This window comes from Nocardioides sp. (assembly GCA_037045645.1).
Taxonomy (GTDB): domain Bacteria; phylum Actinomycetota; class Actinomycetes; order Propionibacteriales; family Nocardioidaceae; genus Nocardioides.
Window position 1 is genome coordinate 744,865 of sequence record JBAOIH010000001.1, and the last position, 57,671, is coordinate 802,535.

Genomic DNA, 57,671 nt, shown 5'->3' on the forward strand with positions numbered 1-57,671 from the left:
GGCCGCGCAACTCGGAGCCGAGGTCACGTTGATCGACTCCGACGGCGTGGGCGGCAGCGCCGTCCTGACCGACTGCGTGCCGAGCAAGACGCTGATCGCCTCGGCGGAGTTGATGACCGATGTCATCGGCTCGCGCGACCTGGGCATGCGCGTGACCGACATGGCTCGACAGAAGGCAGGCTGGATCAGTGTCGACCTGGCCAAGGTGAACAGACGAGTGCTTGCCCTGGCCGCCGAGCAGTCCGACGACATCACCGCTCGCTTGGAGCGTGACGGCGTACGCGTCGTGCATGGGCGTGGTCGGCTCGCAGGTCCGCACAAGGTGGCGGTCGCTCTCAATAGCGGAGGGGAGGAGATCGTCGAAGGCGATGCGCTGCTCGTCGCGACCGGCGCGGCCCCACGCGTACTCCCCAGCGCCCAGCCCGACGGCGAACGAATCCTGACCTGGGAGCAGGTCTACAACCTCACCGACGTCCCCGAGCACCTGATCGTGGTGGGCTCAGGGGTTACGGGCCTTGAGTTCGCCAGTGCCTACTTGTCGCTGGGCGCAGAGGTCACCTTGGTCTCCTCGCGCGATCGGGTGCTCCCGGGAGAGGATGCCGACGCGGCCACCGTGCTTGAGGATGTGCTCACGCGGCGCGGGATGCAGGTGCTGGGCAAGTCGCGCATGGAGTCCGTCACCCGAGATGGCGATGACGTCACGGTGACCCTGACCGATGGGCGAAGCGTGACCGGCAGCCACTGCATCCTGGCGCTCGGTTCGGTGCCCAACACGGCCGGACTCGGGCTGGAAGAGGCCGGGGTCGAACTCGACCAGGGCGGCTTCATCCAGGTCGACAAGGTGTCGCGTACGTCGACTCGCAGCATCTATGCCGCCGGAGACTGCACCGGTGTCTTCATGCTCGCTTCGGTCGCCGCGATGCAGGGACGGATCGCGATGTGGCACTTCCTGGGTGATGCCGTCGCCCCACTCGACCTCGACAAGGTCTCGGCAAATGTCTTCACCTCACCAGAGATCGCCACGGTCGGCTGGTCGCAGCAATCCATCGACGACGGCACCAACCAGGCCGAGTGCGTGATGTTGCCCCTGGCTGGCAATGCCCGCGCCAAGATGCAAGGAGTCGAGGACGGCTTCGTGAAACTCTTTGCCCGCCGTGGCACCGGGACCCTGGTCGGGGGAGTGGTGGTGGCACCGCGAGCCTCGGAACTGATCCACGCGGTGTCACTGGCCGTCGAGGTGGGCCTCACGGTGGACCAGGTAGCGCACGCGTTTACGGTGTATCCGTCGATGAGCGGGTCGGTCGCCGAGGCGGCGCGGCAACTGCACGGGGTCTGACCTCTCTGGCATGACTCTGCGAACTACAGATCTGTAGTTATCACGCGCCCCTTGTCGGGTGCCTCGACGTCGTGATGCCATGGCCATTCGTCACATCCGCCACATACGTATGGATGTGTCACAACGACCCCAGACGCCTCGGAGTGCCTTCCCCAATGCGACACCTCAGCCGCCTGCTGCTCGCTGCCGCCACGACCACTCTCCTGGCCGTCACCTCGGCGCCCGCTGGCGCCTCCTGGGACCGTCCGATCAAGCGCGGCACCGACACCTTCACGATCCCCGCGAAGGCGACGATCACGTTGACCGGTCACGGGTATGGCCACGGTCGCGGCATGAGTCAGTACGGCGCGCAGGGCGCGGCGATGGAGGGGCTCAGCAGTCAGCAGATCGTGTCGTTCTATTACCCCGGGACGTCCCTTGGCGCGGTTTCTGGACGACTTCGCGTGCTGCTCACCGGTGACACGACCGATGACGTCGTCGTACGCGGTCGCAAACGTCTCTTCGTGCGGTCGGTCGGCTCGACGAAGATCGCGCTGCCGACTGGTCCTGCTCGATTCCGGCTCATCGCGGGGGGAGTGAACTCGACGCTCGTACAGACGCAACGACGTCGCGGCTGGCGAACCCTGCACACGTTGCCGGGCGCGGCCGAGTTTGTCGCCCGCGGTGTGCTGCGACTTGAGACGCCGAGCGGGACGTACGGCTATCGCGGGCCGTTGCGTTCGGCCCCCTCGCGTGGGGCATTCTCGAGCGCGCGCGACACGGTCAATGTCCCGACGTTTGAGCAATACCTGCGCGGAGTGGTGCCACGCGAGATCCCCGCCTCATGGAGTGCTTCGGCAGTGCAGGCCCAGGCGATCGCCGCGCGCACGTACGCCGCCTTCGAGCGCACCGAGCCCGGCTCCTACTACGACATCTGCGACACGACCTCATGCCAGGTCTATGGCGGGGTGAACTTCGAGCATCCGTTGGCTGATGAGGCGATCAAGGCCACTCGCGGACAGGTCGTCTCGGCTGGCGCCGCGCCCGCGTTCACGCAGTTCTCCGCCAGCAGCGGCGGCTGGACCGCGGCGGGCTCGATGTCCTATCTGAAGGCCCAGGCCGATCCCTACGACGGGTGGGACGGCAACCCCGTCCACGACTGGACGCGCACGCTGACGGACGCGAGCTTCGAGGCGGCATACCCCACCATCGGCGACCTGCAGCAGATCGTGGTCACCTCCCGTGACGGCAATGGCGACTGGGGCGGCCGGATCCAGCAGGCGAAGTTGATCGGCTCGCGCGGGTCGGTGATCGCGTCCGGCGACTCGCTGCGCTTGCAGTTCGGGCTGCGGTCGACGTGGTTCACGTTGTCGGTGACGAAACGCTGACCGGTCGGTGGTTGAGGAGGCGGCCCGTCTCGAAACCTCCGCACCCGGTCTCCTCGGTGGGAACCGACCAACTCCGACCGGCGTCAAAGTGCCATGCGGAGACAGACGCTGGTGGTGCTCGCCTTGCTCGCGACGGGGTGTGGCGCACATGGGAGCAACGACGTGGCGCAAGACCCGGCATCGATCACGGTCTCGATGCCGACGGCGCTTCCCGCGTCGCCGGTCCGGGTGACGAGCGCCCACCTGGCGACGGTCCTCGATGAGGGCGAAGGTCCCAAGCTGTGCCTGGGTGGGGTGTTGCAGTCACTGCCGCCCCAGTGCGACGGCCCTGCGCTAGCGGGCTGGGAATGGGCCGAGCATCCCGAGCACGAGACGTCCGGTCAGGTGACGTGGGGCGAGTTCTCGGTGACGGGCACCTGGGACGGGACACGCCTGGCGTACGAGAGCGCGATCCCCGCTGCGCTCTATGACGTGGCCGCTGCTCCTACGCCCGACTTCTCCTCGCCGTGCCCCGAGCCGTCCGGGGGTTGGCAGGTGCTCGACCCCGACAAGACGACCGAGGAGAGCAGGGATCGTACGACCGCTGCCGCCCAGAAGCTCCCCGGATTCTCGACCGTCTGGGTCGACCACTCGCCCAATCCGCTGTTCGGCAGGCAGCCCGCGGGCATCGAGGAGGAACTCGCGATGAACGACCCCACCAAGTTGATCCTCAACGTGCGGGTGACTGAGGATCTCGCGGGTGCCGAAGCCAAGCTGCGCGAGACCTGGGGCGGCATGCTGTGTGTCTCGAAGGCGGAGCACACCGAGTCCGAGTTGGCCCTGTCCCCGGCGCACGGAGCATCCAACTAGCTGGAAGATTACTGCCACCGGGTGACAGCGATCTTCCCCGCTAATCGGCCGATGCTTCGCACTCACGCCGCGAACTGTTGGGTGATGGTGCACCCGGGCCCACATGCGTGGGGCCGGCCGGCCCAACCCTGCGCGCGAAGGATCCTCGCGACCTTCGCGGCGGTGACGCACGGGCGGCGATACACCTGACCCCACCCGAGTCTGGCCGTACGCGCCCCACTCACCGCGGCATCGAGATCGCGATCGAGGTCGGCGTCCTTGCCCGCGACGGTGTCATGGTCGAGTCGTCCATCCAGTTCGAGATGAGTGTCGTATTCGACATACGAGACATCGCGATAGACGGCCCCGCGCGAGCCACGCGCGCGCAGTTGGCGCACACTGTGCGGCAGACCGTGCGCGCGTTCGACGTACGACAGGTAGCCATGCTCCAACACCGACTGGGTCCCCTTCGCGATGTCCAGGAGCAAGGCCAGCATCCAGTCGCGTGCAGGCACGCGGTCGCGTTCCTCAAGAGCCTCTTGCAGTCGAGTCGCTGTCGTGAGTCTCGATCTGACCGCCGCAGCCAACACCTCGATCGTGGCGAAATCGTCGGTTGCCGCGATGGCTGCATCTAACGTGGCCTCCTCGACCCGCACCCGCGGAGGATGCTTGTCGAGTCGGACTCGGGTGTCGAACTGGGTGACTCGCCGGATTCGTACGCCCGGCGGTGCGACCGCGCGCCGGGACTGCGAGATCGCCACCTCGATCGGGTCCGTCTCGGCGCAGCCTCGCCAACCAGGGCCGTTCTCGGCACGAAGTGCGGACTGCCCGGCCAGCGCCGCTGGCCACGCGTACAGCACCGCCGCCCACGCGCGCTGCTGCCAACTCGGGGCGCCGGTGTGGTTGATCAGCACGCCCGGGTGCAGCACCGTGAGATGGCGCTGACGAATCAGGCGCCTGATGTCGTGCTCCTTAGCGCCAACCGCCGTGAGTTGAGCCCGCGAGATCACTCCGTCTTGGAGATCCAGCACCTGACGTGCGCGGTCGAGAGTGAAGGTGGAGCGGGAGCGCGAGTTGGTCATGTCTCGACCCTGCCGCGCCGAGTCGGCGTGCGCCACCGCGTTCGTTCAGGCTGTGGATAACTAACGGGGAAGTTCACTGTCACCCCATGGCAGTGAACTTCCAGTCAGCGTACGGAGTCCCCGGCCAGCCGGGGAGTCAGCGAGACGATCAGTCCTTGATCTCGCAGATCACCGCACCGTTGGTCACCGTGGCGCCGACCTCGGCCGCGAGCCCGGTGACCGTGCCCGCCTTGTGGGCCTTCAACGGCTGCTCCATCTTCATCGCCTCGATCACCACGACGGTGTCGCCCTCGGCCACGGTGTCGCCCTCGGCCACGGGCACCTTCACCACAGTGCCTTGCATCGGAGAGGTGACGGAGTCGCCCGACGCCGCCGCGCCGGCCTTCTTGCCAGCCGTACGCTTCGGCTTCTTGGCGCCGCCACCGGACGCGCCACCACCAATGGAGGCCAGTCCACCAGGCAGCACGACCTCGAGTCGGCGACCGCCGACCTCCACGGTCACCTTCTGACGCTCCTCGGCCTCGGGTGCCTCGGCAGCCGCTCCGGAGAAAGCCTCGATCTGGTTGTCGAAGTCGGTCTCGATCCACAACGTGTAGACGCCGAACGAGCCGGTCTGATCGTCGCCCTCACCCACGAACGCCGGGTCGCTGACGACGGCGCGGTGGAAGGGAATGACCGTCGGCATGCCATCGACGACGAACTCGTCGAGCGCGCGCCGCGAACGTTCCAGCGCCTGGGTGCGGTCGCGGCCGGTCACGATCAGCTTGGCGATCAGCGAGTCGAAGGCACCGGGGATGGTCTCGCCGGCCACATAGCCGCCGTCGACGCGTACGCCCGGGCCGCTCGGCGGCTCCCAGACCGAGAGCGTGCCGGGCGCGGGCATGAAGCCGCGGCCCGCGTCCTCGGCGTTGATCCGGAACTCGAACGAGTGCCCCTGCACGACCGGGTCGTCGTACCCCAGTTCCTCACCTGCGGCGATGCGGAACATCTCGCGGACGAGGTCGATGCCGGTGACCTCCTCGGAGACCGGGTGCTCCACCTGGAGGCGGGTGTTGATCTCGAGGAACGAGATCAGGCCGGACGGCGCCACCAGGAACTCGCAGGTGCCGGCACCGACATAGCCGGCCTCCTTGAGGATCGCCTTCGATGAGGCGTACAGCCGCTCCATCTGCTCGTCGGTCAGGTAGGGCGCGGGCGCCTCTTCGACCAACTTCTGGTGGCGGCGCTGCAATGAGCAGTCGCGGGTCGAGACGACGACGACGTTGCCGTGCTGGTCGGCCAGACACTGGGTCTCGACGTGGCGGGGGTGATCGAGGTACTGCTCGACGAAGCACTCACCACGACCGAACGCCGTGACCGCCTCGCGTACGGCCGATTCGTACAAGTCGCGGATCTCGCCCATCTCGCGCGCGACCTTGAGACCGCGACCGCCGCCACCGAAGGCGGCCTTGATGGCGATCGGGAGCCCGTGGGACTCGGCGAACGCCACGACCTCGTCGGCGTCCTTGACCGGGTCGGCGGTGCCCTCGACCTGGGGCGCGCCGACCTTCTGCGCGATGTGACGCGCCTGCACCTTGTCGCCGAGCTTCTCGATCGCCGACGGCGGAGGTCCGATCCAGATCAGCCCGGCGTCGATGACGGCCTGGGCGAAGATGGCGTTCTCACTGAGGAAGCCATAGCCGGGGTGCACCGAGTCGGCGCCCGACTTCGCCGCGATCGCGAGGATCTTGTCGATGTCGAGGTAGGAGTCGCCGGGGGTCGAGCCTTCGAGTGAGTACGCCTCGTCAGCCAGGCGTACGAACACTGCGTCTCGGTCGGGTTCGGCATACACGGCCACGCTGCCGATGCCGGCGTCTTTGCACGCGCGAATCACGCGTACGGCGATCTCGCCGCGGTTGGCGATGAGGACCTTCTTCAAAGGCTTGATCTCGGGCACCTAAGTCCACTCCTGCGGTCGTGCTGACTGGCCTCGCTCAGCCTATCGCCGTGACTCAGGCAGAGTGCGACCGGTCCGAAACGAGAGGGTGCGGCTCGGCTACGCCCGCCTCGCGCACCGGCGAGTCCTCGCCGCGCAACTGCTCCAACGCGGTGGTCAGTCGAGCCATCATCAGATCCGTCGCGGCGCGAATCGAGGCCTCGTCGTCGACATCGCGTACGAGTGGCGCGACGCCGATCGGCTCGCCCACCAGCACCTGCACCTCGGGCGTCAGCACAAACGCCTTGAGCAGCCGCCACCCATTGCCTTTGCGGTCGAGCAACCGATGGGCTCCCATGATCGCCACGGGCACGATCGGGGCACCCGTCATCGCCGCGAGTCGTACGGCACCGGTCTTGCCGCGCTCGGGCCAGAACGCCGGATCCCGGGTGATCCGACCTTCGGGGAAGATGCCGACCGCCTCTCCGGCCTGCAGAGCCGCCGCGGCGAGAGTCAGCGACTCAGCGGCCGTCGCACTGCCTCGCTGGACCGGGATGAAGCCGAGCCTGCGCAGCAGCGGGCCGACAATCGGGGCGGCGAAGACGCCGGCGGTGCCGAGCAGGCGCAGACTCCGTCCGAGCCGTCGGCACGCGAGCGCGAGAAGGATGCCGTCGGCGAAGGAGGTGTGGTTGGCCACCACGATCACCTTGCCCTCGGGCAACGCGGCAACTGCACCCGAGCGACCACGCTGATGCGTGACGTGGAGCCGGCTGAAGGTGGTGACGACAGCACTGAGGAGGGAGGCGAGGAATGCGTACAGGATCTTGCCGCGAAGGCCGGGGGAGCGCCAGGTAGAGGTCATGCCTGCGATCGTGCCCAACCGCATGCCGGTGAAGTCACCGCTCGGCTACTCACCTGACCTTCCGCTTGGCCGACACCTTGACCTTCAGGGTCGTCACGCCAGGTTTCGCCAACGTGATGCGTACGCTGATCCGCTTCCCGCGCATCAACCCAGATTTCGTTGGACTGCCGCCAGGTCACGATTGCGCGACCGGTGGGCAGAGTCGCCACCGCGGGAGAGTTCGCTGCGGAGGCAGTTGACGTCGCGCGCTGGTCAGCGCAGGGTCAGGCAGCCCTTGACCTCGGTCGCCCACGGCAGCTCGTCTTGTTCGGCGATCCGGGCATCCAGGTTCGCCGCGACCTCGGTCGGCCAGGCAGCCGTACGACGATCCGACAGGTCGATGTGCAGGAAGATCTCCTCCATCACATAACTGACCCGTTCGTGGGTGTGGTCGAGGATCCAGACCACCGCGTGGCCGGCCCGCTCGGAGCGACCGAGCAGGCGTACGCGGGTGGACATCACGTCGCCGGTGCGCAGTTCGTGGAAGTAGGTGCAGTGGTGCTCGGCGGAGAAGCAGGCGTGGCCCTCGGTGATCGGCCAGTTCATCGGGATGCCGAGGTCGACCAGTGACTCGTCGAGACCCTCGCTGGCGATGCCCAGATAGTGGCGCACATTGAGGTGGCCGTTGATGTCCTCGAAAGGCATCGGCACCGGCTGCTCGGTGAAGGCAGGAAGTTGCAGGAGTTGCTCGTACGTCGGCTGTGCGCTCACGGACAGGACCCTATCCGGATCACGGCGTACGTGGTGGGTTCGGGGCTGCTACCGCGACATGAGGCAGGTCGAGGCGGTCGACCATGTAGCGATAGAGAAACGTTCCGATCATGCGGTGGGCCGCAGTGTTCAGGTGCAGTCCGTCGCCGCAGTCGTAGCGGCTGTTGAGCATGGAGGTGCGCGGGTCGATCAGGAGTCGGGCGAGATCGTTGACCGGCAGCTTCTCGCGCATCCAGGCATTGAGTTCGAGACGCTGTTCCTCACACGGCCAGTGCCCGTACTTCTCTCCATGCGGAGCGATGGTGTTGAAGAGGATGGGGATCTCGGCGCGGGCGGCCTTCGCCTTCAACTGACGAAGCCCCGAGCGCATCTGCGCGTTGGTGGCGTGGCACAGATCGTTGCGACCGATGCCCACGACGATCATCTGCGGACGGCGCTGGATCAGTTCCTTGTCGAAGATGTCGACCAAGCGCTTCTTGTAGCCACAGCCGTACGTGATCAGGCACAGACCGCCGTGACTGACGTTGCGGACATGGCAGTCGATGTCGCAGTAGTCCGCCATCACCTCGGGGTAGGTGAAGCCTGGATCGGCGCCGGTGCCGAGGCTGATCGAGTCGCCGACCACAAGCGCCAGCGGCATGGCTTCACTGGTGGCGTACGCGGGGGTCGCCGGAGCGAAGGCCAGGGCGAAAGTCAGGGGGAGGAGTGCGGCAAGGCTGGTGAGCGCGCGCGCAAGCAGACCGGATCTCGGCATGGGGTTAACTCTGCCTCGCGCCCGCCGCGTTGAAAACTCGCCCGAAGGGGTAGCACGACGGACTGCCCCGGTCAGCGGGGACGCTCGTCCGTCACTGGAAGATCGCTGCCACGGGGTGACTGTGATCTTCCCCGTTGACCGTGGTGGTCCGTCGGGCCTGGTCGACGAGGCCGATGCGGTGGCGGCTGTCGCGCGCGCCGAGGCGCTCGCATTGGACGCCCATCGCGCAGGCGCGTGCGGCTCGAGCGAGTGGTCGTGCTCGTATCGCGAGCGCGAGCGTCACCGCGTGTGGTGTGCGTGCTGGGGCGGGGACGCGTCTTGCGACTGCGGTCTCGGCGAGGGGGGCTGGTCGGTGAGCGGGTTGCCCACAGGACAGCGGTGGGCGGCTCCCGGCTGGCACCTGATGGTCGTGGGGAAGGGGCGGCATGTTCGGCATGTGCCGGTGCGGATATCGCTCTGGCGTTGGCAGCGGTTGGGGTCGCACTCCAAGCGGTGTCGGTCTGGCAGAACCGGAAGCGCAAGTCGAAGGGCAAGCACCGGCGAGAGTGAACAAGGGAGCCGCGGGCAAAAAAAGTGCCCCCGGCTCCTCGCTCCCTAACATTACAACCGGCCCCTCTTCGAGAAAGTCGACCCGAAAGGATCTGAACACCTATGCGAACACACCTCGCTCACCCGGCCACAACCGCCTCTATCGGCGCCGGGCTCCTGCTCGCGGTAGCCACGCTCGTGGCGGGTTGGTCCGGGCTGCTGGCGCTGTTGTGGGCCGTATGGCTTGGCCTCTGCGCGATCGCTCTGACGCAGGGGCGAGGTCGTGCCTGACGTGGTCGCGGCGCGCGAGGAGGCCGGTCAGCGACTCGCTGCAGCGAACGCGGCACGAGCCGAAGCGCTCGACGACATTGGCGTCTTGCTCCGCCAAGGTCACAACGAGGTGCCAATCACGACGATGTCCAAGGCCGCCGGGATCAGTCGCGTGACGGCGTACAAGCTTCTCGAGGAGATCTCCTAGAAAAGTTTGCGGTCGCCATCGCCGGCAGCGAAGTGGTCGTCCGCGGCCATGCGGTCGCGCAGCCGGGGGTCGGTGGGTGGGTCGCGCTGGAGGCGGTCGCGGAGCTGCTGCGCCATGCGGGCGTAGTGCTGGCATCAGTCGTCGACCACCGCGTCGGCGATCCGGGAGGCGGCGTCGTCGACGTCGGCGGCGAGCCCCTCGAGGGTCATCAGCTGGTCCCGGCTCAGGCGACCGTGACGGTGCCGCCGGTGGCAGCGGTGGCGTTCACAGTCACGGTGGCGCGCTCGGTGAGCGTGATGGTCTTCGGGCTGGTGCCCGTAACCTTCGCGCCCGCCACACCCTCGATGCCGTTGACGGCTGCGGCGATCACCGCGTTGGTGGCGTTGTAGGCGATCGGCTCGGTCGCCTCACCGTCCACGCTCAGGGTGTAGGTGCCACCCGTCGCTGTCACGGTCAGCGTCCACACGTCGTCACCGTCAGCCGGGTCCGTGTCGGTGCCACCAACCGGCACATAGACGACCCGGATCGCGCGTACGAACTCCAGCTCGGGCTCGTCGTTCTCGTTGAGGACGATCATGTCGTTCTCGACGGTCGCTGGGTCCAAGACCACCGAGGCGCCGGCGAACGCGTGCACGATCGACCGCGACTTCAGGTGGTCGGAGTCGTAGTCCCACAGCTGGGTGAGCGCGAGACCGTGCCCGGCCGCGACACCGCCGCCGGCGACGCCCTGCGGCGGGACCGCGGGGGCGACGTTGGCGATGGCAAGGCAGGACTCGTGCACGAAGTACGACTCGTCCTCCTCCAGCGCGTCGAGCTCGACGACGAGGAAGCCGGACAGCTTCGTGACGACGCCGTCGCGCAGCGCCTCGGGCACACCGGAGGTGTCGACGTCGAGAAGTTTGTCGTGATCGCGGATCGCCTCGGCCACCGCAGACCCGACCAGCCAGTAGCGGCCCGTCAGCGGGACATGTGCATCCTGGAAGATCTTCCGGGCACGCGACGCAACCTTGCGGGGATCAGACTTCTTCGCGGCAGCTGCGGTGGCGGTGCCGGCGTTGGGGTCGTGCTTGTCCAGCTTGATTTGGATCTTGGTCTGGACGAGGCGGTCGTAGGTGATCGCGTTGTTGTTGCGCCATCCCTTGTCGCGGGCGCGCAACACGGGGGGGCTTGACGTTGATGACGTCGCCCTCCGCGCCCTTGAAGTCGGCGATGGTGTACTTGGTGGTGAACAGCCCGGGGGCCTTCACCGTGCGGCGGAGAAGGGCCAGCGCGTTCTGCGCGAACTTGGTGCCCTTCTGGAAGACGTTCGCCATGGTGGCTACTCCTTCTGTTGAGTGGATAACCGCAGCCACCACTTGGCGGGTGGGCGGCGTGGATCAGCGTCCGAGGACCGCCTTGGCGACCTCGTCGGGCGACAGTTCGTCGCTGGTCGACACCTGGGTGCCGGTGTTGCCCTGCCCGTCTGCGGGTGGGGCGATGGCGGGCTTGAGCCCGGCCGCGATCAACTCGTCGGCGTGGGCTTCGAAGTCCTCCTTGGAGGATCCGCGCAGCAGGGACGCGGTCAGGCCCTTGGCTTTGGCGACCTCGTCACGCACTCGCAGTTGCTCGGCCTGGGCGTCGTGCTCGTCGACCTTGGCCTTGAACCCATCGCGCTCCTTGGCCGTGGCCGCGAGCTGGTCTTGCAGCTTTTGGACCTCGGTCTTGGAGGCGGCGTCGAGCTCGTCGAACCGCTTCGCCTTGTCCTGCAACGCGGTGAGCTGGTCGGCTGCGTGATGGCGGCCTTGAGCTTGGCGATCTGGTACTTCTGCGCCGCGAGCGTCTTCACCAGGGGGTGAGTGTCAGCCAGCGTGATCGGGTTGCTGTTGTTGCTGGTTCCCGGCGTTTCGTCGGGCATGAGTGCTCCCATTTCGGGTGAGTGAGGTCGCCAACGCGGTTCGCGTGGCGCTACCCAGCCCGGTGGAAGACAGGCTGGAGAGACGGTGGAAATGACAAACACCCCGCCTTGACGGGGTGTTCGACAGGGGAGGCTGGGACCTTCTCAGGCCTTGGTGACGATCAGCGGGCCGGTGTATCCGAGGTACTCGGGTTCTGGTTCCGCGACGGGGGCGAGGCCGTCGAACGGCAAAGGTGAGCCCGGGGGAAAGACAGTGACTATCTCTGCGTGACCATCGGCGTGAACCACGAGCACGGTGTCGTCGATAGGTTCCGGCTCACGGCGGAACGTGAACAACTGGCCGTTCGTCAGGATCTGCGTGGGGTCTGCAGTTACCCGGCATTCCGGGGCGTGCTCGTCTAGGTACGCCTGCGCGGCTTCTGCTGCGCGCGTCCAGTCCATGTGACTGCCTCCAATACGCCTTCGTTGAATTCTAGGTCATCGACGCGCGTGACGTGCACGCTTGTGCCTCTCAGGTCGAGGCGTCCCCTGACCCGTTTGGTCAGTCGCACCTGGCTCAGGAAGTCGGTGAGCGTTGGTTTGCTGTCCAGGATCTGAGCCTCAATGACTAGGACACCATCCTCGGTGCGTGCGATGTTGAAGATGTGCCCGGGGGCGTCCTGGCGGTAGAAGTCCACCCACCCGCGAGACCCGACAGGCCATGACTTCACCACCGCCTCAACATCGTCCTCAGCGCCGGTGACCATCTACAAATGCACGGCGACGGGCAGGGCTTGGCCGCCGTCGTCGCTAGACGCGCTCGAGGCTTGATGGCCGAGCAAGGCCGGACTCAGCTCGACTTGGTCGAGATCCTGGCCATCTCGAACTCAGGTATCTCGAAGCGACTTCGAGGCCAAATGTCATTCGTTTTGGACGAGTTGCCACGACTGGCTGGGGCTCTCGAGACGTCGATCGAGTATCTGCTCGGGCTTACAAATGAGCGAAGCCCCCGCCCGGTCTCCCGGTGGGGGCTTGGATCTGTACGCCATCAGGGACTCGAACCCCGAACCCGCTGATTAAGAGTCAGCTGCTCTGCCAATTGAGCTAATGGCGCTTGCTCGTGCCGGTCTTTCGACCGACGACCAACCTTAGCAGCGGCTTCCCGGAGCCTGGAAATCGTGGTCGACTCCCAGGTCCCGGGGCTGCCAGGTCTGGGGTGAGTAACGGGACTTGAACCCGCGACATCCGCGACCACAACGCGGCGCTCTACCAGCTGAGCTATACCCACCATGGCTCGCCCGGCCTACAGGACCGGACGTGCGGCAAGGAGTCTAGGACAGCGGTGCCGATTCAGTGGAATCGCCAGCGCCGGTGAGGCTTCCGCCATGACGGGCGGCGGCCTCGCGTACGGCATCCGAGGTCGGGCCCGGAGGCGGGGCGAAGACGGTTTCGCGGTAGTAGCGCAGTTCCTCGATGGATTCCTGGATGTCGGCCAGGGCGCGGTGGTTGCCCTGTTTGGCAGGCGCCGCGTAGTAGGCACGCGGGTACCAGCGTCGGGACAGTTCCTTGATCGACGACACGTCCACGATCCGGTAGTGCAGGAATGATTCCAGGTCAGGCATGTCGCGCGAAATAAACGCGCGATCCGTGGCCACGGTGTTGCCGGCCAGCGGCGGCCTCGACGCCGGCCCGCATTCCTTGCGTACGTAGGCCAGCACCTGCTCCTCAGCCTCGGCGAGCGTCAAGCCGTCCTCAAGTCGGTCGAGCAGGCCCGAGGTGGTGTGCATGTTGCGGACGAAATCGCCCATCTGGTCCAGCGCCTCGGCCGGCGGCTTGATGATCAGGTCGACGCCCTCGCCGAGCACGTTCAACTCGAAGTCCGTGACGAGCGCCGCCACCTCCACCAACGCGTCATTGACGAGGTCGAGCCCCGTCATCTCGCAGTCGATCCACACCAAGCGATCCGTCACGGTCCAGCACTTTATCCGGGCCCAGACGCGGGCAGGCTCTCAGCCCGCGTTCAGCGACAACGCTTAGGCTCTTGCCATGACCTCACCGACGCGCGCGTGGATGCCGTGGTTCGGGCTGCTCGCCCGCTTGGTGACCGGCGTCGTGTGGTTGCTGGCAGGAGCCCTGAAGGTCACCGACCCGGCCGGGTCCGTGCGAGCCGTACGCGCGTACGACCTCCTGCCCGAAGCCATCGTCCCCACGGTGGGTCACCTGCTGCCGATGGCCGAGATCCTGCTGGGCGTGACGTTGATCCTGGGGCTGCTGACGCGCGCCTCCGGGGTCCTCTCGTCGCTGCTCTTCATCGCCTTCATCTTCGGCATCTCCTGGGCCTGGGCCAAGGGCCTGCAGATCGACTGCGGCTGCTTCGGCGGCGGTGGTTTCGATGCCGACGCGACCGACAAGTACCCATGGGACATCGCCCGGGACGTCGGGCTGTTGGCGCTCTCGGCCTGGCTGATCTGGCGACCCGCCACCAAGTTCTCGCTCGACGGAGTCCTGTTCCGGTCGAGCACCCCGCCGGAAACGTACGAACAAGAAAGTGAAGTGCATGTCTCGCAAAGCCGCTGACCAGTCCAGGGCCGCCCGCACGGCGGCGCTCCTGGAGGAGCAGAAGCGCAAAGAGCGCACCCGCAACGCTGTCGTGATCACCGCCATCGTCGGCGTCCTGGTCGCGATCTTGGGAGTGGGATTCCTGATCTCCCGAGGCGGCGACGATTCCGGCAAGGCTGCCGAGAAGAACCCCAAGGGGATGACGGACGGGTACGGCATCGTGATCGGCCAGGCGGACGCTCCCGACACGGTCACCATCTATGAGGACCCGCAGTGCCCGATCTGCGCGGCCTTCGAGGCGCAGTCGCGCGACATGCTGGAGCAGGGCCTGGCCGACGGCAAGATCAAGGTCGACTACCGGATCGTGTCCTTCCTCGACTCGCAGTCGGGCAACGAATACTCGTCCCGCGCGGCCAACGCGCTCGTCGCGGCGTACGAGGTCGGCGGCGAGGATGTCTTCAAGAAGTTCCACGACTACCTCTATGCCAACCAGCCTTCCGAGGGCGGCGACGGGCACGAGGACGCAGAACTGATCAAGCAGGCGGTCGCAGCAGGCGCCGACAAGGCCAAGATCACGCCTGAGATCGAGGACAAGGTCTACGGGCAATACCTGGTCAATGCCACTGACCAGATGTCGAAGGACGGGGTCACCGGCACTCCCACGGTGTTCATCAACGGCAAGAAGGTCGACGGCAATCCCCAGGAAGCGCTGGACGCCATCAGCAAGCTGGTCTCCGAATAGTCGCTGGAATTCTCGTCGAGGGTCGCTCGGTCCTAGGTTGACCGGGTGACCCTCGACGCATTCATCGCCGGCCTGCCCAAGGCCGAACTTCACGTCCACCACGTCGGCTCGGCCTCACCGCGCATCGTGGCGGAACTGGCCGAACGCCATCCCGGGACCGTGCCGAGCGATCCGGAGGCACTGCGCAGGTTCTTCGAGTTCCGAGACTTCGCGCACTTCATCGAGGTCTATCTGTCGGTCGTCGGTCTGATCAAGACCGCCGAGGACGTACGCCTGTTGACCTACGAAGTAGCGCGCGAGATGGCCACCGAACAACAGATCCGGTACGCCGAGCTGACCTGCACGCCGTACACCTCGGTGGCCGTGGGCATCCCGATCGAGGCGTACACCGAGGCGATCGAGGACGCCCGCGTCGCGGCGGAACGCGACTTCGGACTGGTGCTGCGTTGGATCTATGACATTCCGGGAGAGTCGGGGGTGCCGTCCGCCGACGACACGTTGCGATTCGCCTTGGACCACCGCGTCGATGCGCTGGTGGGATTCGGGCTCGGCGGTCCCGAGATCGGGGTGCCTCGTCCGCAATTCCAACCGCACTTCGACGCCGCGCGCGCGGCCGGGCTGCACGCCGTACCCCACGCGGGGGAGACGACCGGCCCCGAGACCGTGTGGCACGCAATCGATCTCCTCGGCGCCGAACGGATCGGGCACGGCACATCATCCGCGCAGGACCCCGCCCTGCTGGCGGCGCTGAGCGAGCGAGGCATCGCCTTGGAGGTCTGTCCGTCCTCCAACGTCGCGACCCGTGCCGTCGAGTCGTTGGAGGCGCACCCGCTGCGTACGTTCGTCGAGGCCGGGGTGCCCGTCACGATCAACTCCGACGACCCGCCGATGTTCGGCACCACGCTCAACAAGGAGTACGCCATCGCGGCCGACCTGCTCGGCCTGGACTCCTCGGGGGTCGCAGACCTCGCCCGCGCCGCGGTACGCGCGTCGTTCGCACCCGACGACGTACGCGACCGGATCCTGGGCGAGATCGACGCGTACGCCGCCGCGACTCACCTTTGAGTCCGCAGAAGACTCAAAGCGCAGCGGCGCGCCTGCGTGATCTCGCCATCGCGGGGCCGTAGACAAGGCTCCAGTCCCCGCGAAGTATGAGTTTGCGGGGACTCATGCACTTCTCAAGGCAGGGGATTTCTGCTTTGCGCCCCCGGCAGGATTCGAACCTGCGACCTAGGGATTAGAAGGCCCTTGCTCTATCCAGCTGAGCTACGGGGGCTGACGCAGCACCATTGTGACCGACACGCCGACCTGGTTAGGCAGCCAGGGCCAAGGGTAGGACGACCAACATGGAGTCCGGCCCCATTCCGTACCGCCTCGAACACGGTCCGTTGCGCGTGATCACGCTGCATGTCCGCCCGCCGCACGTTCGTGAGTCCAGCGCCACCGTCGGTGTCGACGGGATGCAGCACCCGATCCCGTGGGACATCGGCTCCCTGCGCCTGGAAGTGCCGGCCGATCGGCCGGTGTCACTCTCGATCGTCGGCACTGGCAGGTATGCCGGGGCTGCGACGTACGTCCTGGAGCCGGATGGCCCAGACGAGTTGGAGTATCTCGGCCCCGCCCACCCCAGCCAAGCGGGACTTATCGGAGTCCCGGGCACCATGACCCGTCAGGGCAAGGGCCTGCAGGCCGGCCTTCTCGTGGCCCTCGCCATCGCCTGCCTGGTCTTCCTGGGCATCATGATCCTCTTCGCCTCCTGGCTCATCTGAGCCCGTTGCGCTGCAATAGCACCAGCACCTCGAAGTGCTCGGTGTTGGGGAACATGTCGAAGATCTGACCCCGCACCGGCATCAGAGTGGGCATCAACTCGAGATCTCGCGCAAGGGATTCGGCGTTGCAGGAGGAATAGAGCACGTACGGCACCTCGCTCGAACTCAGACGCCGTGCGAGGTCGGTGCCGATGCCGCGGCGGGGTGGGTTAACCACCACCAGTTCCGGTGTCTCGGACAGCAACTGGGACGCGGCGTCGCCGACCTCGAAGCGTGCCTCCAGCCCTGCCTCGGCGGCAGACAGCCGAGCCGACTCGACCGCCTCGGCACTGACCTCGACTCCCAGCACTCGGCGCCGGCGAGAGGCAAGGTGCAGGCCGAAGCCGCCTACGCCGCAATAGAGGTCGAGCACCGACTCCACAGGCAGGTCCGCGGTCCACGCGACGGCTGAGCGGTAGAGCGCAGCGGCGATCTCGGTGTTGGTCTGGAAGAACGACTGCGGTCGCAGGAGCAGGGTCAGGTCGTTGATCCGCATCGGAAGTTCGGCAGCTTCCGTCAACACGATCTCGCGCGCACCCTCCAACACGGCCTTGTGCTCGGGCTGGATGTTCAGCGACACGACGCGTACGGCGGGCAGCGCAGCCAGCAACGCACGAAGGTGCTTGCGGATCCGTGTCTCGGCTTCGGTGGAGCGCAGGACGAAGCGCACCATCAACTCTGAGTCCGGCGAGATCGTGACGAGCAGGTGCTTGAGTTCGCCCGTGCGAGCGGTGACGTCGTACGGCTGCAGGGACGCGCCGGTGATGAACCCCGCGAGTTCGGGCAGGGCGGCGGTCAGCGCCGGTGCGTGCAGGGCACACCAACGCAGATCTGTCCCGGTGCCATCGGGACCGAGGATGCCGAGGGTCGGCTCGGCGGTCCCGCCCGCGACCACGAGCTTGGCCTTGTTGCGAAAGCCCTCCTGGGGCGAAGAGACCGGTGCCAGCCAGTCGGCCACGGCGGGCAGCAACTCGCGGGCACGGTCGGACTTCGCGGCGAGTTGGCTGGCGTACGGGATCGGCAACAGCGTGCAGGACCGGCACAGCCCCGCGTCGTAGTAGTCGCACTGCATGGCACCAGTGTGAGGGTTTCGAGACGGTCGCTTCGCGCCCTCCTCAACCCAAGGGTTTCGAGACGGTCGCTTCGCGCCCTCCTCAACCATCCGGTGGGATCACCCGCGCAGGCGCGCCATCCACTCCTCGACGTCGGCCGACGTCCGGGGGAGCGCAGCCGACAGGTTGTGCGACCCGGAGGAGGTCACCACGATGTCGTCCTCGATCCGGATCCCGATGCCACGCAGTTCCTCCGGCACCAGCAGGTCGTCGATCTGGAAGTACAAGCCGGGCTCGACCGTCAGCACCATGCCCTCGACCAGGTCTCCCTTGGGATAGATGTCCGGCGAGGCGCTCGCGCAGTCGTGTACGTCCATGCCGAGCATGTGCGAGGTGCCGTGCAGCGTCCAGCGGGCATACACCTTCGACTCCGGGTCGAGCGCCTCCTCGACGCTGACCGGCAGCAGGCCGAGATCGCCCAGGCCGTGCGCCAACACCGCCATCGCCGCGTTGTGCGGATCGAGGAAGGCGGCGCCGGGGCGTACGGCCTCGATGCCGGCCTGCTGCGCCTGCAACACCAGGTCGTACAGGTCGCGTTGCAACGGCGTGAACGTGCCGTCCACCGGGAGCGTCCGAGTGACGTCGGCGGTGTAGAGATTCCGGCCCTCCACACCCATGTCGAGCAGCACCAACTCGCCCGGCACGATCGGCCCGTCGTTCTCGATCCAGTGCAACGTGGTGGCGTGGGCGCCGCCACCGACGATCGAGTCATAGCCCAGGTCGTTGCCCATGGCGCGCGCTCGTCGGAAGAAAGTGCCCTCGATCCAGCGTTCCCCGAACTCGAGCACCCGGTCCCACTCGCGTACGGAATCCTCGAAGCCCAGCGTGGTGATGTCGCAGGCTTCCTGGAGTTGGTCGATCTCCCATTCGTCCTTGACCAGTCGGAGTTCGGCGGCCACGCGCGCCAGGTCGTCGTCTGTCGTGATGTCACGAGTCTTGCGGTCGTCGTCGAAGGAGGGGAGGTCGCGTACGTGCTTGACCTCGATCCCGAGCGAATCGCTGATCTCGCGTGCGGACGGGCGGCGTCCGGCCCACAGTTCGCCGTACTGCCGGTCGCGGAAGAACTCGTCGGAGTCGCGCTCGGAGCGGGGGCGTGCATAGAGCGTGGCGTCGCCGTCGTCGAGGACGAGTACGGCGTCGGAGGTCTGGTTGCCGGTGAAGTAGGTGTGCGCGGTGTCGGGCCGGAAGCGGTAGTCGGTGTCGTTGGCGCGGACCTTGTAACCACCGGCCGGCAGCACCAGGCGCTCACCGGGGAACGCCTCGCTCAGCCGTTGCCGACGCGCAGCAGCGTACGGCGCGACGGGGTGTTCGGGCAGGTCGAGCTCGCGTTCGCCCCACCCCTGCTGCATGAAGCGGGAGTACGCTTCGGGTACGGCGGGGTCGTGGGACTCGGTGTGCAGGTCGTCGTCGCTCACCCCCTCACCGTAGCGGGCTGTCAGTGCTGCTCCGTTAGGCTCACGCCCATGCAAACTCGCCCTCGGGACAACGTCGCCTTCACCGTTGTCGTGACGGTCCTCGCGGCCCTGGGCGCACTGGCGATGATCGCCGTCATCCTGCTCAGCGGAGCCCCGTCCAGCATGATGATCGCTGCCGCTGCGGCGGCGATTCCGGTGGGTCCGCTGGTGGCCGTTTTCATGTGGCTGGACCGTTATGAGCCCGAGCCGAAACTGCTGTTGGCCAGCGGCCTGGCGTGGGGCGGCTTCGTGGCCACGGCCGGCACTCTTCTGATCCAAGGCGTCGGCGGCCTGGTCGTGCCGATGTCGGCCGAGTTCAGCCTCGCAATCGGTGCCCCGGTCGTGGAAGAGGCCGCCAAGGGGGTGTTCTTGCTGTTGCTGTTGTGGTGGCGCCGCCACGAGATCGACGGGATCCTCGACGGCATCGTCTATGCCGGCATGGTCGGCATCGGGTTCGCGTTCGTCGAGAACATCCTCTATCTGGGCGCCGCGTACAACGGCACCGACGCGACGGGTCCTGGCGGCGTACCGGCCCTGACGGCGCTGTTCATCGTGCGCTGCATCTTCAGCCCGTTCGCACACCCACTGTTCACCGCGTTCATCGGCATCGGCATCGGCATCGCCGTCGGCAGCAAGTCCATGCCCGTACGCATCTTCGCGCCGATCGTCGGGTACCTGTGCGCCGTCCTCGCGCACGGCTTGTGGAACGGCTCGACCATCTTCGGCGGCGACAAGTTCTTGCTCGTCTATGGCGTGTTGGGCCTGCCCGCACTCCTCGGGGTCGCGGGCCTGGGGATCTACGCCCGCAGCAACGAGAAGAAGCTGCTGCTCGCCTCGCTCGGCGATGCGGCCAACCGCGGTCTGTTGCCCGCTGCCGACGTTTTGTGGTTGGCAGATCTGCGCGGCCGACGACACGCGCGCCACCAGGCCAAGCAGCTCGGCGGTGAGCAGGGGCTTCAAGCGATGCGCGACTACCAGCGTGCCGCCGTCGAGTTGGGCTTCCTGCACAACCGTTTCATGCGGGGGGTCGCTCCCGCGGACTATCAGGACCGCGGGGCGCACTACGTCACCGAGATTCGAGCGATCCGACCCTTCCTGTCCTTCGGATCCCAGCACACCGGAGCGCCTACGCGATGACCGAGAACCCACGCGCCATCGTGGCGCCGGAAACGTCCATGATCACCAGTCTGGTGAAGTTGCGAAGCGCGTTGCAGGAGACCGCTCTTCCGCTCGAGTTGCCGGGCATCGAAGGCGTACGCACCCAGCGCGCCGCGATGGTCGACCAGCTCGAGGACTACGTCATCCCACGACTGATGACCATCGAGGCCCCGCTGCTCACCGTCGTCGGCGGCTCCACCGGTGCCGGGAAGTCGACCCTGGTCAACTCGGTCGTGGGGGAGAAGGTCACCGAGCCGGGTGTGCTGCGACCGACGACGCGTTCTCCTGTGCTGGTACACCACCCCGAGGACGCCGAGTGGTTCGGCCAGGATCGCCTGTTGCCCGATCTGGAGCGAGTCACGCGGCAGACCAACGACCCGGCAGCCTTGCAGTTGGTCGCCACCGACAAGGTGCCGCGTGGCCTGGCCATCCTCGACGCCCCCGACATCGACAGCGTCGAGGAAGCCAACCGCACGTTGGCCGGTCAATTGCTCGCCGCCGCCGACCTGTGGCTCTTCGTGACCTCGGCCGCGCGGTACGCCGACCAGGTGCCCTGGGAGTTCCTCAAAGCCGCGGCCGATCGCTCTGCCGCGGTCGCGATCGTGCTGGACCGTACTCCCGTCGAGGCGATCGAGACGGTGAGCACCCACCTCGCGCGGATGCTGGCCGCACGCGGGCTCAAGGATTCACCCCTGTTCACGGTTGCCGAGAAGCCGTTGGGTGCAGACGGACTACTCGACCCCGCCGAGGTATCCGACATCCGTGGGTGGTTGGACTCGTTGGCCGCCGACGCCGAGGCGCGCTCGGCGGTCGTACGCCAGACCCTCGACGGTGCGGTACGCACTCTCGCCCGGCAGACCCATGACATCGCCGATGCTGCGGCGGCCCAGGCCGACGCGGTGACGCGGCTGCGCGAGGACGCGGACAAGGCGTACGCCGAGGGCATCAAGGGCATCGAGAAGGCGTCGGCCGACGGCACGCTGCTGCGCGGTGAGGTGTTGGCCAGGTGGCAGGAGTTCGTGGGCACCGGGGAGTTGCTGCGTTCGCTGGAGACGCGCGTGGGGTGGTTGCGCGACCGCATCGTCAACACGATCAAGGGCAAGCCGCAGCAGGCCGAACGCGTCGTCGTGGCCGTCGAATCCGGCCTGGAGAGCCTGATCCTGGAGCAGGCCGAGGCCTCGGCCGAGCGCGCGGAGGCGTCCTGGCAGACGCTGGCTCCGGGCCAGGTGCTGCTGGCGGAGGCCGGAGAGGATCTCGGCCGTGCTTCCCGCGACTTCCGCCGCCGCGTCGAACGCGAGGTGCGTGAGTGGCAGCAGGGCGTGCTCGACATGGTGCGTACGGAAGGTGCCGACAAGCGGTCGACCGCCAGGTTCTTGGCGTTCGGTGTCAACGGCCTCTCCGTCGCGCTGATGGTGGTCGTGTTCGCCCACACCGGCGGGATGCTCGGCGGCGCCGAGGCAGGCATCGCGGGCGGCGGTGCCGTGGTGGGGCAGAAGTTGCTGGAGGCCGTCTTCGGCGATCAGGCCGTACGCTCCCTGGCCGAACGCGCCCGCAAGGACCTCAACGTACGCGTGGATCAACTGCTCGCGGGCGAGCGCGCGCGCTATCTCGACCTGCTCGACAGCCTCGGAGTCTCCAGCGACGCCTCGGAGACGCTGCGCCAAGCGGCACGCAAGGTCGACGACGTGCGCTTCTCGACCCAGACTCCCGCGCAGGTCGCTGCGGACAGCCTTTAGTCTGTGCGCGTATCCACCAGCTCCGCGACAACACCAGAGGTTGATCGATGACGTCCCTGATCGAGGGTGCCAAACGGCTCCTGTCGCGTGGTTCAGATGTCGGTGCCCGCGTGGCCGGACTCGAGGAGGCCGTCGAGGCCGGTCGTGGCCGTCTGCCGGACACAGAACTGGATCGCGCCGCGGGTGTCGTGGCGCGCGCCGACCGACGTCTCAAGCTCTCGGCCGATCACACCGTCGTCGCGCTCGCGGGCGCCACGGGTTCGGGCAAATCCTCGACCTTCAACGCGATCACCGGGCTGGACGTCTCGGCGGTGGGCGTACGCCGTCCCACCACCTCGTGGACGACGGCGTGCGTGTGGGGCGAAGAGGGTGCCTCAGAGCTGCTCGACTGGCTCGAGATCGCACCGCGACACCGAGTCGTACGCAATGCCACTCTCGAGGTGGGCCGCGAGGACCTGTCGATGCAGGGTGTCGTGCTGCTTGATCTCCCGGACCACGACTCCACCGAGGTCTCGCACCATCTCGAAGTCGACCGGCTGGTCCAGTTGGCAGACCTGTTGGTGTGGGTGCTGGATCCGCAGAAGTACGCCGACGCGGCCATCCATGACCGCTATCTCGCGCCGCTGAAGACGCACAAGGACGTCATGATGGTGGTGCTCAACCAGATCGACACGGTGCCGCCCGAGAGGCGCGAGGCCATGATCGGCGACGTCCAACGGTTGCTCGCCGCAGACGGACTGTACGACGTGCCGGTGCGCGGCATCTCAGCCAAGCAGGGCATCGGCGTCGACGAGTTGCGACGCGAGATCTCCGAACGCGCGGCGGCCAAGAAGGCAGCTCGCTCGCGCGTCGAGGCGGACGTGGCGGCCGCGGCCCATGCCTTGGCCGAGATCTCCGGCAACGCCGAGCCGGGCAAGCTCGGCAAGGAGCGTGTGGCCGGGCTCAACGACGCCCTCGCGGATGCGGCCGGAGTGCCGACCGTGGTTGCGGCGGTCGAGAAGTCGACTCGGATGCGCGCAGGTCGAGCCACCGGGTGGCCCGTGGTCGCGTGGGTGACCAAGCTCAAGCCGGACCCGCTCAAGCGGCTGCACCTGGATCTCGGCGCGGCCGGCAAGATCCTGACCGGCACGTCGCGGACGTCTATCCCGGAGGCGACCGCGGTGCAGCGTGCCCGCGTCGACTCGGAGGTCCGCGAACTGGCCGACGAGGTGTCTGGCGAACTCACCCGCCCCTGGCAGAGCGCGATCAGACGGGCTTCGGTGTCGCATCTAGATGACGTAGGTGACCGGCTGGACTCGTCCCTGGCGTCCACGGATCTGGGTGTCGAGAAGTTGCCGGTGTGGGCGGGAGTGGTACGCGCCCTGCAATGGGCGCTGATCCTCACCGCGATCGCGGGGACGGTGTGGCTGGGTGCCATCTTCGGGCTCGCTTTCTTGAGCCCGAATCGCGACATCCCCGTGCCGGAGTGGCAAGGCTTCCCCGTGCCGACACTGATGCTGCTCGGGGGAGTGGTGGCAGGACTGCTGCTGGCACTGGTGTGTCGCTTCCTGGTCGCCGCGACCGCGAAATCGCGCGCACGTGCCGCGGACAAACGACTGCGCACCGGCATCTCGACAGTGACCGACGAGCTGGTGATTGCGCCCATCCAGGCCGAGCTCGACGCCTACACCAAGACTCGCGACGGACTCCGTACGGCCGTCAAATAAGCCACTTCTTCTCCACAGGCGGGCTGATCGTACGCGCTATCCACAGGCGCGCGCCCTGCTCAGCCCCGTTGTCGGTGGGCCAATCGATCGTGGTGCCAGGCCGGTCGCACGGATCGGCACCACACCTGGAAGGCAACGACCATGAATGAAACCATCATCACGCTCGCCGGTTGGATCGCTTCGGACCCGCGGCTCCACGACACCACTGGGGGACCGGTGTTGAACTTCCGCCTCGGGGCCACTCCCCGGCGCTACAACAAGCGGACGAACGAGTGGTACGACGGGGAGACCCAATGGCACCGCGTCAACGTCTGGCGTGGACTCGCGGAGAACGCACACCGCTCCCTGCGCCGAGGCGACGCCGTGATCGTCCACGGGCGGCTCAACGCCAATACCTTCACGACCAAGGAAGGCGAGGAGGTCACCGTGTTCGAGATCGAGGCGTCGCACGTCGGCCACGACCTCAACCGCGGCACCAGTGACTTCCGTCGTCCGCGGCCGTTGCCCGCATCGGCGGATCAGCAGCGCGAGGAAGGCGACGATCAGTCGGAGGAGCGCCCCGCGCCGGAGTGGCAGACCGCCGCGGTTGCCGAGGAGTCAGCCGCCTGAGAGCCGGGCCACGGCGGTTCGTCGCTAGTGCGCCCGCCTGGATAGGGTCGCGGGCATGGCGGAATATGTCTTCACCCTGCGCAATGTGCGTAAGGCCCACGGTGAGAAAGTCGTCCTCGACAACGTGACCCTGTCGTTCCTGCACGGCGCGAAGATCGGCGTCGTCGGGCCTAACGGCACCGGCAAGTCCTCGTTGCTCAAGATCATGGCGGGACTCGACCACGCCAACAACGGTGACGCGATCCTCGACCCCGAGGCAACCGTGGGGATGCTGCAGCAGGAACCGCCGCTCAGTGAGGGCAAGACGGTCCTGGAGAACATCGAAGAGGCAGTCGCTGACCTCAAGGGCAAGATGAAGCGCCTCGAGGAGGCGTACGCCGAGATGGGCGAACCGGACGCCGATTACGACGCCCTGATGAAGGAGACCGGCGACCTGCAGACCGAGCTCGACCATGCCGACGCCTGGGACATCGACAGCCGTCTGGAGCAGGCGATGGACGCACTGCGTTGCCCCCCGTCGGACGTGTTGGTCGACAACCTCTCGGGTGGTGAACGTCGCCGCGTGGCGCTGTGCAAACTCCTGCTCCAGCAGCCGTCGCTGTTGCTGCTCGACGAGCCGACCAACCACCTCGACGCCGAGTCGGTGCAATGGCTCGAAGGCCACCTGGCGGCGTACCCCGGCGCAGTCTTGGCCGTCACCCACGACCGCTACTTCCTCGACAACGTCGCGCAATGGATCCTGGAATTGGACCGCGGCAAGACCCACCCCTACGAAGGCAACTACTCCACCTACCTGGAGACCAAGAAGGACCGCCTGAAGATCGAGGGTCAGAAGGACGCCAAGCGCGCCAAGATGCTCGAGAAGGAACTCGACTGGGTGCGCTCGAACCCCAAGGCCCGCCAAGCCAAGAGCAAGGCGCGCCTGCAACGCTATGAGGAGATGGCAGCCGAGGCCGACCGCTTCCGCAAGATCGACACCTCCGAGATCAACATCCCGGCCGGTCCGCGGCTCGGAGACGTCGTGCTGGAGGCCAGGGGTCTGACCAAGGGCTTCGAAGGCCGCACGCTGATGCACGACTTGTCGTTCACGCTGCCGCGCGCCGGCATCGTCGGTGTGATCGGCCCCAACGGCGTCGGCAAGACGACCCTGTTCCGGATGATCACCGACCAGGAGCAGCCTGACGCCGGGGAGCTCAGTGTCGGGCAAACCGTGAAGATCTCCTACGTCGACCAGAGCCGCGGCGGCATCGACCCCAACAAGAACGTCTGGGAGGTCGTCTCCGACGGCCTGGACTTCATCAAGGTCGCCAACTTCGAGATGAACTCACGCGCATACGTCGCCTCGTTCGGATTCAAGGGCCCCGACCAGCAGAAGAAGGCCGGGGTGCTCTCCGGTGGTGAGCGCAACCGCCTCAACCTTGCGCTGACCTTGAAGATGGGCGGAAACCTGCTGCTGCTCGACGAGCCCACCAACGACTTGGACGTGGAGACGCTGTCGTCCCTCGAGGACGCTCTCTTGGACTTCCCGGGCTGTGCGGTGGTTACCTCCCACGACCGGTGGTTCCTCGACCGCGTCGCGACCCACATCCTTGCCTGGGAGGGCGACGAGCAGGATCCGGCCCGATGGTTCTGGTTCGAAGGCAACTACGCGGCCTACGAGGAGAACAAGATCGAACGTCTCGGCGTCGAGGCCGCCCGGCCGCACCGGGTGACACACCGCAAACTGACGCGAGACTGAGTCAGCCGGACGTCGCGCCCGGACGGATCTCGATCTCGGGGTGGCTGGAGACCAAGCCGTCCGACACGGCGTCCATCACACGCCCCATGGCAGCCAGATCGTCCGGGGTCACGCGGTCGATCAGGTTGTCGCGCACACCTCCCACGTGCACGTGTGCGGCTTCGTCGAGCAGTGTGCGCCCTGCGGGTGTCATCGCCGCCACGACTCCCCGGCCGTCCTCGGCTGACACGCGCCGGGTGAGCAGACCCTGGCGCTCCATCCGCGCCACTGTGTGCGTCACCCGGCTGCGGCTGTGGCACAAGGCGTCCGCAAGCTGAGCCATCCTCATCTCGGCGCCCTCGCGCTCGGAGAGCCGCACCAGGATCTCGTACTCGGTCAACGAGATGTTGAACGCCGAGCGCAGATCGGCATCAAGGCGGTCCATGAGCAGGGTGGTGCCCATGACCAGCGCGCGCCAACTGTGCTGCTGGCCCGCGTCTAACCACCGAGTCTCGGGCATGGGTGCGATTGTAGGGATTCGCGGCCGAGATGCCGCGCGGAATCGCGGGTTGAGCGCACTGTGGTCCGCTCAACCCCCGACGATCCGGGTGCTGAGCGGACCAATCGGGTGCTGAGTGACCGTGTCGGCCCATCCCGCTGGTCCTTGGGTTGCCGAATCGGGGGTTGAGCGCACTGTGGTCCGCTCAACCCCCGACGATCCGGGTGCTGAGCGGACCAACCGGGTGCTGAGCTCTGGCGCCTCGCGTCAGCCCAGCCGCTCGATGATCATCGCCATGCCTTGGCCGCCGCCCACGCACATCGTGATCAGGCCGGTGGACTTGTCGTGCCAGTCCAGCGAGTTGAGCAGCGTGTTCTGCAGGCGCGCGCCGGTCATGCCGAAGGGGTGCCCGATAGCGATGGCGCCTCCGTTCACGTTGAGCCGGTCCAAGTCGATGCCCAACTCCTGATAGGACGGCACTACCTGAGCCGCGAACGCCTCGTTGATCTCGACCAGGTCGATGTCACCGATCGTCATGCCGGCGATCTTGAGTGCGCGCTGGGTGGCCTCGACCGGGCCGAGGCCCATGATCTCCGGCGCCAGACCGGACACTCCGGTCGACACGATCCGGGCCAGCGGCTTGAGGCCGAGCTCGGCAGCCTTGGTGTCCGACATCAACACCACGGCAGCGGCGCCGTCGTTGAGCGGGCAGCAGTTGCCCGCGGTGACGACACCGTCGGGGCGGAAGACCGGCTGGAGTTGCGAGATGGCTTCGTACGTCACGCCCGCACGCGGGCCGTCGTCCGCGGAGACGACCGTGCCGTCGGCCAGCGTGACCGGGGTGATCTCGCGTGCCCAGAAACCGTCGTTGATCGCCTTCTCGGCAAGGTTCTGCGAGCGTACGGCGAACTCGTCGAGCTCGCGGCGATCCAAGCCGCGCAACCGTGCGACGTTCTCGGCCGTCTGGCCCATCGCGATGTAGATGTCGGGGAGAAGTCCGTCCTCGCGCGGGTCGTGCCAGTCCTGGCCCCCCTTGGCGTACTCCTCGGTGCGCTTCGCGGCATCGGCGAAGAGCGGGTTCTTCGTGTCGGGGATGTGGTCGGAGGTGCCCTTGGCGAACCGAGACACCATCTCCACGCCGGCTGAGATCACGACGTCGGCCTCACCGGACTTGATCGCGTGGAATCCCATCCGTGTCGACTGCACCGACGAGGCGCAGTAGCGGGTGACGGTCGTACCGGCGACCTGGTCCATCCCGTTGAGGACGTTGACGATCCGGCCCATGTTGTTGCCACTCTCGCCCCCCGGTAGGCCACAGCCCAGCACGAGGTCGTCGACGGTGTTGGGGTCCAGGGACGGGATCTTGTCCAACGCGGTCTTGACGATGAAAGCGGTGAGATCGTCGGGGCGGAAGTCCTTCAGGGATCCCTTGTTGGCACGGCCGATCGGCGTACGAGCGGCGGAGACGATCACTGCTTCGGGCATGGAAGAACTCCTGCGATGAGAAAGTGGATGACTTGAGCGCAGCCTAACGATCGGAAACGCCGCTGAGCATCGGTGTGAGCAACCACTCAAGAGAGGCCCGCAAGAAGGCGGGGCGTTCATCCGCTGGACGACCCAGGGCATGGGTCAGGATGCCGTCGGCGGCGGCCATCACGGTCTCGGCCTCGGCCAGCGAGCGGGGTGCGCCGGAGCGGTCGGGCACCGCGGACAAGATCGCGACGAGGTGCGCACGCGAAGCGGCGAAGACCTCGGCGAGTTCGGGATCGCGGGCTGACTCCAACGTGAGTTCGACCCGACAGCGCTGAAGCTCGGACTGGGCAAGCCAGCTTTGGAACAGGCCGGTGGTGAGTTCGGCCGCCCTCTCGCGCGCGGAGGGATCTGCGAGCAGCGCGGTGTGGGCCGCAATGTCCTCGGCCAGGCTCGCCACCACGAAGCGAGCGAGTTCCAACTGCAGTGCGTGTCTGGTACGCAGGTACGCCGAGGTGCTGCCTTCGGCTATGCCTGCGGCCCGGTCGACGGCCCGATGGGTCAGGCCGCGCAGGCCGTGGTCGGAAACCACCTGCGTGGCGGCGGTCAGGATGGCTCGACGCCGAGGGGTCAGTGCGTCGAGAAAGTCGGTGTCGGGCACGTGTCGGCCTCCGGAGTTGGGTGTGACTGGAGACACTCTGCCACGATTTGAGTTGCTGTTTCTACAGGTGTAGTTTCTACATACGTAGAGATACTACAAAAGTAGAAAGGATCGCGAGATGACCTTCGAACTGCTCACCAACGCCACCTGGTTCTTCGCACTCTTCTTCACTGTCGCGGCCGTGACGGCTGCCATGCTGGTCGGCGTCGCCGGACGTACGGTCGTCGTCAACCACCGCGCGCGGATCGCACGCCACGAGTCGGTGCGCACCTACTACGGACACCGGTTCGCGCTCAGCCACTGATCCACGCACCGCAGCGGCGCCCGGTCTGACAGCATCGGGGCATGCGTCATCGCTATGCCTGCCCGCTGCGGTGGGCCGACCTCGACCTGCTCGGCCACGTCAACAACGTCACCTACGTCGACTACCTGCAGGAGGCGCGTGTCGACCTCCTGCGGGCGCTGACGCCGCAGGAGAGCCCGACGGATCCGGACGAAGGCGTCTTGGTCGTGAGCACGGACATCACCTACCTCGCGCCGCTGAAGTTTCGCTACGGCTCGGTCTTCGTTGATACCTGGGTATGCGAGGTGCGCGCCGCGAGTTTCGCGCTGGCGTACGAGATCTATGACGAGCGCGAAGGCGAGCGGATCCTCTACGCCCGTGCGCGCACCGTGCTCACCCCGTACGTCTTCTCACGCAAGGCTCCGCGCCGGCTGACCGCGCCCGAGCGGACCCGGCTGATCGAGGCGATGGAGCCCGACGAGCCGGTGCGTCCGACTCCGATCCGCGCGGTCGTGAGCGAACTTGGACACTTCGCGCTGCACACGCGCTTCTCCGACCTCGACATCTACGGCCACGTCAACAACGTGAAGTACGTCGAATACTTCCAGGAGGGCCGTGGTGCCCTGCTCACCCGCGCCTCGCAAGCCGTCGGCCGCCGCGCCAGTGGCGGACACGTCGTCGCGCAGGTGCGCATCGAGTACGTCCGACCGTTGCTCTACCGCGAGCAGCCGTACGACCTCTTCACCTCGGTGAGTCACCTCGGCACGAAGTCGATGACGATGGAGGCCGAGATCCGCGACGGCGACGTGGTGTGTGCGCGGGCTAGGGCGGCGGTGGTCTTCTACGACCCGGAGGCTGGCGCTTCGGCGCCGATCCCGGACGACCTGCGCAAGCACCTCACTCAGTAGAACTCTGGGGCGAATCCTGGGTTCGATTCTGGGCAGCGTCTTGGGGCGCGTTGATCATGAACTGCGCCGCATGTGTGACGTAATCCCAAAAGCGCGCGTCCTGCTCGGGCGTGAGTGCCACCGAGTCCAGTCCGGCCCGGAAATGCACCAGCCAACGCTGGGCCGCGTGCGGGGTGACCGCGAACGGGGCGTGTCGCATCCGCAGGCGCGGATGACCACGGTTGTCCGAGTACGTCGTAGGCCCGCCCCAGTACTGCATCAGGAACAGGTGGAACCGCTCTTCGGCCGGACCCAGGTCCTCTTCTGGATACATCGGCCGCAGATCAGGGTCGGTGGCGACACCCTCGTAGAACTTGGCGACGATCTTCCTGATGGTGTCCTCGCCGCCGATGTCGTCGAAGAAGGTCTGCTCGGTCACGTCACTCACAAGGCACAGTCTGCCCGCGGGTCCCGGCGGCGCCCACCCTCGGGGTCACTCACCCTCCGGGTCGAGATCGGTCGTCTCATTGGTCTGTCGGGGATTCGGCTCGGGGTCGGAGAAGATCACCCGCTGCGGATGCGCCATCCGGATGCGTTCGAAGTCGAAGCGTGCCTTGATGCGCTCGCGCATCGTGCGGGCCACGCGCCACTGCTCCAGCGGCGCGGTCTTGAGGGTGACGCGTACGACGACGCCTTCTTGGGTGAGGTCCTGGACGCCCCACACCTCGGGCTCCTCGATCACGACACCGGTGAAGTCCTCGTCCTCCCACAGGTCGTGGGCGACATCGCGCAGGACGCGGGTCACCTTCGCGATGTCCTCGCCGTAGTCCACGGTGATGTCGAGCACCGAACGTGCCCAGTTCTGGCTCTGATTGCCTACCCGCACGATCTCGCCATTGCGGACGTACCAGACCGTGCCGTTGACGTCGCGTACGCGGGTGACCCGCAGCGACACTGCCTCCACGGTGCCCACGGCTTCCCCCAGGTCCACCGCGTCGCCCACTCCGTACTGATCCTCGACGATCATGAAGATGCCGGAGAGGAAGTCCTTGACCAGGCTCTGGGCGCCGAAGCCGAGCGCGACGCCGACGATGCCCGCGCTGGCGAGGATGGGGGCGATGTTGACGCCCACCTCGCTGAGCACCATCGTGAACACGACCGCGAAGACGATGCCGGTGATGATGCTCTTGAGCAGCGATCCCATGGTCTTGGCGCGCTGCACGCGCCGCGCGGATCCGGTTTCCCGTGTGATCAACTGCCCCACACTGTCGCCCACCCGGCCTGGCAGCATGCCGGTTTCAGCCTTGCGTACGAGCCGGTCGACCAGGCGGTGCAGCAACCAGCGGATCACGAACCCGAGCAGGATCAGCGCCACGATGACGGCCGATTTCCCGAGTACGAGGTCGGACACCTCGGCCCACTGCTCATTGCCGGTGATCTGCAGGGTGGTGGCGCAGATCCATTCGCCAGGGGCGCAGGTGCGCGTGTCGAGGAGCGAAAGCATGGCCCCGAGTATTACCGGCATCCGCAGGCAGGCCCCAAGTCACGCAGGTCACCCAGGGTCAGGCAGGGGCACAGGGTGAGCGGGTGGGCCGCTGTGGGCGACAGCGGCTACCCTGTGGCCCGTGAGCACTCGTCATGCATCCTCTCGTTCTCGCGGTCGCGCGTACGCCGTCGTGGCCTTGGTCGTCTCCTTCGTGCTGGTGTCCGTGCCTGCGTACGCGAATGAGCGCCCCGTCGGCTGGGAGGACCCTTCCGCCATCGATCTGTCGCGGGTGCTGATGATCTTCGTGCTCGGCCCGATCGGTCTGGCGCTCTTGATCGCCCTCGGCGCGGCCGCGCCGTGGCTGATCCGTGGCGAGGGACTGGGTTCGGACCCGGAGAAGACCGACGAGTGGTTCGGTGGCCCCAAGGGTGGCGCCGGTGAGCTGAGCGGCAAGCAGGATGCCAGCGCCCTCGAGTCCGGTGGAGCCAGTGGCAAGTATTGAGTTCTCCTCAGCCGATCGCGCCGATATCGATCGCGCGATCCGCTCGGCCGAGGAACTTGATCGCTTCGAGTTCTCGGTCTATGTCGGTGACACCGAGGGAGACGTACGCACGGCGGCACGCCGCTTGCACGCCGCTCTCGTCGCGCCGGCGCGCAGCGTTCTCGTCCTGGTGGACCCGTCGCGTCGCGCGGTCGAGATCGTGACCGGCGACCACGCTCGTACGAAACTCACCGACGACGAGTGCGAGCGTGCCGTCGCCCTGATGGCACCCGACCTGGCCGACGGCAAGGTCGCCGCCGGCCTGGTCAAGGGCATCGAGAAGCTCGGCCTACTCGGCCGCGACTGACGCGTCGCTCTCCTGGGCACGCAGTGCCCGCGCCATCCGATCGCGGTATTCCCGCACGAAGCGCACCGCACCCTTGGGTGCCGGCGGGTCGAGCAACCAGGCGTCGAGTCGCTCGAGTCGCTCCTGCGAGATCAGCGGATCGGGTGACGCGATCTCGAGCAGGTTCGACCCGATGTGGAAGCCGAGGGTGTCGAGCACGGCGCCGGCGGCGTCGAGATACTTCTCGAAGTACGGTGCCAGCACGTCCTCCTGCCCGGCGCGGAAGAAGGACTTGCAGATCAGGTCGCTGCGGCCGTTGGGAGTCGCCTTGTCCATCAGAGCAGCCCACGCCTGCGCCTTGGCCTCCGCAGTGGGCTGAGCGGCGCGTGCTGCGGCAGCCTTCTCGGCGCCGGACACGGTGTTGTCGCGCTGTTGCTCGGCCGCGATCTCCGCTTCTGTGAACCGACCGGCCCGAGCCAGCCCGGTGATGATCGCCCAGCGCAGGTCCTGGTTGACCGTGAGACCGTCGACCACCCATTCGCCCGACAGGAGTCGCTCGACCTCGTCCAGAGCCGCGTCGCTGCGCGCAGCCCCGTTGTAGGTGGCTTGCGACGTCTCGGTCTCGACATAGAGTCGCGCGAAGGTGAGTTGCTGGTCGCTGCCCGGCTCGGCCTCGACCAAGAGTCGTCGTACGCCCTGCTCCCAGGTGTCCAGAAGCGCGTCACGCGAGGCCGGGTCTGAGTACAGGTTCGCGGCGTCATTGGCCATCAACGGAATCCGGGTCACACCCCAGGCATCGGTCTCGTGACCGATGTTGGCCAGGACGAGGTCGATCCAGGCGTGGGTCGGCAGTTCACCGTCGCGTGTCATGTCCCAGGCAGCGCCCCACACCAGGGCCCGCGCCAGCGAGTCCTCGATGTCGGCGAGATGTTCCAGGGCAGTCGCCAGCGAGCGTTCGTCGAGACGGATCTTGGCGAACGCGTGGTTGGAGTCGTTGAGCAGCAACAGGTCGGGCTGCCTGGTGCCGACCAGTTCCGCGATGTCCGTGGAGGCTCCGGCGACGTCGACCTCGAGGTATTCGCGACGCACCAAACGGCCGCCGTCGAGGTCGTAGAGCCCGATGCCGAGACGGTGTCGGCGCAGCGTGGGCCAGTCGGGGTGCGCGGACTGCTCGACGCTGAAGGAGGCGTACGCGCCCGACTCGTCGAGGGTGAAGGCCGGCCGCAGGGTGTTGGTGCCTGCGGTCTGCAGCCACTCCTCGGCCCAACTGGTGAGTTCGCGACCCGACGACTTCTCCAAGGCTGCCAGCAGGTCCTTGAACTCGGGGTTCCCGAACGCCCAGTCCTTGAAGTATTGCCGGATGCCCGCGATGAACGCGTCCATGCCCACCCAGGCGACGAGTTGCTTGAGCACCGAGGCGCCCTTGGCGTACGTGATCATGTCGAAGTTGACCTCGACCGCGTGCAGGTCGTAATTGTCGGCCGCGATCGGGTGTGTGGTCGGCAGTTGGTCGGCGCGGTAGCCGGTCTGCTTGCGGGCGTTGGTGAAGCCGGTCCACGCCTCGGTGAACTCCGTCGCCTCGACCTGCGCGTGGTAGCAGGCCCACTCGGCGAACGACTCGTTGAGCCACAGGTCGTCCCACCACCTCATCGTCACGAGGTTGCCGAACCACATGTGTGCCATCTCGTGGGTGATCACCGAGCCACGGAACTCGTAGAACGATCGCGGCTGGCGACTGCGTGGGATGTATTCGTCGCGCAGGGTCACGCACCCGGCGTTCTCCATGGCGCCCATGTTGTACTCGGGGACGTAGAGTTGGTCGTACTTGCCGAACGGGTAGGGATAGTCGAAGAGGTCCTCGAAGAAGGCGAACGACTGCTTGGTGATCTCGACCAGGACGTCGGTATCCATGACGTCCTTGAGCGACTGGCGGCAGTAGTGCCCGAGCGGGATGTCGCCGTGCTTGCCCTGATAGACATCGAACTCGCCGTGGTATTCACCGGCGACGACGGCCGTGATGTAGGTGGACATCTTGGCCGTGGTGGGGAAACGCCAGATGGATTTGCCGTCGCCGAGGCGCTCCGGCTCGGGGGTCGCAGCGTTGGACACGACCACCCAGTGCTCGGGCGCGGTGACGTGAAAGGTGAAGACCGACTTGAGGTCCGGCTGCTCGAACGTGGTGAAGACGCGGCGGGCGTCCGGGACCTCGAATTGAGAATAGAGATAGACGCGGTCGTCCGCGGGGTCGACGAAGCGGTGCAGTCCCTCGCCGGTGTTGGTGTAGCGGCAGTCCGCGCGTACGACCAGCGTGTTGTCGGCGCGGAGGTCGTCCAGTGCGATCCGGCTGTCGGCGTACGCGGTCGCGGGATCTAGCGTGCGACCGTTGAGGGTGATCTCGTGGATCGTGGCGTCCACAAGGTCGGCGAACGTGCTGGCGCCGGCCTCTAGCTTGGTGAACCGCAGCGTGGTCGTGGAGCCGAACGTCTCGGGTCCCGTGGTGAGGTCGAGTGCGATCTCGTACGAAGTGACGTCGAGGAGCGCGGCGCGGGTAGCCGCCTCGTCGCGGGTCAGATTGGTTCCAGGCATGCGCGTGATCATGTCATTGCGCGAGTCCGCTCGGGAGTTCGGCTGGGGACTCGACGTCGCGGGGCAGGCCGTGGAACGGCTGAAGATTTGCTAAACAGGAGTGTAAAGAAGTGTTGACAAGATCACAGCCGCACGGCATTTTATAACACGTTCTATTTTCATGCACCTGAGGGAGACAGGCATGTTTTCAATTCGCACGCGTGTGCGCGCGGTTCTGGCGGCGGCAGCCCTGCTCGTCGGCACCACCATGGTCAGCGCCCCCGCGCAGGCCGAAGACCAGTTGCCCGTGGACTGGAAGGTCGACGTCACCACCACCATGAAGAGCCTGGGGCAGACCGTTGTCATCCCCACCGGCACCTTCAAGGGCGGCATCGGCCTGGAGTCCATGGCACTCACGGGTGACCTCAACCTGCCGAAGGCCAAGAAGCGCTTCAGCCTTGGCTCGCTTCCGCTGGCCGACATCACCTTCGCGATGAATCAGGCCGCGCCGGTCAGCGGCACGGTCGACCTGGCGAACATGCACGTGGACGCGGTCGCCTCGTTCAACGTACGCATCGTGTCGGTGCGCCCGGTCTGGATGCCATGGCTCAACCTGGTCGGCAACACCTGTCGGACCGAGCGGCCGGTGACCTCGAAGATGTCCGGTCCGATCAGCCTCGACGGCGCGAACACGTTCTCCGGCACCTATGCGCTCGGCAAGTTCACCGGCTGTGGCTGGGGAGTCACCAGCATCATCAACTGGATCGTCCCGGGTGATGGCAACACGATGAAGGCAACCTTCTACCCGTGAGCCGCTGACTGAACAGTCCCAAAGACGCGTCCCCTCGACCACCCGGTCGGGGGGACGCAGTCCATTTGGACGCCGCCTGTCGCTAATGTCGACTCCATGACCGACACCGCAGACTTCTGGTTCGACCCCCTGTGTCCGTTCGCCTGGATCACCTCCCGTTGGATGCTCGAAGTCGAGAAGGTGCGCGACATCGAGGTCCGGTGGCACGTGATGAGCCTCGGCTACCTCAACCAGGACAAGGACATCGACGAGGGCTATCGCGAGCTGCTGCGGCCGGCGTGGAAGCCCGTACGCGTGCTGATCAAGGCAGCGCGCGAGCACGGAGATCAGGTGCTGCTGCCGCTCTACACCGCCATGGGGACCCGGATCCACACCGAGGGACGTGGCATCACCATGGACAATGTCGGCGAGATCGTGAGCGAGGCACTGGCCGAGGTGGGCCTGCCTGCGGGGCTCGTCGAGGCTATGGACGACGAGTCCCTCGACGAGGCGGTCGCCAGGTCCCACCACGAGGGGATGGACGCGGTCGGCAATGACGTGGGCACCCCCACGATCCACATCAACGGCTCGGCGTTCTTCGGCCCCGTGATCACCAAGATCCCGCGTGGCGACGACGCGGGTCTCATGTGGGACGGGGCGGTGGCACTGGCGAAGTTCCCGTATTTCGCCGAGTTGAAGCGCAGCCGCGGCGACCTCGACTTCAGTTGATGACCCCTCGGCGAGAGTTCGTGACCCCTCGCCGAGAGCTCGTGACCCCTCGGCGGGAAATGGGTGGCTGAGCGTCACTAGGCTGACGCCATGAGCAAGGTCCTCTCCGCAGTCGCGTGGCCGTACACCAACGGCCCACGCCATATCGGCCACGTGGCCGGTTTCGGCGTGCCCTCCGACGTCTTCAGTCGGTTCATGCGGATGGCCGGCCATGACGTGCTGATGGTCAGCGGCACCGACGAGCACGGCACCCCGATCCTGGTGCTCGCCGAGAAGGAGGGTGTCGGCCCGAAGGACCTCGTCGACAAGTACAACCAGGTCATCGTGGACGACCTGTGCGGGCTCGGGTTGTCGTACGACCTCTTCACTCGGACGACGACCGGCAACCACTACGCGGTCGTGCAGGAGATGTTCGAGACCTGTCGGCGCAACGGCTACATGGTGGAGGAGACGACACAGACGGCGATCAGTCCGTCGACCGGGCGTACGCTGCCCGACCGCTACATCGAAGGCACCTGTCCGATCTGTGGGTACAAGGACGCCCGAGGCGACCAGTGCGACAACTGCGGCAACCAGTTGGACCCGATCGACCTGCTGGAGCCGCGGTCGAAGATCAACGGCGAGGCGCCCGAGTTCATCGACACCCAGCACTTCTTCCTCGACCTGCCCGCCTTGGCCGACGCGTTGAAGGTGTGGCTCGACGAGCGTGAGGCGACCGGGCTGTGGCGCCCCAACGTGATCAAATTCAGCCAGAACATCCTCAAGGAGATCCGCCCGCGCGCGATGACGCGCGACATCGACTGGGGCATCCCGGTGCCGGGTTGGGAGGACCAGCCGACCAAGCGGTTGTACGTGTGGTTCGACGCGGTGATCGGCTATCTGTCGGCCTCGATCGAGTGGGCACGGCGGACCGGCGAGCCCGACCGCTGGCGTGAGTGGTGGAACGCGACCGATGCCGAGGCCTACTACTTCATGGGCAAGGACAACATCGTCTTCCACTCCCAGATCTGGCCGGCGGAGTTGCTCGCCTACAACGGTGCCGGCTCGCGCGGCGGTGAGCCTGGGGCGTACGGCACCCTCAATCTGCCTACCGAGGTGGTGTCCAGCGAGTTCCTCACCTTCGGTGACGCGCAGTTCTCCACCAGCCGCGGCAATGTCATCTATGTCGGTGACTTCCTGGCTCGTTATGGCCCAGATGCGCTGCGCTTCTACATCTGCGCCGCCGGTCCCGAGACCTCCGACGCCGCCTTCACGTGGGCCGACTTCGTGACCCGCAACAACTCAGAGCTGGTCGCAGGCTGGGGCAACCTGGTCAACCGGACAGCCGCGATGATCGCGAAGAACTTCGGGGAGATCCCGGCCGCGGGCGCTTTGGAGCCGGTGGACGAGCAGGTGCTCGCGACCGTACGCGGTGGTTTCGACTCGGTCGGGTCGTTGTTGGAGAAGCATCGCCTGCGCGGTGCGGTCGCCGAGGCGATGCGGATCGTGGGCGAGGTCAACAAATATCTGACCGTGACGGAGCCGTACAAGATGAAGGCTCCCGAACAGCGCGAGCGGCTCGCCACCGTGCTGCATGTGGCCGCGCAGTGCGTCAGCGACTGCAACACCCTGCTCGCGCCGATCCTGCCGCACGCGGCGAACAAGGTGCACGCGGTGCTGGGCGGCGCAGGCGAGTTCATGCCGATGCCGCGCATCGAGATCGTTGACGAACTCGACCCGGGCAACGGGGCAGGCCACCTGTCCTATCCGGTGATCACGGGGGAGTACTCGTCGACACCGCGATGGAAGCCCCGTCCGATCACGGTCGGCGCGAAAGTCGAGAAGCCGACGCCGGTCTTCACCAAACTCGACCCGTCCGTGGTCGAGGAGGAACTGGCGCGCTTCGGCGCCTAGCGTCAACGGTTGATCAGGTCCTGCCAGTTCTCCGGCACCCGACCTTCGGGGGCGGGGACACCTTGGTCTTCCGGGCGGCTCAGCGGGGGCGCGAGATCGGGCCCCCGCCCGGCCGTTGCGGTCCGGAAGTCGTAGAACCACACCTCACCCGGCTCGAAACTGCGGATGATCGGGTGGCCGGTCTCCTGCCAGTGCTTGGTGGAGTGCTGACTCGGGCTGGTGTCACAGCAGCCGATGTGACCGCACAGAGCGCAACGCCGCAGGTGCACCCACCAGCCACCCTCGCGTACGCACTCCAGGCAGCCGGTGCCGCTGGCCTCGACACCTTCGTCGATCGCCTCAGGGTCCTCGAAATACGTGACCATCAATCCTCCCGGGTTCGGATGTCGAGAGTGGCACGTTCCCACTCGGCTGCCAACCGGACGAGGTCGACTCTGAAGTCGTGGATCCGGCACCCGAGGCCGTTCGGTTTGATCTCGATTCCCTCGCTACGCCAGATCTGCAGCACCTCGTCGCGCTTGTGTTTCGGCGGGTCGCCGTACGCGTTGCAGACCCGCCACCACGCCAGCCCGTCGCCGCGCTCGCGCAGGATCATCCCGACGTGTCGAGGGCCGGTGCCGACCAGGTCGGCGAGGTCGCCGTACGACACCACGCGTCCGCGCGGCACCAACTCGACCGCGCGCAACACCAGTTCGGCGGTCCGCTCGTTCATGCCGCCATCCTCACACGTGCTTGGATCGCGGGCATGACAGTCGAACCCGAGGACGTCGCCCTGGTCGAGCGGACCCGCGCCGCGATGCTCGTGGACGCCGCGGCTCACGAACGCGAGGAGGTGGCTCGGGTCGAGGATGTCGACGCCGGGGGAGTTCCCACGCGGATCTATCGCGCAGCGAACCCGCAGCGGACGCTGTTCTTCCTGCACGGTGGCGGCTTCGTCTATGGCGAGCCCGACACCCACGACGCGTTCGCTCGTCGACTCGCCAACGCGACCGAGAGCGTCCTGGTGTTCCCGCACTATCGGCGCGCGCCGCAGGACAGATTCCCGGCGGCATGGCACGACACGCGTACGGCCTGGGAATGGGCCAAGTCGCAACAGTTCCCCGGTCAGCGGGTGCTGATCGGCGACTCCGCGGGCGCCAATCTGGCCCTCGGGCTGGCGGTCGAGGACCCGCGCAGCCACGACGCGTTGGTCCTGGTCTATCCGTTCCTCGACCCGCGGGGCACGTCGTACGACGTGGGCAAGGACAACCCCGATCTCGGACTGGAGACGATGTCGTGGTTCTGGCGGATGTACGCCGACGAGGGAACCTGGCTCGACCCCCGCGTGGACCCGTTGCTGGAGAGGACGTACGCCGCGCTGCCGCGCACGCTGATGCAACTGGCCAGCGACGACGTCCTGGTCACCACCGGCGAGCGGCTCGCGCAACGAATGCGCACCGACGGCGTCGACGTGACCCTGACGACCTATCCGGACGTGCCCCACGGATTCTGGCGCCATGAGGAGTACGCGGAGTCCCACGCGGCCGTCTCCCAGATCGCCGCCTTCCTGCCCTCGGCGTTAGCGTGGGCAGTGCCATGAGTCGACCCCATATCGCTGCCATCGCCGAGGACGGGTGGAACTGGGCGCTCGGCGGTGCCCTGCGTGCTGGTGGCTGGCGCCACCTGATCGTCACCCACACCGGCTACGCCAACGAGCGAGAGATCCGGGTGCTGGCTCGGGTGCTGCTGGCACCCGACGACGTACGCCGCGACTATCGCTCGGAGCGCTGGAGTGCCGCGCAGGCGGGGCGCCGCGGGTGGCGCAACTTCTTCGTCGTGGACGCCCTCGGCGCCGAGGTCACCATTACGGTCGGCGACGTCGAGCACGTCACCACGGTGGATCGCAGCGGCTACGTGGACGCCCGCATCCCCAATCCCGGGCTCGAGCCGGGCTGGGCCGAGGTCACGCTGCGCACCCCCGAGTCCGCCGACGCCGTTGCCCCCATCCTCGTGGTCGACCCGGCGCAGAGCCTGGGAGTGGTCAGCGATATCGACGACACGGTGCTGCGTACGTTCCTGCCCCGCCCATTGGTCGCGGCGTACAACACCTTCGTCCTCGACGAGCAGTCCCGCACTCCCGTACGCGGCATGTCGACCTTCTATTCGCGACTGCTGATCGAGCACGGCTCGGCACCTGTCTTCTATCTTTCGACGGGGGCGTGGAACAACGCCGGTACGCTCACCAGGTTCCTGGCCACGCACGGCTTCCCCGCGGGCCCGCTGCTGCTCACCGACTGGGGCCCCACGCACACCGGCTGGTTCCGCAGTGGAGCCGAGCACAAGCGGGTGACGTTGCGCCAACTCGCGCAGGACTTCCCGCACCTGAAGTGGGTGCTCATCGGGGACAACGGCCAGAGGGACCCGTCGCTGTACGGGGAGTTCGCGCGGGAGCATCCGGACAAGGTGGCCGGAGTGGCGATCCGCAACCTGCCCATGACCGAGCAGGTGCTGGCCCACGGCACGACGGGAGAGCGGTCCGGCCAGGACGAGCACAACGACTTCACCGTTCCGCCAGGCGTCTTCTGGGTCGACGGCGATGACGGGGACGAACTCTCCGAGGCATGGTGGGGTTCACGCGAGCCGCGCGGTCGGGCCTGATCCGGGGCCTGAGAGACTGCGCCCATGCGCGTCCACATCGGCTCTGACCACGCGGGTCTCGAACTCAAGGCCAGCCTCCTCGCCCACCTCGTCGAAATCGGCCACGAGCCCGTCGACCACGGACCGTTCGTCTATGACGCCGACGACGACTATCCAGTCTTCTGTCTGCGTGCTGCGGAGGCCGTCGTACGTGATCGGGCCGCCGGCGTCGAAGCGCTCGGCGTCGTCATCGGCGGCTCTGGCAACGGTGAGCAGATCGCGGCCAACAAGGTCAGCGGCATCCGCTCGGCGTTGGCGTGGTCCGACGCCACCGCGGTGCTCGCTCGGGAGCACAACGACGCCAACGTCTTGGCGGTGGGCGGGCGGATGCACCCGATCGAGGACATGCTCCGGTTCGTCCGGATCTTCTTGGAAACGCCGTTCAGTGACGCGGAGCGGCACGTACGCCGGATCAAGATGTTGTCCGACTACGAGCAGACGGGGGAGTTGCCGCCGCTGCCCGAGTCGGCGTCCGGCGCCGATGCCTGAGGGACACACGCTGCGTCGACTCGCGCAGGAGATCGGCGAGGTCTTCGCACACGAGCGCGTACGGGTCTCATCCCCCCAGGGCCGTTTTGCGGCCGACGCCGAAGCCCTCGACGGCGCAACGCTGCAGGGTGCTGACGCCGCAGGCAAGCACCTGTTCGTCGAGTTCGAGGGGGAGCGGTTCGTCCATATTCACCTCGGGCTGATCGGTCATTTCGACATCCATCGCCAGGTGGACGAGGTGCCGCCGCCTCAAGGCGCGGTCCGACTGCGGATCGCGACCACCAGGGCGTACGCCGATCTGCGCGGCGCGATCATCTGCGACCTCGTCGGTCCGGTTCGGGTCGACCAGGTCATGTCGGGGCTGGGGCCCGACCCCTTGCGTCCTGACGCCGATCCCGCCCGGGCATGGGCGCGTATCTCGCGCTCGGATCGTTCGATCGGGGACCTGCTGATGGACCAAGCCGTGCTCGCCGGGGTCGGCAATGTCTATCGTGCCGAAGTGCTGTTTCGGCATCGGATCCACCCGTTGCGCCCGGGACGGACGTTGCGCCGCAGCCAGTTCGAGGCGATCTGGGTGGATCTGGTCGAGTTGATGCAGGAGGGCGTACGACTGGGGCGGATCGACACCGTGCGTCCCGAGCACACGCCGGAGGTGATGGGGCGTGAGCCCCGGCGCGACGACCACGGTGGCGAGGTCTATGTCTATCGACGCACCGGACAACCCTGCCTCGTGTGTGGATCGCCGGTGCGGACCGAGGCGTTAGCTGGTCGAAATTCGTTCTGGTGCGGCCGTTGTCAACCGAAGTTCAGGTCTAGGGCCGTAGGGTGACCCGGCCAGGTCGCACGCAAAAACTCTCTCCACTGTTCCAGGAAGGTCGCCGATGCCGCATCGAGGCACGACCTCCTCTCGCGGCCTGCCCTTGCGGGTGCGCCGACACGTCGATGATCGCGGGCTGATCGTCCCGCTCGTGCTGGCCAACGTCCTGATCCTGGCGATGATCGCGTTCTGGCCGGACGTCTGGCCGGTTTCACTCTTCGTCTTCCCGCTGATGTTGGCCAATTCCTTCCTGGCACCACGCGCGATCCCATGGTTCGCCCTGCTTACCGCGTTGTTCGCGCTCGCGTCGTTGCTCTTCGAGAGCGAGCTCTCCCTACGCCTGGTCATCCGGTCGATTGTGATCGTCCTGATCGCACTGCTGATCTGGCGCGTCTCGTTGCGGCGTACGCGCCTGGGCGTCGGCGGCGCGAAGGCCGAAGCGATGTTCGTCGACCTCCTCGAACGCATCCAGCGGCCGAGCAACATCAGTCTGCCTGCCGGCTGGTACCTCGACACGGCGATCCGAGCCGCCGGCAACACGCCGTTCAACGGCGACTTCGTGGTGTCGACGCAGGGGCGCGAGACGCTGCAACTGGTCGTGGTGGACGTCTCGGGCAAGGGCACCCAGGCCGGCACCCGCGCGCTCCAACTCTCCGGGGCGTTGGCCGGCCTGCTCGATGCCCTTCCGGCGTCCCGGTTCCTCGCTGCCGCCAACGACTACCTGCTGCGCCAGGACTGGGACGAGGGCTTCGCGACGGCGATCCACCTGTGCATCAACCTGGAGAACGGCGCGTACGAGGTGCGCTCGGCCGGTCACCTTCCCGCCATCCAGTTGAAGAGCGGGCAGGGTCGCTGGACGGCGATCCCCGCAGAGGGCCCGGCGTTGGGCCTCGTCGAGGACGCCGACTATCCCGCCACGCACGGCGTGGTACGGCCCAAGGACTCGATGGTGCTCTACACCGATGGACTGGTCGAGCGGCCCGGTGAACACATCGACGTGGGCATCGACCGTCTTCTCGGGCAAGCCGAACGGGCGCTGGCCGGCGGAGCGGACGACCTTGCGGAGCGCCTGATCGACGCTCCCGGCTCGTCCGACGATCGCACGCTCGTACTCCTGCATCGGCTGTGACCGCCCCGGATCGCTCACGTGCGGCCTCGGTTGGGGCGCGTGTGGCGCGGTGTGGCACGATGTGGGCTGCACGGAGGCGCCGCCTGGCAACTACCTGCACTGCGGATGTAGCTCAATGGTAGAGCCTCAGTCTTCCAAACTGATTACGCGGGTTCGATTCCCGTCATCCGCTCGGAACACATAACCCCCAGGTCAGAGACGGTTTGGAACCCGTCTCTGATGGTTGTAACTGGGGTCACGTAAGGCCATTCATGACCTTACGTGACCTAACGATGCTCGAAAGGGCGCCAGTTATGACCACAAACGCCGCACAACTCGACCTCTCTGGCCACCTCGACGCCGCGACTCACACCGGCCCGCAGAGCCACACAGAGCCCGCCTCGCAGCCTCCCGCCTCGGCCTCGCACCCTGCGCCCACCGGACCACCCGCGACGCCGAACGCCCAGCCGCGCCCGCGCTCGACCAAGCGCCGGACCAAGCGCCGCACCCATGACGGCGGCTCGATCGACCGACTGCCCTCGGGCCGCTATCGCGTGCGCTACTACGCCGACGACCTGACCACCCGGCACACCCGCACCTTCACCAGCCGCCGCGACGCCTCCGACTTCCTCGCCACCATCCGCACCGACCGACTACGCGGAGAATGGCGCGACCCCCGCACCGGAGCCCGACCGCTAGGCGAATACGCCGCCTCCTACCTCGCAACCCGCACCGACCTACGCCCCTCCACCCGACTCCTGTACGCCCGCACCCTGCGCGTGTGGATCACCCGAGACATCACCTTCACCCCCGCAGCAGGCGGACGCCCACGAACCCTCAACCTCGGAACCCGACACCTACGCACCCTGACCGTTGCCGATATCCGCGAATGGCACGCCGCAGTCACCCAAACCATCGAAGCCAACCTCGCCCGACGCGCCGAACGCCGCGCACAACCTCGAAAGCCACCCACCGACGCCGCCCACGCCCGCGCCTACGCCCGCAGCCAAGGCCACGCCGTAGCCGAAACCGGCAAACTCCCCGCGCACCACTGGCAAGCCTGGCGCGCAGCCGGATCACCCCAAAACGCCGCACCCGAACGCCGACCCAGCCGCGAACCCGGCACCCCCGCGACCCCGCCCCGACAGGCTTACGCGCTCCTGCGCCTCGTGCTCAACAACGCAGTACGCGACGGACTCATCCCCGCCAACCCCTGCCAGATACCCGGCGCCGGAAACGCACGCCCCGCAGAGCGCACCATCCCCAGCCCCGAACAAGTCGAAGCACTCGCCGCCCACATGCCCGAACACCTACGCGTCTCGATCATCCTCGCTGCCTACTCCGGCCTACGCGTCGGCGAACTCTTCGCCCTGGCCCGCCGAGACGTAGACCTCGCCACGCGTACCCTGCGCGTACGCCGGACCCTTGTCCGCACCGAAACCGACCCCGTCGCCTTCGGGCCACCCAAAACCGACGCCGGACGCCGCACCGTCCACATACCCGCAAGCGTCGCCACACAACTACGCGACCACATGACCACCTTTGTCGCAGACGACCCCGACGCGCTCCTATTCACCACCAGCAACAACGGACCGCTACCCGCCTCACGACGAACCGAACACTTCCGCCGCGCCCGACGCCGAGCGGGCGTGTCGAGCGCGATCACCTGGCACAGCCTGCGCCACTACGCCGCCACCCAATACGCCCGCACCGGAGCCACCACCCGCGACCTACAAGCACGCCTCGGACACTCCACCGTCGTCGCCGCGATGATCTATCAACACACCGACGCCGACCGCGACCGTGCCCTCACCGAACTCCTCGACAACCTGCGCCCCGGCAACCCGAGCAACGTCCACCCGCTCACAGCCCGCACCGCCTAAAGCCCAACAACAGACCCGAAAGGCCCATCCGCAATGAGCAGTCCCGCCTACGCCCTTCCCGCTACCTGCACCCGCGACGAAGCGCCCCGCATCCTCGCCGCAGTAATCGCACACGCTCACCGGCCCGTCCCGACCCTTGCCGACTACGTGGCGCCCCTCGACCTCTCACCCGCAGCGCTCGACGCCCACGACTACGCGACCCCCGCGCCCGACCTGCTTGCCCGCGCCTTCACACCCGACCCACACGACCCCGACCTACTCACGCCCGCGCCCTGGCTCACCGACCCCGCAGCCCTCGTCCAAGTCCTGGCACAACACACCCGACCAGACGGCGCCGAGTACGACACCGGGCGCCCCTGCCCGACCTGGTGCGAACACGCCGAACACGCCCACCCGTACACCTACACAAGACCCGACACAAAGCCCCTGCGCCTTCTCAAAGCCCACCCCGACGACACCACCAACGAGCAGGCCGCAGGCCTGTACCGAATCCACCGCAAACGTCTCGGACGCAACCCCACCCACGTCGCCCTAGAGGCCCGCGACCGCATCGACAACCCCCACGCACCAAGCGACTACGGCACCGACCCCGACGCGCTGACAGTCGCCCTATACGTACGCGGCGCCCTCTATCCCACTGACCCCGTGGCCCACCTCACCCCACTTGGCGCCCGAGAACTCGCCTGCCAACTCAACGCCGCCGCAGCCCTAGCCGACACCGAACTAGCCGCCTTTCTTCCCCCCCCCCCCCCCCCTGACGTTCTAGGACGTTCGAGCGCCCGTTCGAATGTTTGTGATAGCGTGCGGCGCTAGCAGGAACGTTCCGGACACCCTCAGAAAGCCAAGCCATGCCAACCACGGTCACGCCCCGCCGCGTGCCCTTCGGCATGCCCACAGACGCCGCCGAGACCCTCGCCAACGCCCTCGACGCCCTCGACCTCTCGACTGCCAATGATTCGACCCGCGTCCTGATCCTGGCCGCAAGCCGCGACGAACTGCGCGCGCTAGCAGACGCCGCCGACACCGCCGAGCACGCTGCGGACACGCCCCGAGACGCCCGAGACGCCCGAGCCTGGCGCCTCGCAGTCCTCGACGCCCTCGCGCACGTTCTGGCTCACCTCGACCGCGCCGCCTACCGAGACGCCCTCGCCGCCCGAAACACCGGCCACCCGAGCGCGTTTGCGTGCGCGGCAGTCGAGCACGTAGACCGCGAACGCGCCTTCGCCCGTGCGCGTCGCTTCACCAGAGCCCTTCGTCTCCGGCGCGTCCGCGCCGCCCAGCACGCCGACGCGCTGCGGCGCCTCCTGCACCACCGGCGCCCCAGCCTGCGCACCGCGCCCGCACGGCCAATCGTCTACGCGCACGTAGTCGCACCAGACCGCGCCCCGCCGATCGCGTGACCGTGACCCTGACCCCACTCGCGCTAGCCCCCTAACACGCAACGCGACCCGGCACGGCACCCGCTCGGCAAACCCTGCGCCCGGACTTACAACCCACGGCGCAACTAGCCGTCACGCGCCCCACCGGACCGCAACACACGCCCCAGGAGAGCCGACGCGCGGCGCCGTGCCAACCCGGCAGGCTCACGACAAGCAACGCACACCCGGCACCCCGAGCCCGAGCCCACTAGCGCCCCTCGGACTCACGGCCACACCTCACGGCCACCGGCACGGCGCCGCGCCAGTCGGAACAAACCTCGACCATGACCGACCCCACCCACGGCCCAGCCGCCGCACTACCCGCCAACCCACACCCCGCCCTCTCGTACGCCGACGCTGTGATCTACTCCGGCCTTTCGGAACAGCACCTTCGACGTTGCATCACAGACGGACGCCTCCGACACATCCGCTACGGCAAGAAAGTCAGAATCCCGCTCGACGCTCTGAACACCTACCTACGCGACGGCGACCCGCAAGACGGCAACGCATGAGCACGACGGCACACATCTACCGCCCCTCGAACCTCGCAGAACACCAGCCCAAACCGGCCGGCTGGATCGGCTCGATAAACCTCCACGGCGCCAACGTCATAAGCCGCGACGCCCTAACCTCGGGATTTCACGAGTGATCTGGCGACACCGGGGCTGAAAGCACGGAAGTGCCTGTCCTGCTTGGGATTCTTGTTCTTGCGACAGTCCAAGAATCGCTAGCGGAAAGGCACTCCGTAGGTGAAGCGTAGCCGTGTCCCCAATCTGGTTCTCGATCCCGTCCGCGAGTCGCTGATCTCCTCCTGCGGGGCGCTGCTGCTCAAGGAGGCGTCCGGTGTCACCGGCCTGGGCCGGGGACTCTCCCGGGCGCTTGCGCCGTGGCGCCCAGCACGGGCTGAGCATGACCCGGGCAAGGTCTTGCTCGACGTGGCGACCGCGGTCGCGCTTGGCGGGGATTGTCTTGCCGATGTCGCCGTGATCCGTGCCCAGCCCGAGTTGTTCGGGGCGGTCGCTTCCGACCCGACCGTCTCGCGGGTCTTTGCAGCCCTCGCTGCGGACGTGGACGACGCGGTGGCCGCGATCCGGGACGTGCGGGCCCAGGCGCGCGCGGCGGTCTGGGCACGCCGTCGCCCGCTGGCCGGTACGCCGGGTAGTCAGGTGATCGTGGACATCGACGCCACCCTGGTCACCGCGCACTCGGACAAGGAAGGCGCCGAGCCGACCTTCAAGCGCGGGTTCGGGTTCGCCCCGATGTGCACCTTCGTCGACCACGGCCAGCACGGCACCGGCGAACCGCTGGCGATCGATCTGCGGCCCGGGAAGGCCTCGCCCTGGAATAGCGCGGACCACCTCGCCACGCTCGAGGCCGCGCTGGCCCAGCTCCCCGATGGCGAGCAACAGCAGGTGCTGGTCCGCGCCGATACCGGCGCCTGCTCGAAGGTGTTCCTCCACCACATCACCGACGCCGGTCTGGAGTACTCGATCGGTTTCCAGGCCCAAGACACCGTCAAAGCAGCCATCGAAGCCATCCCCGAACAAGCCTGGCGATCCGCGGTCGATGGTGACGGTGAGCCTCGCGACGGCGCTCAGGTCGCCGAGCTCACTGCCTGGATGCCGACCCCGACACGGTCCAGCCGCCCCGGCCCGAAGGACTGGCCGCTCGGGATGCGGGTCATCGCCCGCCGCGAACGCCCCCACCCCGGCGCCCAGCTGCGACTAACCGACCACAACGGGTGGCGCATCACCTGCTTCGCGACCAACACCAAAGGGCCCGGCTGGACCCTGGCCGCGCTCGAGGTCCGCCACCGCCAACGCGCCCGCTGCGAGGACCGGATCCGCGGCCTGAAAGACACCGGGCTGCGGAACCTTCCCTTCCACGACTACGCCAAGAACCGAATCTGGCTCGAGGTCGTCGCACTCGCCGCCGATCTCCTCGCCTGGACCCAGACCCTCGCCTTCGACGAGCATGAACCCGCCCGGCGGTGGGAGCCCAAACGACTCCGCTTCCGGCTCCTCGCCGTCGCCGGACGCATCATCCGCACCGGCCGCCGAAGACGCCTACGACTCCCCAGGGACTGGCCCTGGAGCCAGCTCATCGACACCGGCTGGACCACGCTCCACACCGCCTGACGGCCAAGACCCCCAACCCATCGACCAGGAACCGGAGAACCGGCGGCCACAGCGCCGGGGGCCAGACACGCCCTTCATCCAACCCGGCCGGCTTCCATCGAGAACCAGCTGCTCAGCAGGGCTCACGAAACGTCGAGGCTAACGCGACTCCTCAGCGCCCACGCCCGAGCACGCAGCATCGTGATCATCAACGGGGCACCGTGTCTACGAGCGCGCATCGCCCAAGCCCTGCGCGCCCTCGGAGTCACCACCGCAACCCGTGCCGACCCCACGCCCTGCGGCCACTGCATCAGTTGCGCCCACTGGCCCCGCACAACCCCATGAGCAGCGCCAACCGTGACCGACCCGACCCACCCGCGTCGAGCGGGCACCTTCGCATGGCAACGCGCACTACTCGCAGCGAGCCCCGCCGACATCGGAGCCACCAGCGCCGCCGCAGCACGCACAACCAAACTCGTCGGCCTCGCCCTCTCCGTCTATGCCAACGCCGACGGCGGCTCGATCACAGTCGGTCAAACCCGCCTTGCCCGAGACGCCAACCTCACGACCCGAGCCGTACGCGCATGCCTGCATGACTTGCGCAACACCAGCTGGATCATCCGCACCCGCCACGGCGCCCGCTCGGCACGCGCCCAGACCGACGCGCACGCCCTCGCCATCCCACTGACCTCGCAACCCTCGGAGCCCACCCCGTGACCACAAACACGCCCAACCCTGACTGAACCGCCCCGGCATGTCCGGAGAGCTGATTCGTTGGAAGGATCACTCTCATGGCACGTCCCTCGAGGTACCCGACCGAGCTGCGTGAGCGCGCAGTGCGGATGGTGATGGAGTCCAGGCAGGACTATCCGCACGAGTCCGCCGTGATCAGGTCGGTCGCGGCGAAGCTGGGCATCACCTCTACTGAATCGCTGCGTAAGTGGCTGCGGCAGGCCGAGATCGACGGCGGTGTCCGCGTCGGCAAGTCCAGCGAGGAGATCGCTGAGATCAAGGCGTTGAAGAAAGAGGTCGCCGAACTGCGGCGGGCGAACGAGATCTTGAAGAGCGCTTCGGCTTTCTTCGCGGCGGAGCTCGACCGCCCCAACAGGTTCTGATCGACTACATCGAGGACCACAAGGTGGAGTTCGGGGTCGAGCCGATCTGCCGCGTGCTCAGTGAGCACGGGATCAAGATCGCTCCGTCCACCTACTACGAGGCTCGCTCACGCCGGCCTTCCAAGCAGCAGATCCGCGACGCGGAGCTGGTCGAGATCATGGTCGCCGAGCGCAACCGGCAGAAGCTGGTCGCGCGGTTTGGTGCACGCAAGATGTGGCTGCACCTGCGCGGACGGGGCCATGACGTCGCTCGATGCACCGTCGAGCGGCTCTACCGTGAACAACGCTGGGTCGGGGCGCTACGTCTGAAGAAGTTCCGGACCACCATCGGCGACCCGGCCGCCGAGCGACCACTGGACCTGGTCGATCGGCAGTTCTGGGCGAGCAGGCCCAACCAGCTATGGGTCGCCGACTTCACATATGTCGCGACCTGGTCAGGCACTGTCTACGTCGCCTTCATCTTCGACGTCTTCAGCCGTCGGATCGTGGGCTGGCGGGCCGCCACGCGGATGACGACCGACCTGGTGCTCGACACCCTTGAGCATGCGATCTGGACCCGCCAGCAGGCCGGTGTCACCGACCTTTCCGGCCTCATCCATCACACCGATGCAGGGTCTCAATACGTCAGCTTTGCCTTCACCCAGCGCCTCGTCGACGAGGGGGTCGACCCCTCAGTCGGGTCTGTTGGCGATGCCTATGACAACGCCCTCGCCGAGTCCCAGATCGGGCTCTACAAAGCCGAACTCATACGTCCTGAAGGTCCCTGGCGCGGCGTCGAACACGTCGAACTAGAGACCCTGAACTGGGTCGACTTCTTCAACAACGAGCGCCCTCACGAGGCGCTCTCCGACCTCACGCCCATGGCGGCCGAGGAACTGCACTACGCTGCAAGAAACGAGCTCACGCCAACCGGCTGAGCCACCAAACCCAGCCTCCGGACTCGCCGGGGCGGTTCAGACCCCAACGCGCCGCCACGGTTCGCGCAACTCATCACAGAACTCGTGCGCCTCATACGCCCCGAATGGGGCGCCTCCGGCGTCCTGAAAGCCGTCATAGAGGCCAAAGACACCGCACCCGCGCCAGACCTCGCCTGCGCCGCAATCCGCGCCGCAGCCGACCCCAACAACCGGACCCCCGCAGTCATTGGCATGACCGGCCCCCACTGGCTCGACCTAGAACACAAACCCCGCAGCGTCCCCACCTCGGAACTATGCGGCATCTGCAACCGCCCGCGCCTTCAATGTCAAAGCGTCGCCGCTAAGTCAGGCGACAGTCACACGTTCGAAGATCGCACCCAGCCCCGCAAAGCAGCCCCACCACCGGAACCCCCGTGCCTGTGAATAACCCCGCAAAGCAGCCCCACCACCGGAACCCCCGTTCCGCTGCCACCGGAACCCCCGTTCCGCTGCCACCGGAACCCCCGTTCCGCCAACCAACTCAGTTACCAACACAATGACCATCATCACCGCCGCCGCTCGTCTCACTAGTCCGCAGCCGCTCGACACCGAACCGAGCAGCAACAACCGGACCGGCCATGTGCGGAGCAGAGCACGACGCCCGAACCTCGAACCGCCACGCGGCCAACACCCAACCTCGACCGGCCGACGCGCTCGACCACTGCCCGCAGCCGCTCGACACCGAACCGAGCAGCAACAACCGGACCGGCCATGTGCGGAGCAGAGCACGACGCCCGAACCTCGAACCGCCACGCGGCCAACACCCAACCTCGACCGGCCGACGCGCTCGACCACTGCCCGCAGCCGCTCGACACCGAACCGAGCAGCAACAACCGGACCGGCCATGTGCGGAGCAGAGCACGACGCCCGAACCTCGAACCGCCACGCGGCCAACACCCAACCTCGACCGGCCGACGCGCTCGACCACTGCCCGCAGCCGCTCGACACCGAACCGAGCAGCAACAACCGGACCGGCCATGTGCGGAGCAGAGCACGACGCCCGAACCTCGAACCGCCACGCGGCCAACACCCAACCTCGACCGGCCGACGCGCTCGACCACTGCCCGCAGCCGCTCGACACCGAACCGAGCAGCAACAACCGGACCGGCCATGTGCGGAGCAGAGCACGACGCCCGAACCTCGAACCGCCACGCGGCCAACACCCAACCTCGACAGCCGACGCGCTCGACCTGCCGCCCCGGTTTTTTTATGCGCGTCTCCCGGCGCTCACTGGAGCCGCCCTCTCTCCACACACAGATAGGAGAAAAATCTCGACACAAAGAATCACGGCATCAAGATAAATCGAACTAGGCCCCGGCTTCCCCCTTGTCTCCGAGGCCGCTGCACCGTTAGATCTCTCTCGACGCCCGGCCTCGACGCCCTGCCGCTGCGCCGCTCGATCTCTCAACGCCCGGCCCTCGACCACGTGCCCGCGGCACGTCGAGCAGCCCCGTGCCCGCTGCCACGTCGAGCAGCCCTAGGTCCGACGCCCTGCCGCGGCGCGTCGAGCAGCCCTAGGTCCGACGCCCTGCCGCGGCGCGTCGAGCAGCCCTAGGTCCGACGCCCTGCCGCGGCGCGTCGAGCAGCCCTAGGTCCGACGCCCTGCCGCGGCACGTCGAGCAGCCCTAGGCCCGACGCCCTGCCGCGGCACGTCGAGCAGCCCTAGGCCCGACGCCCTGCCGCTGCGCCGCTCCGATCTCTCAACGCCCGGCCCTCGACCACGTGGCCCGCTGCACGTCGAGCAGCCCCGTGCCCGCCCTGCCACGTCGAGCAGCCCGTGCCCGCGGCACGTCGCAGCCACCGAGCCCGCTGCACGTCGAGCAGCCCGGGGCCCCTGCCCCGACGCCTTGCCTCAACGGCCCGGCCCTCGACCACGTGCCCGCGGCACGTCGAGCAGCCCTAGGCCCGCCCTGCCGCTGCACGTCGAGAGCCCTGCCGCTGCGCCGCTCGATCTCTCAACGCCCGGCCCTCGACCAACGTGGCCCGCTGCACGTCGAGCAGCCCCGTGCCCGCCCTGCCACGTCGAGCAGCCCGTGCCCGCGGCACGTCGCAGCCACCGAGCCCGCTGCACGTCGAGCAGCCCGGGGCCCCTGCCCCGACGCCTTGCCTCAACGGCCCGGCCCTCGACCACGTGCCCGCGGCACGTCGAGCAGCCCTAGGCCCGGCGCCCTGCCGCGGCACGTCGAGCAGCCCTAGGCCCGACGCCCTGCCGCTGCGCCGCTCCGATCTCTCAACGCCCGGCCCTCGACCACGTGGCCCGCTGCACGTCGAGCAGCCCCGTGCCCCGCTGCCACGTCGAGCAGCCCGTGCCCGCGGCACGTCGCAGCCACCGAGCCCGCTGCACGTCGAGCAGCCCGGGGCCCCTGCCCCGACGCCTTGCCTCAACGGCCCGGCCCTCGACCACGTGCCCGCGGCACGTCGAGCAGCCCTAGGCCCGACGCCCTGCCGCGGCGCGTCGAGCAGCCCTAGGCCCGACGCCCTGCCGCGGCACGTCGAGCAGCCCTAGGCCCGGCGCCCTGCCGCGGCACGTCGAGCAGCCCTAGGCCCGACGCCCTGCCGCTGCGCCGCTCCGATCTCTCAACGCCCGGCCCTCGACCACGTGCCCGCGGCACGTCGAGCAGCCCTTAGGCCCGGCGCCCTGCCGCTGCGCCGCTCACGATCTCTCAACGCCCGGCCCTCGACCACGTGGCCCGCGGCGCGTCGAGCAGCCCTAGGCCCGACGCCCTGCCGCGGCACGTCGAGCAGCCCTAGGCCCGACGCCCTGCCGCTGCGCCGCTCCGATCTCTCAACGCCCGGCCCTCGACCACGTGGCCCGCTGCACGTCGAGCAGCCCCGTGCCCGCCCTGCCACGTCGAGCAGCCCGTGCCCGCGGCACGTCGCAGCCACCGAGCCCGCTGCACGTCGAGCAGCCCGGGGCCCCTGCCCCGACGCCTTGCCTCAACGGCCCGGCCCTCGACCACGTGCCCGCGGCACGTCGAGCAGCCCTAGGCCCGGCGCCCTGCCGCGGCGCGTCGAGCAGCCCTAGGCCCGACGCCCTGCCGCGGCACGTCGAGCAGCCCTAGGCCCGACGCCCTGCCGCGGCACGTCGAGCAGCCCTAGGCCCGACGCCCTGCCGCTGCGCCGCTCGATCTCTCAACGCCCGGCCCTCGACCACGTGCCCGCGGCACGTCGAGCAGCCCTAGGCCCGACGCCCTGCCGCTGCGCCGCTCGATCTCTCAACGCCCGGCCCTCGACCACGTGCCCGCGGCACGTCGAGCAGCCCTAGGCCCGGCGCCCTGCCGCTGCGCCGCTCACGATCTCTCAACGCCCGGCCCTCGACCACGTGGCCCGCGGCACGTCGAGCAGCCCTAGGCCCGGCGCCCTGCCGCTGCGCCGCTCACGATCTCTCAACGCCCGGCCCTCGACCACGTGGCCCGCGGCACGTCGAGCAGCCCTTAGGCCCGGCGCCCTGCCGCTGCGCCGCTCACGATCTCTCAACGCCCGGCCCTCGACCACGTGGCCCGCGGCGCGTCGAGCAGCCCTAGGCCCGACGCCCTGCCGCGGCACGTCGAGCAGCCCTAGGCCCGGCGCCCTGCCGCTGCGCCGCTCACGATCTCTCAACGCCCGGCCCTCGACCACGTGGCCCGCGGCACGTCGAGCAGCCCTTAGGCCCGGCGCCCTGCCGCTGCGCCGCTCACGATCTCTCAACGCCCGGCCCTCGACCACGTGGCCCGCGGCGCGTCGAGCAGCCCTAGGCCCGACGCCCTGCCGCGGCACGTCGAGCAGCCCTAGGCCCGGCGCCCTGCCGCTGCGCCGCTCACGATCTCTCAACGCCCGGCCCTCGACCACGTGGCCCGCGGCACGTCGAGCAGCCCTTAGGCCCGGCGCCCTGCCGCTGCGCCGCTCACGATCTCTCAACGCCCGGCCCTCGACCACGTGGCCCGCGGCGCGTCGAGCAGCCCTAGGCCCGACGCCCTGCCGCGGCACGTCGAGCAGCCCTAGGCCCGACGCCCTGCCGCTGCGCCGCTCCGATCTCTCAACGCCCGGCCCTCGACCACGTGGCCCGCTGCACGTCGAGCAGCCCCGTGCCCGCCCTGCCACGTCGAGCAGCCCGTGCCCGCGGCACGTCGCAGCCACCGAGCCCGCTGCACGTCGAGCAGCCCGGGGCCCCTGCCCCGACGCCTTGCCTCAACGGCCCGGCCCTCGACCACGTGCCCGCGGCACGTCGAGCAGCCCTAGGCCCGGCGCCCTGCCGCGGCGCGTCGAGCAGCCCTAGGCCCGACGCCCTGCCGCGGCACGTCGAGCAGCCCTAGGCCCGACGCCCTGCCGCGGCACGTCGAGCAGCCCTAGGCCCGACGCCCTGCCGCTGCGCCGCTCGATCTCTCAACGCCCGGCCCTCGACCACGTGCCCGCGGCACGTCGAGCAGCCCTAGGCCCGACGCCCTGCCGCTGCGCCGCTCGATCTCTCAACGCCCGGCCCTCGACCACGTGCCCGCGGCACGTCGAGCAGCCCTAGGCCCGGCGCCCTGCCGCTGCGCCGCTCCGATCTCTCAACGCCCGGCCCTCGACCACGTGCCCGCGGCACGTCGAGCAGCCCTAGGCCCGGCGCCCTGCCGCTGCACGTCGAGAGCCCTGCCGCTGCGCCGCTCGATCTCTCAACGCCCGGCCCTCGACCACGTTGCCCGCTGCCACGTCGAGCAGCCCGTGCCCGCGGCACGTCGCAGCCACCGAGCCCGCTGCACGTCGAGCAGCCCGGGGCCCCTGCCCGACGCCTTGCCTCAACGGCCCGGCCCTCGACCACGTGCCCCGCTGCACGTCGAGCAGCCCGGGGCCCCTGCCCCGACGCCTTTGCCTCAACCGGCCCGGCCCTCGATCTCCGAGCCACCGAGAAAGCGCCAAGAACGCGTTTCGTGACCTTACGTGACCTAAGAACAGGTAGTTCCAGATAGTTGGGGATCGCTCCAGGTTACGAACCGCGGCGTAACAAGTGCTAGGTTTCACGCTCAGGATGGCCCTTACGGGCTGTTTTGAGCGGACGGCGAGACGCGACCTTCGTACGGCTTCCAAACTGATTACGCGGGTTCGATTCCCGTCATCCGCTCGGAGAGGTTTTTCGACGGCAACTCAGCCACCGGAAGGCCGCCCCTACGGGGCGTAGCGTAGTGGCTAGCGCGCCTGCTTTGGGAGCAGGAGACCGCAGGTTCGAGTCCTGTCGCCCCGACGCGAGTGCCGTGTCGTGCCCAACGTGCGCCGCAAGAACATTCCTGAACCGACCTGCTTCAAAGAACTGCAAGGAGAACACCTGTGAAGAGCGCCGTCGAGACCTTGACCCCGACTCGGGCCAAGCTGACCGTCGAGGTGCCCTTCGAGGAGCTCAAGCCGAGCCTCGACGCGGCCTACAAGAAGATCGCCCAACAGATCAACGTCCCCGGGTTCCGTCGGGGCAAGGTCCCTCCGGCGGTCATCGATCGCCAGGTCGGTCGTGGTGCGGCGCTGGACGAGGCGGTCAACGAGATGATCCCGAAGGCCTACATCGAGGCACTTCAGGAGAACGACCTGGTCCCCCTGGCGCAGCCGGACATCGAGGTCACGAAGTTCGAGGACAACGAGGTGCTGGAGTTCACCGCCGAGGTGGACGTACGCCCCGAGATCACCCTGCCGGAGTACGAAGGCCTGGAGGCTCAGGTTGACGACATCGAGGTGTCCGACGAGGACGTGGACACCCAGCTCGACGCGATGCGGGAGCGCTTCGGCACGTTGACGGACGTGGAGCGCGCAGCGGCTGACGGCGACTTCGTCGTCATGGACCTCACTGCCACCCAGGACGGTGAGCCCGTCGAAGGCGCCGCTGTCACCGGCATGTCCTACCGGGTCGGCCGGGGCGGCATGCTCGACGGCCTCGACGAGGCGCTGACCGGCATGTCGCCGGGCGACGAGAAGACCTTCACCTCCGAGTTGGTCGGTGGTGACCTGGTGGGCGAGCAGGTCGAAGTGGCCGTGAAGGTCGCGCAGGTGCAGGAGCAGGAGTTGCCCGACCTCGATGACGATTTCGCCGCCACCGCGAGTGAATTCGACACCCTCGACGAGTTCAAGGCTGACGTGCGCGAGCGGCTCGGTCGGGGCAAGCGCCTCGAGCAGGCTGCCGCCGCTCGCGATGCGGTACTCGAAGTGCTCCTCGACCAGGTCGAGGTCCCGCTGCCCGAGTCCATGGTCACCGAAGAGCTCAACGCCCGCCGCCAGAATGTCGAGCAGCAACTCGCGTACGCCGGCATGACGATGGACTCCTACCTGGAGGAGGAGGGGCAGACCATCGAGGAGTTCGAGGCCGAACTCGAGCGTCGCGTCCGCGATGCCGTCGCCGCTCAGTTCATCCTCGACGAGATCGCGAAGAAGCACGAGTTCGGCGTCGAACAACAGGGAGCTCTCCGAGCACCTCGTGCGCCGCGCGCAGCAGTCCGGCCAGGACCCGCAGCAGTTCGCCAACCACATGTTCGAACACAACCACGTGCCCGAACTGATGCAGGAGATCGTACGCGGCAAGGCGCTGGGCCACATCGTGGAGTCGGCGACCGTCAAGGACGCGTCCGGAAATGTGCTCGACCTGGCCAACCTGCGCCCCGACGGCACGATCGGCGACCCGCAGGAACCC

52 protein-coding genes, 5 tRNA genes and 1 other annotated feature (2 of these 58 only partly in view) are annotated in these 57,671 nt (G+C 67.7%); of the genes, 35 read left to right on the plus strand and 22 right to left on the minus strand.

Annotated features, from left to right (window positions below; translation table 11 throughout):
* From V9G04_03610 to V9G04_03620, 3 genes are all read left to right on the plus strand, one after another.
* On the plus strand, positions 1-1,336 hold the 3' portion of the coding sequence (locus V9G04_03610) for an NAD(P)H-quinone dehydrogenase (GenBank protein ID MEI2712391.1). The gene continues 65 nt to the left of window position 1, outside the view; the window shows 1,336 of its 1,401 coding nt (coding positions 66-1,401); its start codon lies off the left edge, out of view; it ends in the stop codon at positions 1,334-1,336.
* 155 nt (positions 1,337-1,491) lie between these two features.
* Complete coding sequence (locus V9G04_03615; GenBank protein ID MEI2712392.1) at positions 1,492-2,703, plus strand: SpoIID/LytB domain-containing protein; 1,212 nt, start codon at positions 1,492-1,494, stop codon at positions 2,701-2,703.
* Between the two features lie 93 nt (positions 2,704-2,796).
* On the plus strand, positions 2,797-3,552 hold the full coding sequence (locus V9G04_03620; GenBank protein ID MEI2712393.1) for a hypothetical protein: 756 nt from the start codon (positions 2,797-2,799) through the stop codon (positions 3,550-3,552).
* Positions 3,553-3,614: 62 nt separating this feature from the next.
* Here V9G04_03620 and V9G04_03625 read toward each other — a convergent pair whose 3' ends face one another.
* The 5 genes from V9G04_03625 to V9G04_03645 form a co-directional block, all read right to left on the minus strand.
* Positions 3,615-4,613: a hypothetical protein gene (locus V9G04_03625; GenBank protein MEI2712394.1), complete on the minus strand. Its 999-nt coding sequence runs from the start codon at positions 4,611-4,613 to the stop codon at positions 3,615-3,617.
* Between the two features lie 148 nt (positions 4,614-4,761).
* Positions 4,762-6,549 (minus strand): biotin carboxylase N-terminal domain-containing protein, encoded by a 1,788-nt coding sequence (locus V9G04_03630; protein ID MEI2712395.1) that lies wholly within the window; start codon positions 6,547-6,549, stop codon positions 4,762-4,764.
* A gap of 55 nt (positions 6,550-6,604) precedes the next feature.
* A complete protein-coding gene (locus V9G04_03635; GenBank protein ID MEI2712396.1) occupies positions 6,605-7,390 on the minus strand; it encodes a lysophospholipid acyltransferase family protein in 786 nt (261 codons plus the stop codon).
* 252 nt (positions 7,391-7,642) lie between these two features.
* Entirely contained in the window at positions 7,643-8,140 is a 498-nt protein-coding gene (locus V9G04_03640) for a thioesterase family protein (protein MEI2712397.1), read from the minus strand.
* Positions 8,141-8,159: 19 nt separating this feature from the next.
* Entirely contained in the window at positions 8,160-8,894 is a 735-nt protein-coding gene (locus V9G04_03645; protein ID MEI2712398.1) for an SGNH/GDSL hydrolase family protein, read from the minus strand.
* Positions 8,895-9,705: 811 nt separating this feature from the next.
* Here V9G04_03645 and V9G04_03650 point away from each other — a divergent pair.
* Complete coding sequence (locus tag V9G04_03650; GenBank protein MEI2712399.1) at positions 9,706-9,900, plus strand: hypothetical protein; 195 nt, start codon at positions 9,706-9,708, stop codon at positions 9,898-9,900.
* Positions 9,901-10,123: 223 nt separating this feature from the next.
* Here V9G04_03650 and V9G04_03655 read toward each other — a convergent pair whose 3' ends face one another.
* From V9G04_03655 to orn, 6 genes are all read right to left on the minus strand, one after another.
* A complete protein-coding gene (locus V9G04_03655; GenBank protein ID MEI2712400.1) occupies positions 10,124-11,059 on the minus strand; it encodes a hypothetical protein in 936 nt (311 codons plus the stop codon).
* 217 nt (positions 11,060-11,276) lie between these two features.
* A complete protein-coding gene (locus tag V9G04_03660; protein ID MEI2712401.1) occupies positions 11,277-11,648 on the minus strand; it encodes a hypothetical protein in 372 nt (123 codons plus the stop codon).
* Positions 11,649-11,938: 290 nt separating this feature from the next.
* Positions 11,939-12,235 (minus strand): hypothetical protein, encoded by a 297-nt coding sequence (locus tag V9G04_03665; GenBank protein MEI2712402.1) that lies wholly within the window; start codon positions 12,233-12,235, stop codon positions 11,939-11,941.
* A 579-nt stretch (positions 12,236-12,814) separates the two neighbouring features.
* A tRNA-Lys gene (locus V9G04_03670) sits at positions 12,815-12,887 on the minus strand.
* Positions 12,888-12,985: 98 nt separating this feature from the next.
* A tRNA-His gene (locus V9G04_03675) sits at positions 12,986-13,061 on the minus strand.
* 43 nt (positions 13,062-13,104) lie between these two features.
* Entirely contained in the window at positions 13,105-13,743 is a 639-nt protein-coding gene (gene orn, locus V9G04_03680) for an oligoribonuclease (GenBank protein ID MEI2712403.1), read from the minus strand.
* A 76-nt stretch (positions 13,744-13,819) separates the two neighbouring features.
* Between orn and V9G04_03685 the strand changes: the two genes are divergently transcribed.
* From V9G04_03685 to V9G04_03695, 3 genes are read left to right on the plus strand one after another with little or no spacing between them, the layout of a single operon-like run.
* On the plus strand, positions 13,820-14,350 hold the full coding sequence (locus tag V9G04_03685; protein MEI2712404.1) for a DoxX family protein: 531 nt from the start codon (positions 13,820-13,822) through the stop codon (positions 14,348-14,350).
* Positions 14,331-15,074 (plus strand): thioredoxin domain-containing protein, encoded by a 744-nt coding sequence (locus tag V9G04_03690; protein ID MEI2712405.1) that lies wholly within the window; start codon positions 14,331-14,333, stop codon positions 15,072-15,074. Before V9G04_03685 ends, V9G04_03690 begins: the two co-directional genes overlap by 20 nt.
* Positions 15,075-15,119: 45 nt before the next feature.
* Entirely contained in the window at positions 15,120-16,139 is a 1,020-nt protein-coding gene (locus V9G04_03695; protein MEI2712406.1) for an adenosine deaminase, read from the plus strand.
* Between the two features lie 137 nt (positions 16,140-16,276).
* Here V9G04_03695 and V9G04_03700 read toward each other — a convergent pair.
* Positions 16,277-16,350, minus strand: a tRNA-Arg gene (locus V9G04_03700).
* A gap of 70 nt (positions 16,351-16,420) precedes the next feature.
* On the opposite strand from V9G04_03700, the gene V9G04_03705 reads away from it, so the two are divergent.
* On the plus strand, positions 16,421-16,843 hold the full coding sequence (locus V9G04_03705) for a hypothetical protein (GenBank protein ID MEI2712407.1): 423 nt from the start codon (positions 16,421-16,423) through the stop codon (positions 16,841-16,843).
* Here the strand turns inward: V9G04_03705 and V9G04_03710 are convergent.
* Both V9G04_03710 and V9G04_03715 read right to left on the minus strand, forming a co-directional pair.
* Positions 16,836-17,954, minus strand: a complete 1,119-nt coding sequence (locus V9G04_03710) for a methyltransferase domain-containing protein (protein ID MEI2712408.1) — start codon at positions 17,952-17,954, stop codon at positions 16,836-16,838. The two genes, V9G04_03705 and V9G04_03710, sit on opposite strands and share 8 nt — an antisense overlap.
* Positions 17,955-18,053: 99 nt before the next feature.
* Positions 18,054-19,409, minus strand: coding sequence for an aminopeptidase P family protein (locus V9G04_03715; protein MEI2712409.1), 1,356 nt, complete (start codon positions 19,407-19,409; stop codon positions 18,054-18,056).
* 48 nt (positions 19,410-19,457) lie between these two features.
* Between V9G04_03715 and V9G04_03720 the strand changes: the two genes are divergently transcribed.
* The 5 genes from V9G04_03720 (at position 19,458) to ettA (ending at position 26,395) form a co-directional block, all read left to right on the plus strand.
* The gene (locus tag V9G04_03720) at positions 19,458-20,585 is read left to right on the plus strand and encodes a PrsW family intramembrane metalloprotease (protein MEI2712410.1); all 1,128 of its coding nucleotides are present in this window, start codon (positions 19,458-19,460) and stop codon (positions 20,583-20,585) included.
* On the plus strand, positions 20,582-22,342 hold the full coding sequence (locus tag V9G04_03725; GenBank protein ID MEI2712411.1) for a dynamin family protein: 1,761 nt from the start codon (positions 20,582-20,584) through the stop codon (positions 22,340-22,342). The genes V9G04_03720 and V9G04_03725 overlap by 4 nt, the downstream gene beginning before the upstream one ends.
* 47 nt (positions 22,343-22,389) lie before the next feature.
* Positions 22,390-24,048 (plus strand): GTPase, encoded by a 1,659-nt coding sequence (locus V9G04_03730; GenBank protein MEI2712412.1) that lies wholly within the window; start codon positions 22,390-22,392, stop codon positions 24,046-24,048.
* Positions 24,049-24,189: 141 nt separating this feature from the next.
* Positions 24,190-24,657, plus strand: a complete 468-nt coding sequence (gene ssb, locus V9G04_03735) for a single-stranded DNA-binding protein (GenBank protein ID MEI2712413.1) — start codon at positions 24,190-24,192, stop codon at positions 24,655-24,657.
* 55 nt (positions 24,658-24,712) lie between these two features.
* Entirely contained in the window at positions 24,713-26,395 is a 1,683-nt protein-coding gene (ettA, locus tag V9G04_03740) for an energy-dependent translational throttle protein EttA (GenBank protein MEI2712414.1), read from the plus strand.
* A gap of 1 nt (position 26,396) precedes the next feature.
* On the opposite strand, the gene V9G04_03745 is transcribed toward ettA, so the two are convergent.
* The 3 genes from V9G04_03745 to V9G04_03755 form a co-directional block, all read right to left on the minus strand.
* Entirely contained in the window at positions 26,397-26,894 is a 498-nt protein-coding gene (locus tag V9G04_03745) for a MarR family transcriptional regulator (GenBank protein ID MEI2712415.1), read from the minus strand.
* Positions 26,895-27,140: 246 nt separating this feature from the next.
* The gene (locus V9G04_03750; GenBank protein ID MEI2712416.1) at positions 27,141-28,358 is read right to left on the minus strand and encodes an acetyl-CoA C-acetyltransferase; all 1,218 of its coding nucleotides are present in this window, start codon (positions 28,356-28,358) and stop codon (positions 27,141-27,143) included.
* Between the two features lie 43 nt (positions 28,359-28,401).
* The gene (locus tag V9G04_03755; protein MEI2712417.1) at positions 28,402-29,004 is read right to left on the minus strand and encodes a TetR family transcriptional regulator; all 603 of its coding nucleotides are present in this window, start codon (positions 29,002-29,004) and stop codon (positions 28,402-28,404) included.
* Positions 29,005-29,122: 118 nt separating this feature from the next.
* Here V9G04_03755 and V9G04_03760 point away from each other — a divergent pair, with 118 nt between their 5' ends.
* Both V9G04_03760 and V9G04_03765 read left to right on the plus strand, forming a co-directional pair.
* Positions 29,123-29,308, plus strand: coding sequence for a hypothetical protein (locus tag V9G04_03760; GenBank protein MEI2712418.1), 186 nt, complete (start codon positions 29,123-29,125; stop codon positions 29,306-29,308).
* A gap of 41 nt (positions 29,309-29,349) precedes the next feature.
* Positions 29,350-30,195 carry a thioesterase family protein gene (locus V9G04_03765; GenBank protein MEI2712419.1) on the plus strand — a complete coding sequence of 282 codons (846 nt, stop codon included), beginning with the start codon at positions 29,350-29,352 and terminating at the stop codon, positions 30,193-30,195.
* On the opposite strand, the gene V9G04_03770 is transcribed toward V9G04_03765, so the two are convergent.
* Both V9G04_03770 and V9G04_03775 read right to left on the minus strand, forming a co-directional pair.
* Positions 30,185-30,613 (minus strand): globin, encoded by a 429-nt coding sequence (locus V9G04_03770; protein ID MEI2712420.1) that lies wholly within the window; start codon positions 30,611-30,613, stop codon positions 30,185-30,187. The two genes, V9G04_03765 and V9G04_03770, sit on opposite strands and share 11 nt — an antisense overlap.
* Before the next feature lie 54 nt (positions 30,614-30,667).
* The gene (locus V9G04_03775) at positions 30,668-31,678 is read right to left on the minus strand and encodes a mechanosensitive ion channel family protein (protein ID MEI2712421.1); all 1,011 of its coding nucleotides are present in this window, start codon (positions 31,676-31,678) and stop codon (positions 30,668-30,670) included.
* A gap of 121 nt (positions 31,679-31,799) precedes the next feature.
* On the opposite strand from V9G04_03775, the gene V9G04_03780 reads away from it, so the two are divergent.
* A complete protein-coding gene (locus V9G04_03780; protein MEI2712422.1) occupies positions 31,800-32,162 on the plus strand; it encodes a hypothetical protein in 363 nt (120 codons plus the stop codon).
* On the plus strand, positions 32,149-32,508 hold the full coding sequence (locus V9G04_03785; protein MEI2712423.1) for a DUF5130 family protein: 360 nt from the start codon (positions 32,149-32,151) through the stop codon (positions 32,506-32,508). Before V9G04_03780 ends, V9G04_03785 begins: the two co-directional genes overlap by 14 nt.
* Here the strand turns inward: V9G04_03785 and pepN are convergent.
* Complete coding sequence (gene pepN, locus V9G04_03790; protein ID MEI2712424.1) at positions 32,491-35,073, minus strand: aminopeptidase N; 2,583 nt, start codon at positions 35,071-35,073, stop codon at positions 32,491-32,493. The genes V9G04_03785 and pepN overlap by 18 nt on opposite strands.
* A gap of 181 nt (positions 35,074-35,254) precedes the next feature.
* Here pepN and V9G04_03795 point away from each other — a divergent pair, with 181 nt between their 5' ends.
* The 3 genes from V9G04_03795 to metG all read left to right on the plus strand — a co-directional run bounded on the left by V9G04_03795 (position 35,255) and on the right by metG (position 38,464).
* The gene (locus tag V9G04_03795; GenBank protein ID MEI2712425.1) at positions 35,255-35,863 is read left to right on the plus strand and encodes a hypothetical protein; all 609 of its coding nucleotides are present in this window, start codon (positions 35,255-35,257) and stop codon (positions 35,861-35,863) included.
* Positions 35,864-35,959: 96 nt separating this feature from the next.
* Entirely contained in the window at positions 35,960-36,571 is a 612-nt protein-coding gene (locus V9G04_03800; GenBank protein ID MEI2712426.1) for a DsbA family protein, read from the plus strand.
* Between the two features lie 90 nt (positions 36,572-36,661).
* Positions 36,662-38,464 (plus strand): methionine--tRNA ligase, encoded by a 1,803-nt coding sequence (gene metG / locus V9G04_03805; protein MEI2712427.1) that lies wholly within the window; start codon positions 36,662-36,664, stop codon positions 38,462-38,464.
* A gap of 2 nt (positions 38,465-38,466) precedes the next feature.
* On the opposite strand, the gene V9G04_03810 is transcribed toward metG, so the two are convergent.
* Both V9G04_03810 and V9G04_03815 read right to left on the minus strand, forming a co-directional pair.
* Entirely contained in the window at positions 38,467-38,829 is a 363-nt protein-coding gene (locus V9G04_03810; GenBank protein MEI2712428.1) for a UBP-type zinc finger domain-containing protein, read from the minus strand.
* The gene (locus V9G04_03815) at positions 38,829-39,176 is read right to left on the minus strand and encodes an MGMT family protein (protein ID MEI2712429.1); all 348 of its coding nucleotides are present in this window, start codon (positions 39,174-39,176) and stop codon (positions 38,829-38,831) included. The genes V9G04_03810 and V9G04_03815 overlap by 1 nt, the downstream gene beginning before the upstream one ends.
* A 33-nt stretch (positions 39,177-39,209) precedes the next feature.
* Between V9G04_03815 and V9G04_03820 the strand changes: the two genes are divergently transcribed.
* The 15 genes from V9G04_03820 to tig all read left to right on the plus strand — a co-directional run.
* Complete coding sequence (locus V9G04_03820) at positions 39,210-40,043, plus strand: alpha/beta hydrolase (protein MEI2712430.1); 834 nt, start codon at positions 39,210-39,212, stop codon at positions 40,041-40,043.
* Positions 40,040-41,101, plus strand: a complete 1,062-nt coding sequence (locus V9G04_03825; protein MEI2712431.1) for a phosphatase domain-containing protein — start codon at positions 40,040-40,042, stop codon at positions 41,099-41,101. The genes V9G04_03820 and V9G04_03825 overlap by 4 nt, the downstream gene beginning before the upstream one ends.
* Positions 41,102-41,125: 24 nt before the next feature.
* Entirely contained in the window at positions 41,126-41,629 is a 504-nt protein-coding gene (locus V9G04_03830) for a ribose-5-phosphate isomerase (GenBank protein ID MEI2712432.1), read from the plus strand.
* On the plus strand, positions 41,622-42,458 hold the full coding sequence (locus V9G04_03835; GenBank protein ID MEI2712433.1) for a DNA-formamidopyrimidine glycosylase family protein: 837 nt from the start codon (positions 41,622-41,624) through the stop codon (positions 42,456-42,458). The genes V9G04_03830 and V9G04_03835 overlap by 8 nt, the downstream gene beginning before the upstream one ends.
* A gap of 52 nt (positions 42,459-42,510) precedes the next feature.
* Complete coding sequence (locus V9G04_03840) at positions 42,511-43,575, plus strand: PP2C family protein-serine/threonine phosphatase (GenBank protein ID MEI2712434.1); 1,065 nt, start codon at positions 42,511-42,513, stop codon at positions 43,573-43,575.
* Positions 43,576-43,676: 101 nt separating this feature from the next.
* A tRNA-Gly gene (locus tag V9G04_03845) sits at positions 43,677-43,747 on the plus strand.
* 121 nt (positions 43,748-43,868) lie between these two features.
* Positions 43,869-45,437 carry a site-specific integrase gene (locus V9G04_03850; GenBank protein ID MEI2712435.1) on the plus strand — a complete coding sequence of 523 codons (1,569 nt, stop codon included), beginning with the start codon at positions 43,869-43,871 and terminating at the stop codon, positions 45,435-45,437.
* A gap of 33 nt (positions 45,438-45,470) precedes the next feature.
* Positions 45,471-46,250: a hypothetical protein gene (locus V9G04_03855; GenBank protein MEI2712436.1), complete on the plus strand. Its 780-nt coding sequence runs from the start codon at positions 45,471-45,473 to the stop codon at positions 46,248-46,250.
* Between the two features lie 35 nt (positions 46,251-46,285).
* The gene (locus V9G04_03860) at positions 46,286-46,837 is read left to right on the plus strand and encodes a hypothetical protein (GenBank protein ID MEI2712437.1); all 552 of its coding nucleotides are present in this window, start codon (positions 46,286-46,288) and stop codon (positions 46,835-46,837) included.
* A 302-nt stretch (positions 46,838-47,139) separates the two neighbouring features.
* Complete coding sequence (locus V9G04_03865; GenBank protein MEI2712438.1) at positions 47,140-47,367, plus strand: excisionase family DNA-binding protein; 228 nt, start codon at positions 47,140-47,142, stop codon at positions 47,365-47,367.
* Positions 47,368-47,604: 237 nt separating this feature from the next.
* Positions 47,605-48,993: an IS1380 family transposase gene (locus V9G04_03870; GenBank protein MEI2712439.1), complete on the plus strand. Its 1,389-nt coding sequence runs from the start codon at positions 47,605-47,607 to the stop codon at positions 48,991-48,993.
* A gap of 336 nt (positions 48,994-49,329) precedes the next feature.
* Entirely contained in the window at positions 49,330-49,689 is a 360-nt protein-coding gene (locus V9G04_03875; protein ID MEI2712440.1) for a hypothetical protein, read from the plus strand.
* Between the two features lie 74 nt (positions 49,690-49,763).
* A protein-coding gene (locus tag V9G04_03880; GenBank protein MEI2712441.1) for an IS3 family transposase occupies positions 49,764-51,004 on the plus strand; the annotation gives its coding sequence in 2 pieces (ribosomal slippage) (positions 49,764-50,046 and positions 50,046-51,004; 1,242 coding nt in all).
* Positions 50,045-50,173: a sequence feature (AL1L pseudoknot), on the plus strand. Its footprint overlaps the gene before it by 129 nt.
* 5,166 nt (positions 51,005-56,170) lie before the next feature.
* Positions 56,171-56,243, plus strand: a tRNA-Pro gene (locus V9G04_03885).
* A gap of 83 nt (positions 56,244-56,326) precedes the next feature.
* Positions 56,327-57,671, plus strand: the 5' portion of a protein-coding gene (gene tig, locus V9G04_03890) for a trigger factor (GenBank protein MEI2712442.1). 14 nt of this gene lie beyond the right edge of the window; only the first 1,345 of its 1,359 coding nucleotides appear in the window; the start codon lies at positions 56,327-56,329; its stop codon lies beyond the right edge, outside the window.

Excerpts from the sequence above, each read along its gene's own strand:
- V9G04_03795 (MEI2712425.1), top strand. The coding sequence starts at position 35,255 with ATGTTTTCAATTCGCACGCGTGTGCGCGCGGTTCTGGCGGCGGCAGCC.
- V9G04_03820 (MEI2712430.1), top strand. The coding sequence starts at position 39,210 with ATGACAGTCGAACCCGAGGACGTCGCCCTGGTCGAGCGGACCCGCGCC.
- V9G04_03645 (MEI2712398.1), bottom strand. The coding sequence starts at position 8,894 with ATGCCGAGATCCGGTCTGCTTGCGCGCGCGCTCACCAGCCTTGCCGCA.
- V9G04_03720 (MEI2712410.1), top strand. The coding sequence starts at position 19,458 with ATGCAAACTCGCCCTCGGGACAACGTCGCCTTCACCGTTGTCGTGACG.
- V9G04_03760 (MEI2712418.1), top strand. The coding sequence starts at position 29,123 with ATGACCTTCGAACTGCTCACCAACGCCACCTGGTTCTTCGCACTCTTC.
- V9G04_03730 (MEI2712412.1), top strand. The coding sequence starts at position 22,390 with ATGACGTCCCTGATCGAGGGTGCCAAACGGCTCCTGTCGCGTGGTTCA.
- V9G04_03860 (MEI2712437.1), top strand. The coding sequence starts at position 46,286 with ATGCCAACCACGGTCACGCCCCGCCGCGTGCCCTTCGGCATGCCCACA.
- V9G04_03635 (MEI2712396.1), bottom strand. The coding sequence starts at position 7,390 with ATGACCTCTACCTGGCGCTCCCCCGGCCTTCGCGGCAAGATCCTGTAC.
- pepN (MEI2712424.1), bottom strand. The coding sequence starts at position 35,073 with ATGCCTGGAACCAATCTGACCCGCGACGAGGCGGCTACCCGCGCCGCG.
- V9G04_03800 (MEI2712426.1), top strand. The coding sequence starts at position 35,960 with ATGACCGACACCGCAGACTTCTGGTTCGACCCCCTGTGTCCGTTCGCC.
- V9G04_03690 (MEI2712405.1), top strand. The coding sequence starts at position 14,331 with ATGTCTCGCAAAGCCGCTGACCAGTCCAGGGCCGCCCGCACGGCGGCG.
- ssb (MEI2712413.1), top strand. The coding sequence starts at position 24,190 with ATGAATGAAACCATCATCACGCTCGCCGGTTGGATCGCTTCGGACCCG.
- V9G04_03665 (MEI2712402.1), bottom strand. The coding sequence starts at position 12,235 with ATGGACTGGACGCGCGCAGCAGAAGCCGCGCAGGCGTACCTAGACGAG.
- V9G04_03765 (MEI2712419.1), top strand. The coding sequence starts at position 29,350 with ATGCGTCATCGCTATGCCTGCCCGCTGCGGTGGGCCGACCTCGACCTG.
- V9G04_03750 (MEI2712416.1), bottom strand. The coding sequence starts at position 28,358 with ATGCCCGAAGCAGTGATCGTCTCCGCCGCTCGTACGCCGATCGGCCGT.
- V9G04_03705 (MEI2712407.1), top strand. The coding sequence starts at position 16,421 with ATGGAGTCCGGCCCCATTCCGTACCGCCTCGAACACGGTCCGTTGCGC.
- V9G04_03625 (MEI2712394.1), bottom strand. The coding sequence starts at position 4,613 with ATGACCAACTCGCGCTCCCGCTCCACCTTCACTCTCGACCGCGCACGT.
- V9G04_03855 (MEI2712436.1), top strand. The coding sequence starts at position 45,471 with ATGAGCAGTCCCGCCTACGCCCTTCCCGCTACCTGCACCCGCGACGAA.
- V9G04_03815 (MEI2712429.1), bottom strand. The coding sequence starts at position 39,176 with ATGAACGAGCGGACCGCCGAACTGGTGTTGCGCGCGGTCGAGTTGGTG.
- V9G04_03835 (MEI2712433.1), top strand. The coding sequence starts at position 41,622 with ATGCCTGAGGGACACACGCTGCGTCGACTCGCGCAGGAGATCGGCGAG.
- V9G04_03840 (MEI2712434.1), top strand. The coding sequence starts at position 42,511 with ATGCCGCATCGAGGCACGACCTCCTCTCGCGGCCTGCCCTTGCGGGTG.
- V9G04_03620 (MEI2712393.1), top strand. The coding sequence starts at position 2,797 with ATGCGGAGACAGACGCTGGTGGTGCTCGCCTTGCTCGCGACGGGGTGT.
- V9G04_03825 (MEI2712431.1), top strand. The coding sequence starts at position 40,040 with ATGAGTCGACCCCATATCGCTGCCATCGCCGAGGACGGGTGGAACTGG.
- V9G04_03615 (MEI2712392.1), top strand. The coding sequence starts at position 1,492 with ATGCGACACCTCAGCCGCCTGCTGCTCGCTGCCGCCACGACCACTCTC.
- ettA (MEI2712414.1), top strand. The coding sequence starts at position 24,713 with ATGGCGGAATATGTCTTCACCCTGCGCAATGTGCGTAAGGCCCACGGT.
- V9G04_03850 (MEI2712435.1), top strand. The coding sequence starts at position 43,869 with ATGACCACAAACGCCGCACAACTCGACCTCTCTGGCCACCTCGACGCC.
- V9G04_03865 (MEI2712438.1), top strand. The coding sequence starts at position 47,140 with ATGACCGACCCCACCCACGGCCCAGCCGCCGCACTACCCGCCAACCCA.
- V9G04_03775 (MEI2712421.1), bottom strand. The coding sequence starts at position 31,678 with ATGCTTTCGCTCCTCGACACGCGCACCTGCGCCCCTGGCGAATGGATC.
- metG (MEI2712427.1), top strand. The coding sequence starts at position 36,662 with ATGAGCAAGGTCCTCTCCGCAGTCGCGTGGCCGTACACCAACGGCCCA.
- V9G04_03725 (MEI2712411.1), top strand. The coding sequence starts at position 20,582 with ATGACCGAGAACCCACGCGCCATCGTGGCGCCGGAAACGTCCATGATC.
- V9G04_03810 (MEI2712428.1), bottom strand. The coding sequence starts at position 38,829 with ATGGTCACGTATTTCGAGGACCCTGAGGCGATCGACGAAGGTGTCGAG.
- V9G04_03685 (MEI2712404.1), top strand. The coding sequence starts at position 13,820 with ATGACCTCACCGACGCGCGCGTGGATGCCGTGGTTCGGGCTGCTCGCC.
- V9G04_03710 (MEI2712408.1), bottom strand. The coding sequence starts at position 17,954 with ATGCAGTGCGACTACTACGACGCGGGGCTGTGCCGGTCCTGCACGCTG.
- V9G04_03745 (MEI2712415.1), bottom strand. The coding sequence starts at position 26,894 with ATGCCCGAGACTCGGTGGTTAGACGCGGGCCAGCAGCACAGTTGGCGC.
- V9G04_03830 (MEI2712432.1), top strand. The coding sequence starts at position 41,126 with ATGCGCGTCCACATCGGCTCTGACCACGCGGGTCTCGAACTCAAGGCC.